Annotated in this window: 53 protein-coding genes and 1 riboswitch (2 of these 54 cut by a window edge); of the genes, 16 read left to right on the forward strand and 37 right to left on the reverse strand. The window is 67.3% G+C overall.

Going from position 1 to position 55,358, the window contains the following annotated elements; translation table 11 throughout:
• The 5 genes from ACAM42_RS29280 to ACAM42_RS29300 all read right to left on the reverse strand — a co-directional run.
• Positions 1 to 85: the 5' end (the start) of a CaiB/BaiF CoA transferase family protein gene (locus ACAM42_RS29280; protein WP_369630251.1), read on the reverse strand. Its footprint begins 1,148 nt before the window's first position; the window shows 85 of its 1,233 coding nt (coding positions 1-85); the start codon lies at positions 83 to 85; the stop codon falls past the left edge of the window.
• Positions 82 to 1,095: a Bug family tripartite tricarboxylate transporter substrate binding protein gene (locus ACAM42_RS29285; protein WP_369630252.1), complete on the reverse strand. Its 1,014-nt coding sequence runs from the start codon at positions 1,093 to 1,095 to the stop codon at positions 82 to 84. The genes ACAM42_RS29280 and ACAM42_RS29285 overlap by 4 nt, the downstream gene beginning before the upstream one ends.
• A 24-nt stretch (positions 1,096 to 1,119) precedes the next feature.
• On the reverse strand, positions 1,120 to 1,509 hold the full coding sequence (locus tag ACAM42_RS29290; RefSeq protein WP_095746917.1) for a cupin domain-containing protein: 390 nt from the start codon (positions 1,507 to 1,509) through the stop codon (positions 1,120 to 1,122).
• A complete protein-coding gene (locus ACAM42_RS29295) occupies positions 1,506 to 2,255 on the reverse strand; it encodes an IclR family transcriptional regulator (RefSeq protein WP_369630253.1) in 750 nt (249 codons plus the stop codon). The genes ACAM42_RS29290 and ACAM42_RS29295 overlap by 4 nt, the downstream gene beginning before the upstream one ends.
• A gap of 93 nt (positions 2,256 to 2,348) precedes the next feature.
• A complete protein-coding gene (locus ACAM42_RS29300) occupies positions 2,349 to 3,269 on the reverse strand; it encodes a glyoxylate/hydroxypyruvate reductase A (RefSeq protein ID WP_062477390.1) in 921 nt (306 codons plus the stop codon).
• Positions 3,270 to 3,356: 87 nt separating this feature from the next.
• Here ACAM42_RS29300 and ACAM42_RS29305 point away from each other — a divergent pair, with 87 nt between their 5' ends.
• Positions 3,357 to 3,671, forward strand: coding sequence for an EthD family reductase (locus tag ACAM42_RS29305; RefSeq protein WP_119552476.1), 315 nt, complete (start codon positions 3,357 to 3,359; stop codon positions 3,669 to 3,671).
• 25 nt (positions 3,672 to 3,696) lie between these two features.
• Here the strand turns inward: ACAM42_RS29305 and ACAM42_RS29310 are convergent, their stop codons facing one another.
• The 7 genes from ACAM42_RS29310 to ACAM42_RS29340 form a co-directional block, all read right to left on the reverse strand.
• Positions 3,697 to 4,650, reverse strand: a complete 954-nt coding sequence (locus tag ACAM42_RS29310; RefSeq protein WP_369630254.1) for a DUF4349 domain-containing protein — start codon at positions 4,648 to 4,650, stop codon at positions 3,697 to 3,699.
• 80 nt (positions 4,651 to 4,730) lie between these two features.
• Complete coding sequence (locus ACAM42_RS29315; protein WP_369630255.1) at positions 4,731 to 6,731, reverse strand: acetyl-CoA carboxylase biotin carboxylase subunit; 2,001 nt, start codon at positions 6,729 to 6,731, stop codon at positions 4,731 to 4,733.
• Positions 6,724 to 7,395: a DUF4126 domain-containing protein gene (locus ACAM42_RS29320; protein ID WP_095947914.1), complete on the reverse strand. Its 672-nt coding sequence runs from the start codon at positions 7,393 to 7,395 to the stop codon at positions 6,724 to 6,726. The genes ACAM42_RS29315 and ACAM42_RS29320 overlap by 8 nt, the downstream gene beginning before the upstream one ends.
• Before the next feature lie 19 nt (positions 7,396 to 7,414).
• The gene (locus ACAM42_RS29325; RefSeq protein ID WP_369630256.1) at positions 7,415 to 8,206 is read right to left on the reverse strand and encodes an enoyl-CoA hydratase/isomerase family protein; all 792 of its coding nucleotides are present in this window, start codon (positions 8,204 to 8,206) and stop codon (positions 7,415 to 7,417) included.
• A 10-nt stretch (positions 8,207 to 8,216) separates the two neighbouring features.
• A complete protein-coding gene (locus ACAM42_RS29330; protein ID WP_369630257.1) occupies positions 8,217 to 9,839 on the reverse strand; it encodes a carboxyl transferase domain-containing protein in 1,623 nt (540 codons plus the stop codon).
• Positions 9,836 to 11,503, reverse strand: coding sequence for an AMP-binding protein (locus ACAM42_RS29335; RefSeq protein ID WP_369630258.1), 1,668 nt, complete (start codon positions 11,501 to 11,503; stop codon positions 9,836 to 9,838). Before ACAM42_RS29335 ends, ACAM42_RS29330 begins: the two co-directional genes overlap by 4 nt.
• Before the next feature lie 68 nt (positions 11,504 to 11,571).
• The gene (locus ACAM42_RS29340; protein WP_056577364.1) at positions 11,572 to 12,744 is read right to left on the reverse strand and encodes an isovaleryl-CoA dehydrogenase; all 1,173 of its coding nucleotides are present in this window, start codon (positions 12,742 to 12,744) and stop codon (positions 11,572 to 11,574) included.
• 127 nt (positions 12,745 to 12,871) lie between these two features.
• Between ACAM42_RS29340 and ACAM42_RS29345 the strand changes: the two genes are divergently transcribed.
• A complete protein-coding gene (locus ACAM42_RS29345; RefSeq protein WP_062478709.1) occupies positions 12,872 to 13,912 on the forward strand; it encodes an AraC family transcriptional regulator in 1,041 nt (346 codons plus the stop codon).
• A gap of 275 nt (positions 13,913 to 14,187) precedes the next feature.
• Here ACAM42_RS29345 and ACAM42_RS29350 read toward each other — a convergent pair whose 3' ends face one another.
• From ACAM42_RS29350 to ACAM42_RS29365, 4 genes are all read right to left on the reverse strand, one after another.
• Entirely contained in the window at positions 14,188 to 14,514 is a 327-nt protein-coding gene (locus tag ACAM42_RS29350) for a thioredoxin family protein (protein WP_070062914.1), read from the reverse strand.
• Between the two features lie 86 nt (positions 14,515 to 14,600).
• Positions 14,601 to 15,293, reverse strand: coding sequence for an HAD family phosphatase (locus tag ACAM42_RS29355; protein WP_062478714.1), 693 nt, complete (start codon positions 15,291 to 15,293; stop codon positions 14,601 to 14,603).
• 74 nt (positions 15,294 to 15,367) lie between these two features.
• The gene (gene thiC, locus ACAM42_RS29360) at positions 15,368 to 17,251 is read right to left on the reverse strand and encodes a phosphomethylpyrimidine synthase ThiC (RefSeq protein ID WP_062478718.1); all 1,884 of its coding nucleotides are present in this window, start codon (positions 17,249 to 17,251) and stop codon (positions 15,368 to 15,370) included.
• Between the two features lie 92 nt (positions 17,252 to 17,343).
• Positions 17,344 to 17,449: riboswitch (TPP riboswitch) on the reverse strand.
• A 27-nt stretch (positions 17,450 to 17,476) separates the two neighbouring features.
• A complete protein-coding gene (locus ACAM42_RS29365; RefSeq protein ID WP_095746929.1) occupies positions 17,477 to 17,908 on the reverse strand; it encodes a YchJ family protein in 432 nt (143 codons plus the stop codon).
• Between the two features lie 168 nt (positions 17,909 to 18,076).
• Here ACAM42_RS29365 and ACAM42_RS29370 point away from each other — a divergent pair, with 168 nt between their 5' ends.
• Positions 18,077 to 18,487, forward strand: a complete 411-nt coding sequence (locus ACAM42_RS29370; protein WP_369630259.1) for a hypothetical protein — start codon at positions 18,077 to 18,079, stop codon at positions 18,485 to 18,487.
• Between the two features lie 72 nt (positions 18,488 to 18,559).
• On the opposite strand, the gene ACAM42_RS29375 is transcribed toward ACAM42_RS29370, so the two are convergent.
• Both ACAM42_RS29375 and ACAM42_RS29380 read right to left on the reverse strand, forming a co-directional pair.
• Positions 18,560 to 19,666, reverse strand: a complete 1,107-nt coding sequence (locus tag ACAM42_RS29375) for a hypothetical protein (RefSeq protein ID WP_369630260.1) — start codon at positions 19,664 to 19,666, stop codon at positions 18,560 to 18,562.
• A gap of 210 nt (positions 19,667 to 19,876) precedes the next feature.
• The gene (locus ACAM42_RS29380) at positions 19,877 to 20,437 is read right to left on the reverse strand and encodes a GNAT family N-acetyltransferase (protein ID WP_369630261.1); all 561 of its coding nucleotides are present in this window, start codon (positions 20,435 to 20,437) and stop codon (positions 19,877 to 19,879) included.
• Positions 20,438 to 20,873: 436 nt separating this feature from the next.
• On the opposite strand from ACAM42_RS29380, the gene ACAM42_RS29385 reads away from it, so the two are divergent.
• Positions 20,874 to 21,788: a hypothetical protein gene (locus tag ACAM42_RS29385; protein ID WP_369630262.1), complete on the forward strand. Its 915-nt coding sequence runs from the start codon at positions 20,874 to 20,876 to the stop codon at positions 21,786 to 21,788.
• A 16-nt stretch (positions 21,789 to 21,804) separates the two neighbouring features.
• Here the strand turns inward: ACAM42_RS29385 and ACAM42_RS29390 are convergent, their stop codons facing one another.
• The 8 genes from ACAM42_RS29390 to ACAM42_RS29425 form a co-directional block, all read right to left on the reverse strand.
• Positions 21,805 to 22,152 (reverse strand): hypothetical protein, encoded by a 348-nt coding sequence (locus ACAM42_RS29390; RefSeq protein WP_095947903.1) that lies wholly within the window; start codon positions 22,150 to 22,152, stop codon positions 21,805 to 21,807.
• A gap of 119 nt (positions 22,153 to 22,271) precedes the next feature.
• Positions 22,272 to 23,108, reverse strand: coding sequence for a metallophosphoesterase (locus tag ACAM42_RS29395; RefSeq protein ID WP_369630263.1), 837 nt, complete (start codon positions 23,106 to 23,108; stop codon positions 22,272 to 22,274).
• Between the two features lie 8 nt (positions 23,109 to 23,116).
• A complete protein-coding gene (locus ACAM42_RS29400; RefSeq protein WP_062478737.1) occupies positions 23,117 to 24,247 on the reverse strand; it encodes an acyl-CoA dehydrogenase family protein in 1,131 nt (376 codons plus the stop codon).
• Between the two features lie 40 nt (positions 24,248 to 24,287).
• Positions 24,288 to 25,535 (reverse strand): glutamate carboxypeptidase, encoded by a 1,248-nt coding sequence (locus tag ACAM42_RS29405; protein WP_369630264.1) that lies wholly within the window; start codon positions 25,533 to 25,535, stop codon positions 24,288 to 24,290.
• A gap of 90 nt (positions 25,536 to 25,625) precedes the next feature.
• Complete coding sequence (locus ACAM42_RS29410; protein WP_095746933.1) at positions 25,626 to 26,810, reverse strand: acetyl-CoA C-acyltransferase; 1,185 nt, start codon at positions 26,808 to 26,810, stop codon at positions 25,626 to 25,628.
• 69 nt (positions 26,811 to 26,879) lie between these two features.
• Positions 26,880 to 28,700: a bifunctional isocitrate dehydrogenase kinase/phosphatase gene (gene aceK / locus ACAM42_RS29415; protein WP_062478759.1), complete on the reverse strand. Its 1,821-nt coding sequence runs from the start codon at positions 28,698 to 28,700 to the stop codon at positions 26,880 to 26,882.
• A gap of 35 nt (positions 28,701 to 28,735) precedes the next feature.
• A complete protein-coding gene (gene can, locus ACAM42_RS29420) occupies positions 28,736 to 29,470 on the reverse strand; it encodes a carbonate dehydratase (protein WP_062478745.1) in 735 nt (244 codons plus the stop codon).
• A 12-nt stretch (positions 29,471 to 29,482) separates the two neighbouring features.
• Positions 29,483 to 29,926 carry a MerR family DNA-binding transcriptional regulator gene (locus ACAM42_RS29425; protein ID WP_070062936.1) on the reverse strand — a complete coding sequence of 148 codons (444 nt, stop codon included), beginning with the start codon at positions 29,924 to 29,926 and terminating at the stop codon, positions 29,483 to 29,485.
• A gap of 94 nt (positions 29,927 to 30,020) precedes the next feature.
• Between ACAM42_RS29425 and ACAM42_RS29430 the strand changes: the two genes are divergently transcribed.
• From ACAM42_RS29430 to ACAM42_RS29445, 4 genes are all read left to right on the forward strand, one after another.
• On the forward strand, positions 30,021 to 31,079 hold the full coding sequence (locus ACAM42_RS29430) for an MBL fold metallo-hydrolase (RefSeq protein ID WP_369630265.1): 1,059 nt from the start codon (positions 30,021 to 30,023) through the stop codon (positions 31,077 to 31,079).
• Positions 31,080 to 31,191: 112 nt separating this feature from the next.
• A complete protein-coding gene (locus ACAM42_RS29435; protein WP_369632815.1) occupies positions 31,192 to 32,508 on the forward strand; it encodes a leucine-rich repeat-containing protein kinase family protein in 1,317 nt (438 codons plus the stop codon).
• The gene (locus ACAM42_RS29440; RefSeq protein WP_369630266.1) at positions 32,505 to 33,437 is read left to right on the forward strand and encodes a pseudouridine synthase; all 933 of its coding nucleotides are present in this window, start codon (positions 32,505 to 32,507) and stop codon (positions 33,435 to 33,437) included. The genes ACAM42_RS29435 and ACAM42_RS29440 overlap by 4 nt, the downstream gene beginning before the upstream one ends.
• 88 nt (positions 33,438 to 33,525) lie before the next feature.
• On the forward strand, positions 33,526 to 34,296 hold the full coding sequence (locus ACAM42_RS29445; protein WP_062478757.1) for an SDR family oxidoreductase: 771 nt from the start codon (positions 33,526 to 33,528) through the stop codon (positions 34,294 to 34,296).
• A 728-nt stretch (positions 34,297 to 35,024) separates the two neighbouring features.
• Here the strand turns inward: ACAM42_RS29445 and ACAM42_RS29450 are convergent.
• Genes ACAM42_RS29450 through glyQ form a run of 5 tightly spaced genes read right to left on the reverse strand, consistent with a single transcriptional unit; the run spans position 35,025 to position 40,478 of the window.
• Positions 35,025 to 35,996 (reverse strand): M48 family metallopeptidase, encoded by a 972-nt coding sequence (locus tag ACAM42_RS29450; protein WP_369630267.1) that lies wholly within the window; start codon positions 35,994 to 35,996, stop codon positions 35,025 to 35,027.
• 27 nt (positions 35,997 to 36,023) lie between these two features.
• A complete protein-coding gene (locus ACAM42_RS29455) occupies positions 36,024 to 36,803 on the reverse strand; it encodes a 1-acyl-sn-glycerol-3-phosphate acyltransferase (protein WP_307590667.1) in 780 nt (259 codons plus the stop codon).
• On the reverse strand, positions 36,803 to 37,381 hold the full coding sequence (gene gmhB, locus ACAM42_RS29460; protein WP_095947896.1) for a D-glycero-beta-D-manno-heptose 1,7-bisphosphate 7-phosphatase: 579 nt from the start codon (positions 37,379 to 37,381) through the stop codon (positions 36,803 to 36,805). The genes ACAM42_RS29455 and gmhB overlap by 1 nt, the downstream gene beginning before the upstream one ends.
• Positions 37,382 to 37,418: 37 nt before the next feature.
• Positions 37,419 to 39,554 (reverse strand): glycine--tRNA ligase subunit beta, encoded by a 2,136-nt coding sequence (gene glyS / locus ACAM42_RS29465; protein ID WP_369632816.1) that lies wholly within the window; start codon positions 39,552 to 39,554, stop codon positions 37,419 to 37,421.
• A 15-nt stretch (positions 39,555 to 39,569) separates the two neighbouring features.
• Positions 39,570 to 40,478: a glycine--tRNA ligase subunit alpha gene (glyQ, locus tag ACAM42_RS29470; protein WP_062481784.1), complete on the reverse strand. Its 909-nt coding sequence runs from the start codon at positions 40,476 to 40,478 to the stop codon at positions 39,570 to 39,572.
• A 227-nt stretch (positions 40,479 to 40,705) separates the two neighbouring features.
• On the opposite strand from glyQ, the gene ACAM42_RS29475 reads away from it, so the two are divergent.
• The 3 genes from ACAM42_RS29475 to ACAM42_RS29485 are packed head-to-tail and all read left to right on the forward strand — an operon-like array spanning position 40,706 to position 43,346.
• On the forward strand, positions 40,706 to 41,674 hold the full coding sequence (locus ACAM42_RS29475; protein WP_159272764.1) for a diacylglycerol kinase family protein: 969 nt from the start codon (positions 40,706 to 40,708) through the stop codon (positions 41,672 to 41,674).
• Entirely contained in the window at positions 41,671 to 42,498 is an 828-nt protein-coding gene (locus ACAM42_RS29480) for a metallophosphoesterase (protein WP_369630268.1), read from the forward strand. The genes ACAM42_RS29475 and ACAM42_RS29480 overlap by 4 nt, the downstream gene beginning before the upstream one ends.
• Before the next feature lie 53 nt (positions 42,499 to 42,551).
• Positions 42,552 to 43,346: a phosphatase PAP2 family protein gene (locus ACAM42_RS29485; RefSeq protein ID WP_369630269.1), complete on the forward strand. Its 795-nt coding sequence runs from the start codon at positions 42,552 to 42,554 to the stop codon at positions 43,344 to 43,346.
• 7 nt (positions 43,347 to 43,353) lie between these two features.
• Here the strand turns inward: ACAM42_RS29485 and ACAM42_RS29490 are convergent, their stop codons facing one another.
• The 6 genes from ACAM42_RS29490 to ACAM42_RS29515 form a co-directional block, all read right to left on the reverse strand.
• The gene (locus tag ACAM42_RS29490) at positions 43,354 to 44,424 is read right to left on the reverse strand and encodes an asparaginase (RefSeq protein WP_369630270.1); all 1,071 of its coding nucleotides are present in this window, start codon (positions 44,422 to 44,424) and stop codon (positions 43,354 to 43,356) included.
• A gap of 111 nt (positions 44,425 to 44,535) precedes the next feature.
• Positions 44,536 to 45,783 carry a chromate efflux transporter gene (gene chrA / locus ACAM42_RS29495; protein WP_369630271.1) on the reverse strand — a complete coding sequence of 416 codons (1,248 nt, stop codon included), beginning with the start codon at positions 45,781 to 45,783 and terminating at the stop codon, positions 44,536 to 44,538.
• Between the two features lie 36 nt (positions 45,784 to 45,819).
• Positions 45,820 to 47,448: an apolipoprotein N-acyltransferase gene (lnt, locus tag ACAM42_RS29500; protein WP_369630272.1), complete on the reverse strand. Its 1,629-nt coding sequence runs from the start codon at positions 47,446 to 47,448 to the stop codon at positions 45,820 to 45,822.
• Complete coding sequence (locus ACAM42_RS29505; protein ID WP_062482253.1) at positions 47,448 to 48,326, reverse strand: HlyC/CorC family transporter; 879 nt, start codon at positions 48,324 to 48,326, stop codon at positions 47,448 to 47,450. Before ACAM42_RS29505 ends, lnt begins: the two co-directional genes overlap by 1 nt.
• A gap of 90 nt (positions 48,327 to 48,416) precedes the next feature.
• Positions 48,417 to 49,145: a GNAT family N-acetyltransferase gene (locus ACAM42_RS29510; RefSeq protein WP_062482250.1), complete on the reverse strand. Its 729-nt coding sequence runs from the start codon at positions 49,143 to 49,145 to the stop codon at positions 48,417 to 48,419.
• Positions 49,146 to 49,254: 109 nt separating this feature from the next.
• On the reverse strand, positions 49,255 to 49,728 hold the full coding sequence (locus ACAM42_RS29515; protein ID WP_070062947.1) for an Lrp/AsnC family transcriptional regulator: 474 nt from the start codon (positions 49,726 to 49,728) through the stop codon (positions 49,255 to 49,257).
• A 156-nt stretch (positions 49,729 to 49,884) separates the two neighbouring features.
• On the opposite strand from ACAM42_RS29515, the gene hppD reads away from it, so the two are divergent.
• From hppD to ACAM42_RS29540, 5 genes are all read left to right on the forward strand, one after another.
• The gene (hppD, locus tag ACAM42_RS29520; protein ID WP_062482244.1) at positions 49,885 to 51,012 is read left to right on the forward strand and encodes a 4-hydroxyphenylpyruvate dioxygenase; all 1,128 of its coding nucleotides are present in this window, start codon (positions 49,885 to 49,887) and stop codon (positions 51,010 to 51,012) included.
• A 29-nt stretch (positions 51,013 to 51,041) separates the two neighbouring features.
• Positions 51,042 to 51,854 (forward strand): transporter substrate-binding domain-containing protein, encoded by an 813-nt coding sequence (locus ACAM42_RS29525; protein ID WP_369630273.1) that lies wholly within the window; start codon positions 51,042 to 51,044, stop codon positions 51,852 to 51,854.
• 20 nt (positions 51,855 to 51,874) lie between these two features.
• Positions 51,875 to 52,747, forward strand: a complete 873-nt coding sequence (gene phhA / locus ACAM42_RS29530) for a phenylalanine 4-monooxygenase (RefSeq protein WP_369630274.1) — start codon at positions 51,875 to 51,877, stop codon at positions 52,745 to 52,747.
• A gap of 127 nt (positions 52,748 to 52,874) precedes the next feature.
• Positions 52,875 to 54,566: an AMP-binding protein gene (locus ACAM42_RS29535; protein ID WP_369630275.1), complete on the forward strand. Its 1,692-nt coding sequence runs from the start codon at positions 52,875 to 52,877 to the stop codon at positions 54,564 to 54,566.
• Positions 54,559 to 55,358, forward strand: partial view of an MBL fold metallo-hydrolase gene (locus ACAM42_RS29540; RefSeq protein WP_369630276.1) — the 5' portion only. Its footprint extends 148 nt past the window's final position; the window shows 800 of its 948 coding nt (coding positions 1-800); its start codon is at positions 54,559 to 54,561; the stop codon falls past the right edge of the window. The genes ACAM42_RS29535 and ACAM42_RS29540 overlap by 8 nt, the downstream gene beginning before the upstream one ends.

Below are 55,358 nucleotides of genomic sequence, written 5' to 3' on the forward strand. Positions count from 1 at the left end.
GCGTGGCGTACGGGCCCATCACCACGGCCGTGAGGTCGAGGATGCGGATGCCTTCGAGGGGGCCGAGAGAACCGGTCATGCTCATTCGGGTTGGATGCCCGCGGCCTGGATCAGCTTCTTCCACTTCGCCAGCTCGGACACGGTGAAGGCGCCGAGTTCTTCCGGCGTGCTGCCGAACGCATCGAAGCCCAGCCTGCTCACGCGCTCGCGAAAGACCGTGCCGTTCGCCATGTCCGCGAGCGCCTTGTTGAGCTTGAGCACGACATCGCGCGGCGTGCCGGCCGGCGCGAACACGCCGTTCCACGACGTGATGTCGAAGCCTTTCAGCTCTGGCGTGTCGGCCAGCGGCGGCAGCTCAGGGAAGAGCTTCGTGCGCTCCTGCGTGGTGACCGCAATGGCGCGCATCTTGCCGGCCTTGACCGTGGCGAGCCCCGCGGCGAGGTCGACCACCATCATCGACACCTGCCCGCCGATGAGGTCGGCGATGGCCGGCGGCGTGCTCTTGTAGGGCACGTGCAGCATCGGGATGCCGCTCATGCGCGACAGCGTGGCGCCGCTCACGATGCCGGTGCTGTTGCCGCTGGCGTAGGTCAGCTTGCCCGGATGCGCGCGGCCCCAGGCCAGCAGCTCGGCCACGCTCTTCACGGGCAGGTCGTTGTTCACCACCAGCATGAACGGCAGGTTGCCCATGCGGCTGACGGGCGCGAAATCTTTCACCGGGTCGTAGGGCAGCGACTTCATCAGGCTCGGGTTGGCCGAGTGCGTGGTGTTGGTCGTCATGAAGAGCGTGTAGCCGTCGGGCGGCGCCTTGGCCACCAGCTCGGCCGCGATCACGCCGCTGGCGCCGGCCCGGTTGTCGACGATCACCGAGGCCTTGAGCGCCTCGCCCAGCATCTGCGCGGTGATGCGCGCCACCGCGTCGGTGCCGCTTCCGGCCGCGAAGGGCACGACGAGCTTGATCGGCTGCTTCGGATAGCCGCCGTCCTGCGCGAAGGCCCAGGGCGCGGCGCCCACGAGGCCCGCCGCAGCGCCGATGGAAATGAAACGGCGGCGGCTTTCCACCGCGACTGTTTCTGTCGCGTTCTTCGTCTGCATGGTTGTGTCTCCGGGGGTTGTCGTTCAGGGCCGGATCACGCGCTCCGGCGATTCCTCGTACGGCGGGCTGTAGATCACCAGCACGCGCACCGGCTCGTCGCTCACCACCGTGAAGGTGTGCATCGCGTCGGCCGGAAAAAAGCAGCTGTCGCCAGGATGCAGCTCCTGCCGCTGGCCGCCCACCTCGGCGACCGCACGGCCTTCGAGCATGTAGCAGACCTGTTCGATGCCCGGGTGCGCATGCGGCAGCGCGCCCTTGCCCTTCTGGATGTGGCCCACCAGCACCTCGAGCTGCTTCGCACCCACCGTCTCGGGACCGATCAGGCGCTTGTTCAGCGTGCCGGTGTGGTTGGCGGGGTGGTAGCCGGTGATCTCGTCCTCGCGGACGAAGTAGCGCGCAGCGGTGGCAGTCATCGGGGGCTTTCTGTCTTGGGTTCGATCGCGAGGCACGCCGAGCGCAGCATCGCCGCGATCTCCTCGATGCGCGGCTCCATGCGGTAGCGCGGGCCGGCCACCGAGATCGCGTAGGCCTCGCCGCCGATGCGCAGCGGCCAGGCCAGGCCGATCAGGTCGGGAATGCTTTCGCCGAGGTTGCCGTACCAGCCGCGCGCGGCGCCGCGTTGCAGCTCGGCCTCGATGGCATCGGCGGTGGTGAGCGTGGCGTCGGTGAGGGGCGCGAGCGTCATGCCCTCGAGCAGCTTGCGGCGCGCCTCGGGCGCGAGCGTGGACAGCAGCGCGCGGCCCAGCGAGTTGGCGTACGCGGGGCGTGTTTCGCCCGACTCGGCCGTGTAGCGGATGCGCTGCGGCGCGCTCAGCACGTCGAGGTACACGACGTGCTCCGCATCGCGGAACTTGCCGAACACCACCGTTTCGCAGGCGGCGTCGCGCAGTTCCTCGAGCGTGGCCTTCACCCGGTCGAGCACCGGGTCGTGCGCGGCGATGACCTGCGCCATGGCCAGCAGCCGGCCCGTGGGGTAGTAGCCCTGGCGGCGGCCGGTCTCGTACATGTAGCCCTGCTCTTCGAGCGTGCGAATCAGGCCCAGGCAGCTGGACACCGGCATGTCGAGCAGCCGCGCCATCTCGGACAGGGCCAGCGGCTGCTTCTCCCGGGCGAAGAGCTCGACGATCTCGATCACGCGAAACGCTGTTTTCACAACCATGAAGAAATTTTCTCGTATGTGAAAAACAAAAGCGTCGGGGTTTTCCCCCGCCGGCCGCGTGTCAGCCGGTTCGTCGCCGTCGGCGCAGGGCCGTCAGTAGCCGCGGACGGGATCGACGATGCCGGCGATCGGCAGGCCCTGCTCCATCGCGCGGATCTTCCCGGCGATCTGGGCGATGGACTCCTCGCGCAGCGTGCGCGCCGAGCCGTGCGGCGTGACGGTGATCTTCGGGTGGCGCCAGAAGGCGTGGTCGGCCGGCAGCGGCTCGACCTGGAACACGTCGAGCGTCGCGCCCGCGAGCTGGCCGGCGTCGAGCATCGGGATCAGGTCGTCTTCCACCAGGTGGCCGCCGCGCGCGATGCTGATGAGGTAGCCCTCGGGCTTGAGCTTGCCCAGCGTCGTGCGGTTCAGGATGCCGCGCGTGGCCTCGGTCAGCGGCAGCAGGTTGACCAGCACGCGCGTGGAGGCCAGGAACTCGTCGAACTGTGCTTCGCCGCTGAACACCTGCACGCCGTCGATGGCCTTGGCAGAGCGGCTCCAGCCGAGCACCGGAAATTCGAACTGCGCCACCGCCTTGGCCACGCGCTCGCCGAGCACGCCCAGGCCCATGATGCCGACCGGGAAGTCGCGCCGCAGCTTCGGCTTGCGGTAGCTCCACTTGCCCTCGCGCGCATCCGCTTCGTACACGTCGAACTCGCGGAAGTGGCGGATGAGCGTGTGGCACACGTACTCGGCCATCTGCACCGACATGCCCGCGTCGTCCAGGCGCACGATGCGCGTGTGCGCCGGCACCTTGAGCTTGAGCAGCGCATCGACGCCCGCGCCGATGTTGAACAGGCCGCGCAGGTCGGGCTGCTCGTCGAGGAACTGCTGGGGCGGCGCCCACACCACGCCGTGGTCGGCCTGCGGCGCGCCGGGCGTCCAGGCTTCGATGGTGGCTTCGGGGAGTTCGGCCTTCAGGCCATCGATCCAGGGATCGGGACGGTTGTCGGTGAGGTAGACGGAGATTCGCATGGGCGCCATCTTAGAAGGCACCGGCTTGTTGCGTCGCGCGCCATCTCCTATGCTCGACCGCATTCAGCCACCCAGGAGACACCTTCCATGATCAAAGTCAGCGTGATGTACCCCCACACCCCCGGCGCGCGGTTCGACCACGACTACTACCGCGACCAGCACATGCCGATGCTCAAGGCCCGCATGGGCGACGCCTGCCTCTCGTACACCATCGACAAGGGCCTGGGCGGCGGCGCACCGGGCGCGCCGCCCACGTATGTCGGCATGTGCCACGTGTTCGCCGAATCCGTCGAGTCCTTCCAGAAGGCCTTCGGCCCGCACGTGAAGGAGATCATGGGCGACGTGAAGAACTACACCGACATCGCGCCGGTGATGCAGATCAGCGAAGTGGTGGTGGGCTGACGCACCACTTCGCTTCTGACCGGACTCAGGCCTTGCCGGTCCGGCGGCGACGCCACAGCACCCGCACCAGCCACCCCACGGGCAGCACCACCAGCAGCAGCCACGGCAGCGCCGCGGCCACGAAGGTGATGAGCGCGCCCACGCTTTCGGCCAGCACGTCGCCGGCGTTGCGCAGCGCGTGCGCCATCGGGCTGTAGCCGTCGCTGCCGCTGACCAGCGCGCGCTTGGGCGTGAACTGGATCTGGATGTGCTGCTTGCTGGTCTGCTGCGCCAGCACCTTGCGCTGGGTGGCGATGGCGTCGAGCTCGGCCTGGGTGTCCGACAGCGTGCGCTGGATCGCCAGCAGGTCGGCCATGGTGCGCTTGGTGACGGTGTCGCGCAGCATGACGCGCAGGCTGTCGCGGAACTCGGTGCGGTTCTTGATGCGGGCCTCGACGTCGATCACCTCGGAGGTCTTGTCTTCGCTGGTGGTGGTGTGCGAGACCACGTTCGCCACGCCGGCCAGGCCGCCGAGCAGCTTGTCGACGTCGGCAGGTTCCACGCGCATCTCGAGCAGGGCGTTGCCCGGCTGCTGCGCCGCCTCGCGCAGCAGCGAAGACGACAGCAGCTCGCACTTCAGCGTGCCGCACAGGTCGCGCACCTTGCCCCAGGCGTCGGCCAGCTGTTCGGCCGGCACTTCGACGTTCAGGTCCTGACGCACGGCCAGGAAGCGCTGCAGCGCGGTCTCGCTACTGCCGCCCCGCGCCTCGTCGGACTGCGACGCGGCGATCTCGGCCTGCGGTGCACGCGCCCTCTGTTCCTTCATGGCCATGCCGCCGCCGTAGCCCATCGGCGGCGCCTGCATGGGCGCAGGCGCGGAGGCCGGCGCAGCCGACTCGGCACTGTGCTGGCGGTCGCAGCCGGCCAGCGACAGGGCGGCCGCCAGGGCCAGCAGGACAGCGCCTGCGCGGTGGCGCACGGCGGCGCGGGGTGTCGACATGGAAAGGGTGCGGCGGATCATCAGGACTCCTTGAAAAGAATGACTACCACCGCTGATACGGGCCAACGGCCCGAACGGGGTTAAGCGGCCGCCGCCATTCGCAACAATTCGTCGCCTTCCGCCACCTGCTCGCCCGGCGCGAACATCAGTTCCTCCACCGTGCCGTCGGCCGGCGCGGCGATGGTGTGCTCCATCTTCATGGCTTCCATCACGGCCAGCGGCTGGCCGCGGCTGACCTTGTCGCCGGCCTTGACCGCGAAGGACACGACCTTGCCGGGCATCGGCGCCGTGAGGCGGCCGCCTTCGGCGTGGGTGTCGCCCGCGTGGGCGAGGCGGTCGATGGCCGTGAGGCGCGTGGCGCCCTTCGCCGCGAACACGTGGGCGGTGGCGCCGTCCAGGTGCACGTCGAGGGTCTGGCGCGTGCCGGCGAACTCGAGCTCGAACTCGCCCGTGGGAAAGCGCCCGATGGTGAGCGGACCTTCGACACCGCCCACTTCGAGGTGCAGGCCGCCGTCGCGGCGGTAGGTCAGCAGCGCACTGTGCTCGGCGCCGCGGAACTCGAAGTCGAAGCGGCGCTTGTACTCGCCATGCGCACGCCAGCCATCGCGGCGCTCGAAGGGGTCGGGCAGTTGCGTCGGCCACTCGGTGACCAGCGTGCGCGTGATGGCGGCGGCCGCGGCCAGCGGCAGGCCCAGCGGCTCGCGGTCGAACAGCACGGCGCGCTCGCGCTCGATGAGCGCGGTGTCGAGGTTGGCCTTCGAGAACGACTCGGTCGCCAGGATGCCGCGCAGGAACTGCACGTTGGTCGACACGCCCACGATCTGCACCTGGGCCAGCGCGGCATCGAGCCGGGCCAGCGCCTCGGCGCGCGTGCTGCCGTGCACGATGAGCTTGGCGATCATCGAGTCGTAGAAGGGCGAGATCTCGCCGCCCTCGCGCACGCCGTCGTCGATGCGCACGCGGCTGCGCTGGAAGGCGGTGGCCTGCGGCTTGCGGTACACGCGCAGCGTGCCGGTGGCGGGCAGGAAGTTGTTGTCGGGGTTCTCGGCACAGATGCGCGCCTCGATGGCGTGGCCGTGGATCTGCAGTTCCGATTGCTTGGCGGGCAGCGGTTCGCCCGACGCCACGCGCAGTTGCAACTCGACGAGGTCGAGGCCGGTGATCGCTTCCGTCACCGGGTGTTCGACCTGCAGGCGCGTGTTCATCTCCATGAAGAAGAAGTTCATCTCGCCGCCTTCGCGCTGCTCGACGATGAACTCCACCGTGCCCGCGCCGACGTAGTTCACGGCGCGCGCCGCGGCCACGGCGGCCTCGCCCATCTGCTTGCGCATCGCCTCGGTCATGCCGGGCGCGGGCGCTTCTTCCAACACCTTCTGGTGACGGCGCTGCACCGAGCAGTCGCGCTCGAACAGGTAGACGTAGTTGCCCTGCGTGTCGCCGAACACCTGGATCTCGATGTGGCGCGGGCGCTGCACGTACTTCTCGATCAGCACCGCGTCGTCGCCGAAGCTGTTGATGGCTTCGCGCTTGCACGAGGCCAGCGCGGCCTCGAAGTCGGCGGCCTTGTCGACCGCGCGCATGCCCTTGCCGCCACCGCCGGCGCTGGCCTTGATGAGCACCGGGTAGCCGATGCGGTCGGCCTCTCGCTGCAGCAGCGCCGGGTCCTGGTCGGCGCCGTGGTAGCCGGGCACCAGCGGCACGCCGGCCTTTTCCATCAGCTGCTTCGACTCGGCCTTCAGGCCCATGGCCTTGATCGCCGAGGGCGGCGGGCCGATGAAGGCCAGGCCGGCGTCGGCGCAGGCCTGCGCGAACTCTTCGTTCTCGCTGAGGAAGCCGTAGCCCGGGTGCACGGCTTCGGCGCCTGTGGCCTTGGCGGCCTCGAGGATCTTTTCCCAGCGCAGGTAGCTGTCCTTCGGGGCGCTGCCGCCGAGGTACACCGACTCGTCGCAGGCGCGCACATGGTTGGCGTGCGCGTCGGCATCGGAGTACACGGCGACGGTGCGAACCGCCATGCGGCGAGCAGTTGCGGCCACGCGGCACGCGATCTCGCCACGGTTGGCGATGAGGATCTTCTTAAACATTCGGAGTGTCTCCCGGAGGATTCTTTTTCAGTTGAAAGGCGGACGTGACGCCCGGATCGGGCCGGCCACTGAAGATGCGTGCCACGCGGCTGAACAGCGCGCGCAGAAAACGCCAGCTCTTGCGGATGAGCCACACGCTGAGCACGAGCACGAAGACGAACAGCACCAGAAAGACCAGCGGATGCGCCACCGCGAGCCACAGCCCGGCCGGCACCATCGAGTCTTCGACCAGCGACGCACCGACGTTCGAGAACGGCTCGGGCGAGGTGTTGATGGCCGCGCGCGTGGTGGCCTTGGCCGCATGCGCCGTGGCCGCGAAGCCGCCGCCCAGCAGCGCCGCGACGACGGCCATGGCGCCGTGGTCGGCACCGAACACGCTGGCCGCAAGCGCCGCGCCGGCGGGGATGCGGATGGCGGTGTGCACCACGTCCCAGAGCGAGTCGAGGCCCGGGATCTTGTCGGCGAAGAACTCGACGAACACCATGAAGCCGCTGACCGCGAGCACGATCGGATGCGCGAGCATCTGCAGCCCCGCGGGCAGCGGCACCCAGCCGAAGTAGCCGACCAGGCCGGTCAGCAGCACGACGAGGTACAGGCGCACGCCGCTGGCCCAGCCGATGGCGGCGGCCAGTGCGAGCAGTTGCGGCATGTCGAGTGCGTTCATGGCGGTCCTTGGTGGGCTGTCAGCCGGCGAGCCAGGACGGCTTGCGCTTCTGCAGGAAAGCCTGCACGCCCTCGCGGCCTTCGTCGCTCGCGCGGATGTCGGCGATGCCTTCGACCGTCTTGGCGATGAGTGCGCTGTCGATCTCGCGGCCGGACACGTCGGCGATCAACTGCTTGCAGGCGCGCACGGCGGCGGGGCTGGCGCCGGTGAGGGCCTTCAGCAGCTCGTCGACCTTGGCGTCGAGCGCGTCGGCGGCCACCACTTCATGCACGAAACCGATGCGGTGCGCCTCGGCGGCGGTGAAGCGCTCGGCCGTGAGGAAGTAGCGCTGCGAGGCGCGCGGGCCCATGGCACGCAGCACGTACGGGCTGATGGTCGCGGGCACGAGGCCGATCTTCACTTCGCTGAGGCAGTACCACGCGGTGTCCACGCTCACGGCCATGTCGCACGCGGCCACGAGCCCCATGCCGCCCGCGTACACGTCGCCCTGCACGCGCGCGATGGTGGGCTTGGGGCACTCGGCGATGGTGCGCAGCATGTCGGCCAGCTTGCCCGCGTCGGCGAGGTTCTCGCCCCGCGTGTAGTCGGCCATGCGGCGCATCCAGTTGAGGTTGGCGCCCGCGCAGAAGGCCGGGCCGTTCGCGCCGAGCACGACGGCCTTGACCTGCGGCGCGGCGCCGGCTTCGAGAAAGGCCTGCGTCAGCTCGGCGATCACGACGTCGTCGAAGGCGTTGCGCGCGTCGGGCTGGTCGAGCCAGATGCGTGCGACCGCGCCGTCGATGGCGAGGTTCAGCTTGGTGTAGTCGCTCATGCGGTTCACCTCACATGCGGAAGATGCCGAACTTCGGCTCGGGGATCGGCGCGTTGCGCGATGCGGCCAGGCCCAGTGCGAGCACGCGGCGCGTGTCGGCCGGATCGATGATGCCGTCGTCCCACAGGCGTGCGGTGGCGTAGTAGGGGTGGCCCTGGTCTTCGTACTGCTGGCGGATCGGTGCCTTGAAGGCTTCTTCTTCGTCCGCGCTCCAGCTGCCGCCCTTCAGTTCGATGCCGTCGCGCTTCACCGTGGCGAGCACGCTCGCGGCCTGCTCGCCGCCCATCACGCTGATGCGCGCGTTGGGCCACATCCAGAGGAAGCGCGGGCTGTACGCGCGGCCGCACATGCCGTAGTTGCCGGCGCCGAAGCTGCCGCCGATGATGATCGTGAACTTCGGCACGTTGGCGGTGGCCACGGCCGTCACCATCTTGGCGCCGTGGCGTGCAATGCCTTCGTTCTCGTACTTGCGGCCCACCATGAAGCCGGTGATGTTCTGCAGGAACACCAGCGGGATCTTGCGCTGGCAGCACAGCTCGATGAAGTGCGCGCCCTTCTGTGCCGACTCGCTGAACAGGATGCCGTTGTTGGCGATGATGCCGACCGGCATGCCCTCGATCTCGGCGAAGCCGCACACCAGCGTGGCGCCGAAGCGGGCCTTGAACTCGTGGAACTCGCTGCCGTCGACGATGCGCGCAATGATCTCGCGCACGTCGAAGGGCTTGCGCGTGTCGGTGGGGATCACGCCGTACAGCTCTTCGCGCGGGAAGTCGGGCGCGCGCACCGTGGTGCCTTGCGGCGTGTCGGCGGCCTTCGCGTTGAGGTTGGCCACCGCCGAGCGCGCCAGCGCCAGCGCGTGCAGGTCGTTCTGTGCCAGGTGGTCGACCACGCCCGACAGGCGCGTGTGCACGTCGCCGCCGCCCAGGTCTTCGGCCGACACGACCTCGCCGGTGGCCGCCTTCACGAGCGGCGGGCCGCCCAGGAAGATGGTGCCCTGGTTCTTCACGATGATCGATTCGTCGCTCATCGCCGGCACGTACGCGCCGCCGGCCGTGCACGAGCCCATGACCACCGCGATCTGCGGGATGCCCTGGGCGCTCATGTTGGCCTGGTTGTAGAAGATGCGGCCGAAGTGCTCGCGGTCGGGGAACACCTCGTCCTGGTTCGGCAGGTTGGCACCACCCGAGTCCACGAGGTAGATGCAGGGCAGGCGGTTCTGCTCGGCGATCTCCTGTGCGCGCAGGTGCTTCTTGACCGTCATCGGGTAGTAGGTGCCGCCCTTCACCGTGGCGTCGTTGCACACGATCATGCAGTCGACACCGTTCACGCGGCCGATGCCCGCGATGATGCCGGCGCCGGGCGCCGACTCGGCCCCCTTCGCATCGAGGTACATCGCATGCGCGGCCAGCGGCGCGATCTCGAGGAAGGGCGTGCCCGGGTCGAGCAGCTCGGCCACGCGGTCGCGCGGCAGCAGCTTGCCGCGTGCCGTGTGCTTGGCGCGCGCGGCCTCGCCGCCGCCCTGCTCCACCTTCGCGAACTGCTGCTGCAGGTCGTCGACTAGCGCGCGCATGGCGGCCGCATTGGCCTGGAAGTCGGCCGACCGTGCGTTGAGTTTGGTTTCGAGTTTGCTCATGCTGTCTTTTCTTGGCTGAGACCGAGCTGCTCGGTCATGGCGTCGCGGATCTTGAATTTCTGGATCTTGCCGGTCACCGTCATCGGGAACTCGGAGACGAACTGGATGTACTTGGGCACCTTGTAGTGCGCGATCTGCCCCTTGCAGAAATCGCGGATCTCGGCATCGGTGGCGCTCTGGCCGGGCTTGACGATGATCCAGGCGCACAGCTCTTCGCCATACTTCTTGTCGGGCAGGCCGACCACCTGCACGTCCTGCACCTTCGGGTGGCGGTACAGGAACTCTTCGATCTCGCGCGGGTAGATGTTCTCGCCGCCGCGGATCACCAGGTCCTTGATGCGCCCGACGATGTTCACGTAGCCCTCGGCGTCCATGGTGGCGAGGTCGCCGGTGTGCATCCAGCGCTCGGCGTCGATGGCTTCGCGGGTCTTGGGCTCGTCTTCCCAGTAGCCGTGCATCACCGAGTAGCCGCGCGTGCACAGCTCGCCCGACTGGCCCGGCTGCATGATCGCGCCGGTCTCGGGGTCGATGATCTTCACTTCGAGGTGCGGCTGCACCGTGCCCACGGTCGACACGCGGCGATCGAGCGGCGTGTCGGTGCTGCTCTGGCAGCTCACCGGGCTGGTCTCGGTCATGCCGTAGGCGATGGTGATCTCGCCCAGGTGCATCTCGTTGACCACGCGCTTCATCACCTCGATGGGGCACGGCGAGCCGGCCATGATGCCGGTGCGCAGCGTCGACAGGTCGAACTCCTTGAAGCGCGGATGGTCCAGCTCGGCGATGAACATCGTGGGCACGCCGTGCAGGCCCGTGCACTTCTCGGCCTGCACGGTCTCGAGCACGGTGAGCGGATCGAAACCGTCGTTCGGGTACACGATGGCCGAGCCGTGCGTGAGGCAAGCCAGGTTGCCCAGCACCATGCCGAAGCAGTGGTACAGCGGCACCGGGATGCACAGGCGGTCGGCCGGTGTGAGCTTCATGCACTCGCCGATGAAGAAGCCGTTGTTCAGGATGTTGCGGTGCGTGAGCGTCGCGCCCTTGGGAAAGCCCGTGGTGCCGCTGGTGAACTGGATGTTGATCGGGTCGGTGGCCTTCAGCGTCTTCTGCGTGGCGGCCACGCGCGCGTCGGCCGCATCGCCGCTGGCCAGCAGCTCGCTGAAGCGGCGCATGCCGGGCTGCTCGTCGCCCTGGCCGGGCTTGTCGATCCAGAAGGTGTGCTGCAGCAGCGGCAGCTTGGCCGGGCCCAGCTCGCGCAGCATGCCCAGGTAGTCGCTGGTCTTGAACTGCGCCATCGTCACCAGCGCCTTGCAGCCGACCTTGTTGAGTGCGTACTCGAGCTCCGAGGTGCGGTAGGCGGGGTTGATGTTCACGAGGATCAGGCCGACCTTGGCGGTGGCGATCTGCATCAGCACCCAGGGCACGTTGTTGTGCGACCAGATGCCCACGCGGTCGCCGGGCACGAGCCCCAGGCTCAGCAGCGCGCTCGCCAGCTTGTTCGACGCGGTCTGCAGTTCGCGGTAGGTGAAGCGCTGGCCTTCGTGGCGGCTGACGAGGGCTTCGCGTTCAGGCTGCTTTTCGACCATGTCGTCGAAGAAGTCGCCGATGGCTTGCTCGATGAGGGGGACGTCGGTGGCGCCTTGGGCCAGGCTCTGCGTCAGTGGCATCGTCTTGTCTCCTTGTCTGGCGCCCTCTCCCTGCGGGGAGAGGGTGGGGTGAGGGTGTGCAGCGCGGCTTATGCGGTTTCGGAGAACAGCTCGCGGCCAATGAGCATGCGGCGCACTTCGCTCGTGCCCGCGCCGATCTCGTACAGCTTGGCGTCGCGCCACAGCCGCTCGACCGGGAAGTCCTTGGTGTAGCCCACGCCGCCCAGCGTCTGGATCGCCTCGCCGGCCATCCAGGTCGCCTTTTCGGCCGAATACAGGATGGCGCCGGCCGCGTCCTTGCGGAAGGTGCGCGCATGGTCGTTGCGGTCGCAGGCCTTGCCCACGGCGTACACGTAGGCGCGGGTGGCCTGCCAGGTCGAGTACATGTCGGCGATCTTGCCCTGCATCAGCTGGAACTCGCCGATGCTCTGACCGAACTGCTGGCGCTCGTGGATGTAGGGGATCACGGCGTCCATGCAGGCGGCCATGATGCCCAGCGGGCCGCCCGAGAGCACGGCGCGCTCGTAGTCCAGGCCGCTCATCAGCACCTTGGCGCCCATGCCTTCGCCGCCGAGCACGTTCTCTTCGGGCACTTCGCAGTTGTCGAAGAACAGCGGGAAGGTGTTGGAGCCGCGCATGCCGAGCTTGTCGAGCTTGGTGCCGGCCGAAAAACCTTTGAAATTCTTCTCGACGATGAAGGCCGTCATGCCGCGCGCGCCCATTTCGGGTTCGGTCTTGGCGTAGATGACCAGCGTGTCGGCGTCGCCGCCGTTGGTGATCCACATCTTGCCGCCGTTGAGCACGTAGTAGCCGTCCTTCTTGTCGGCCTTGAGCTTCATGCTCACCACGTCGGAGCCGGCGTTGGGCTCGCTCATGGCCAGCGCGCCCACGTGCTCGCCGCTCACCAGCTTGGGCAGGTATTTCTTCTTCTGCGCGTCGCTGCCGTTGCGGTGGATCTGGTTCACGCACAGGTTGGAGTGCGCGCCGTACGACAGGCCCACCGAGGCCGAAGCGCGCGAGACTTCTTCCATGGCCACGATGTGGGCCAGGTAGCCCAGCTCGGTGCCGCCGAATTCTTCCTTCACCGTCATGCCGTGCAGGCCCAGCTCGCCGAGCTTTTGCCACAGGTCGTGCGGGAACAGGTTGTCGCGGTCGATCTCGGCGGCGCGGGGCGCGATTTCGTTGGCGGCGAAGTCCTGGATCGCGCTGCGCAGCGCGTCGATGTCGTCGCCCAGGTCGAAGTTGAGGCCGAAATCGTGCATGAGTCTTGTCTCCTCTGAAGGGGTCGGCGCGCAGGGCTGCCCGCGCGGATGGCGCTTGAAAAAACGCAGCTTACGCCTCGTGGCGCCGCAATTGGCGCCACAATGGTTGCAAATTGCGCCACGACCGATGCCCTCCACCACGTCGTCCCCCGCCTTCCTGCGACCCGCCCGCGCCGTCACGCCGATGGCCTTCGTGCGAGCCATCGTGCAAGGGTATGCCCGCTACGGCAAGGACCCGGCGCAGGCCCTGCAGGCGGCACAGATCGCGCCGCGCGAGCTGGCCCGCCCGGGTGCCCGGGTGACGGCTGCGCAGTTCGAGGCGCTGTCGGGCCACGCGATGCAGGAGCTGGACGACGAGGCGCTGGGCTGGTTCTCGCGCCGCCTGCCCTGGGGCAGCTACGGCATGCTGTGCCGCGCCTCGCTCACCTCGCCCGACCTGGGCGTGGCCATGAAACGCTGGTGCCGCCACCACCGCCTGCTGACCGAGGACATCACGCTCGCGCTGGAGGTGGCCGGCGGCGTGGCCACGCTGCGCATCACCGAAAACCGCCCGCTCGACCCGGCGTTCCGCGAGTTCTGCCTGGTGACGAGCCTGCGCTTCATGCACGGGTACGTGTGCTGGGCCATCGACTCGCGCATCTCGCTGCGCCAGGCCACCTTTCCGTTCGCGGCGCCGCCGCACCGCGACGCCTACCCGCTGATGTTCACGCCCGACGTGCACTTCGACGCGCCGCAGGCCAGCATCAGCTTCGACGAGCGCTACCTCGCGCTGCCGCTGCTGCGCGACGAGCGCGCGCTGCGCACCATGCTCAAGCGCGCCCTGCCACTCACCGTGCTGCAGTACCGCCGCGACCGCCTGCTGGGCCAGCGCGTGCGCGAGCTGCTGCGCGCGCGTGCCGGTGAGGCGACCACGGCCGAGGCGCTGGCGGGGTTGCTGAACGTGTCGGGGCGCACCCTGCACCGACAGCTGCATGAAGAGGGCACCTCGCTGCAGGTACTGAAGAACGAGGTGCGGCACGAACTGGCGGTGGAGCAACTGCGCCGGACCACGCGGCCGATCAAGCAGGTGGCGCTGGCGGTGGGCTTTCGCAACGAAAAGAGCTTTTCGCGTGCGTTCCTGCAGTGGACGGGGCACGCGCCTCGGGACTTTCGGCAGCTGGGGTTGTAGGGCGCCCGTTCAGGGCACGTGCACAGGCCACCGGGTACTTCCCTCCGCGAATGTCCCCCGGGCTTCGCCCTCCTCCTTGATTTCGCTGCGGGAAGCACCCGGTGTCCTGCGCCCGCTGAGCGCTGTCGTTGTGCTGGCCATCAACAGCCGCACTGCCCAACGCTCACGTCGATGGGGTGCCTTGCGCAGCGAAATCAAGGGGGAGCCCGAAGGGCGGAGGACATTCGCGGAGCAAGGCTCCCCGTCGGCGGGAGCGTCGCCCTGAATAGCGAAACTCAGGCCGGCGAATCGATCAACGCCAGCGCATCGGCGATCGACTGGCTGTCTTCCGGCCGCACCAGCTTCGCGACCTGTTGCCCGTCGCGCATGAACACCAGCGTGGGCCACAGCCGCACGTTGAACGAGCGTCCCAGCGGGCGGCCGCTGCCGTCTTCCACCTTGATGCGGCGCACGTTCGGGTACTGGGCAAAGGCCTCGGCAATGTTCGGCTGCGCGGCCTTGCAGATGCCGCACCAGTTGGTGCCGAACTCCACCACGGCCGGGCCCTGGAGCGCGTCGATCTCGCTGCGGTCGGGTTGCTCGGTCTGGTACTCGGAGGTCATGGGCGGGGTCCTTGCGAATTCGTGGGAAGGAGCGCGTGCAGGCGACGGGCGCGCCACACGCTGACGGGCGTCATTGCACCAGAAACTCAGGCCGCCTGCAGGCCGTAGCCGGCGAGCAATGCGGGCAGCCCGGTCATGTCGCTGAACACGGCCACGGCGCCCGCGGCGCGCAGCGCGCCCGGGCCGCTGTGGCCCGATTCGCCCGTGCTGTAGCCGAACACCGTGGCGCCTGCGGCCACGCCGGCCATCGCGCCGGTGACCGTGTCTTCGACCACCGCGCAGCGCTTCGGGTCGACACCGAGCGCTTCCGCCGCGGCCAGGTACACATCGGGATGCGGCTTGGAGCGCGGCATCTCGTGGCCGCTGAAGATGCGGCCCTCGAAGCAGTCGAGCAGGCCGACCTTGGCCAGCTGCAACTCGACCTTGTGGCGGTCGGCGCCCGAAGCACAGGCGATGCGGCCCTTGAGGCGCGCGTGGATCTCGCGGATGGCGGCGGGCGCATGGGGAATGGCGACGAGGTCGCGGTCGAGCGCCTCGTTGCGGCGGGCGCGGAAGCCGCGCAGCCAGTCGTCGGTGATCTTGAAGCCCGTCTTGGCCTCGATGAGCGCCGTCTCGTCCTTCACGGCCTTGCCGGTGAAGATGTTCATCGATTCCTCGGCCGTGAGCTGCCAGCCGAGCTCGCCGAGCATGTCGGCGAGCACGCGGTTGGTGATGGGTTCGGAATCGACGAGCACGCCGTCGCAATCGAAGAGAACGGCGGAAAAGGGGAAAGGGGTCATTGCGAGGCTGGAGTTCAGGGGTCTGGCCCCATGGTAGCAACGCACCCTTTCCGCACGGGGAGACTCAGGCTATCTCAGGCGACGGGACGGATCGGGATGTAGATCTCGCCGCCGCCAGCCATGAATTCTTTCGACTTCTCTTCCATGCCCTCGGCCATGGCAGCCGCCTCGGCCACGCCCTTCTTGGCCGCGTACTCACGCACCTCCTGCGTGATCTTCATCGAACAGAACTTGGGGCCGCACATCGAGCAGAAATGCGCCACCTTGCTCGAATCCTTCGGCAGCGTCTCGTCGTGGAATTCGCGCGCCGTGTCGGGGTCCAGGCCCAGGTTGAACTGGTCTTGCCAGCGGAACTCGAAGCGCGCCTTGCTCAGGGCGTCGTCGCGCGAGCGCGCACCCGGATGGCCCTTGGCCACGTCGGCCGCGTGCGCGGCGATCTTGTAGGCAATGATCCCCTGCTTCACGTCGTCGCGGTCGGGCAGGCCCAGGTGTTCCTTGGGCGTCACGTAGCAGAGCATCGCCGTGCCGGCCCAGCCGATCATGGCGGCGCCGATGGCGCTGGAGATGTGGTCGTAGCCCGGCGCGATGTCGATGGTCAGCGGGCCGAGCGTGTAGAACGGCGCTTCGTGGCAGTGCTTGATCTGCTCGTCCATGTTGGCCTGGATCATGTGCATCGGCACGTGGCCCGGGCCTTCGATCATGGTCTGCACGTCGTGCTTCCAGGCGATCTGCGTGAGCTCGCCCAGCGTGCGCAGTTCGGCGAACTGGGCCTCGTCGTTCGCGTCGGCACCCGAGCCGGGGCGCAGGCCGTCGCCGAGCGAGAAGCTCACGTCGTAGGCCTTCATGATGTCGCAGATGTCTTCGAAGTGCGTGTAGAGGAAGCTCTCCTTGTGGTGCGCGATGCACCACTTGGCCATGATCGAGCCGCCGCGCGACACGATGCCCGTCATGCGGTCCGCCGTGAGGTGGATGAACGGCAGGCGCAGGCCCGCGTGGATGGTGAAGTAGTCGACGCCCTGCTCCGCCTGCTCGATGAGCGTGTCGCGGTAGATTTCCCAGGTGAGGTCTTCGGCCACGCCGCCCACCTTTTCGAGCGCCTGGTAGATCGGCACCGTGCCGATGGGCACCGGCGAGTTGCGCACGATCCAGTCGCGCGTGGTGTGGATGTTCTTGCCGGTCGACAGGTCCATCACGTTGTCGGCGCCCCAGCGGATGGCCCACACCAGCTTCTCGACCTCTTCCTCGATGCTCGAGGTGACGGCCGAGTTGCCGATGTTGGCGTTGATCTTCACCTTGAAGTTGCGCCCGATGGCCATCGGCTCAACCTCAGGGTGGTTGATGTTCGCGGGAATGATCGCGCGGCCGCGGGCCACTTCGTCGCGCACGAACTCGGGCGTGATGATGCGCGGAATGCTCGCGCCCATCGGGTTGCCCGCCACGCGCTTGGCGCGCTCTTCGTTGGCCAGGTACTCGGCCATCCACTCGCGCTTGCCGTTCTCGCGCAGGGCCACGTATTCCATTTCGGGCGTGACGATGCCGCGGCGCGCGTAATGCATTTGGGTGACGTTGGCGCCCGACTTGGCGCGGCGCGGCGTGCGCTGCAGCGCCGAGGCACCGGCGCGCAGCTCGGCCAGGCGCTGCGCGTCGCGGTCTTCGTTCTTGGCGCCGTCGTCCAGCGCGTGGTGCGTGCGGCCTTCGTAGCTTTCGGTGTCCCCGCGCTCGATGACCCAGGCGCTGCGCACGTCGGGCAGGCCGCGGCGCACGTCGATCTCGACCTTCGGGTCGGTGTAGGGGCCCGAGGTGTCGTACAGGGAGACGGTTTCGCCGTTGGTCAGCGCCACGTCGCGCACGGGCACGAACAGGTCGGGCCGGCTGCCCGGAATGACGCACTTGTGCGAGGCGGGAAAGGGTTCGCGCGTCAGCGACAGCAGCGAGGTGAACTTGTCGGGGGCATTCATCGGAGGCACTCCTTGTTGAGGGAAAGGGTGCTCCGCAATCGCTCAGTGGACCTCGGGAGGCCCGCCACCAGAAAAGGGAGTGACGGACCGAAGTCAGGGAGTGCAGCTCTTCTTACGCCGGTATGACCCGGATCAAGTTCGCGGGTCGGCAGCTTTGCCATCTCAGCACGCCACATGCGTGCACCCCGGAGCGGGGCCGATTGTGCGGGCCGAAGCCCGCCGCCGTCAACCCGGGGGCTGGTGCAGGTCGCCGTCGACGTAGAACCAGCGCTCGTCCTCGCGCACGAAGCGGCTGCGCTCGTGCAGGCGGAACGCCACGCCCGTCGCGCCGCGCTGGCGGGCGACGAACTCGACCTCGGCGTGGTCGGCGTCGAGCACCGAACGCGAGCGGATGTCCAGCCCCAGCCATTTGACGCCCGGCTCGAACTCGACCGAGGCTGGCCGCTTCGACGCATGCCAGGTGGCGAGCAGGTAATCGGCACGCGCCAGCACGAAGGCCGAGTAGCGCGAACGCATCAGCGATTCGGCGTCGGGCGCCGGCGTGTTCTCGAAATCGTCGAGGTAGCGCCCACAGCACAGGGCGTAGCCAATGGGCTTGTCGCGACGGTCGGTGCGGCCGCAAGGGCAGGGGCCGGGAGTGGGGTCGGTGGCGCTCATGAAGGGCTCTATTGGAACACTTGGCGCGGCGGGGGCTGAAGGGGGGCTTCCGGGCATGCCCGCTTTGCGAGGACCTGCCGGGGCCAAGGGCGCCGGGGCCTCTTGCGCCAATGGCTTGTGCCGCTAAAGTCGTCCGGCGTTTCGCTCCTTCAAGCTGAACACCAAAGCATGCTTTTGCGACTCCTCAAGCTGTTCTTTCTGCTCGCTGCGACCCTCTCCTTGGGCGTCTTCGCCTTTCTGCACGGATTCGACGCATGGCGCGCCGGACAAATCGTTGTCACGCGAAGGGGACGCGAACCCTTTGTCGCAAGCGCCGATGGTGCATTTCCCGTCACGTTCAATATGGAAGTGTGGGGATGGATGATCATCGGGGGCGCTGTTGCCCTTTGCGGCATTGCAGGCGTCGTCAAGCTCCTCATCAACACGCCGGACCAGCGACGCACGATGCTGACCCGTATGGATGGCGTCTCGCGTCGCGAGCGCAGTGACATGGACATTCCATGGTCGGTTGGGCTTGCCATCGTCGGGGCGGTTGTGGCGTTTTTTCTCTACTTGGGATTTAGAGTTCACGCGCAATAGGTTTGTCTGCCTGCAACCGGCCAAGAGCGGATAGTCGCGAGTGACGGCTAGGCATTCGTGCGTCCCGAAAGGCTACGTGCGCGGCTTTAATTTTGGACGCACGAACTGCAGTTCTGTTGCGAGCCGCCCAAGATAGTCACGAAACTGAGGGTCGTTCAGAGCCTTTCGAATTCCAGTAGCGCGAATGGCTGCGGGCTCGCCGCCGCGCTTAAGTCGCTCTTGGTAGATTTTGTCCACTGGCGTTCCTGGCAGAATGGTCGCGCTGGCTGCGATCTCAAGTGACATCAGTCGAATCCACTTACGAGACGTTGCGTCGAGCTGGCCAAACGATTCTTTAAATGATGCCGAGAGGCTTGCTGCCAATGTCAGCACTCGCACCACGGAGGGCGGGTGGCGAAGCCTCGGCACGCCCTCCCATTCGATCTCTCGTGGGACGACGCGCAGAACGGCGGCCATAGCACCGACGGCAATGAGCACGGCCAGCACGCGTTGATAGGACTGCTGCTGTGCTGGGCTGAAGCTACCAACTTCACAAAGTTGCATGAGAAGTTTGGTCATGCCCCTCCTGGCTAGATCCAGACCGATCAGGTCGGCGTCCTGTTCCAGTGCTTGTGCCCTCAGCCACGCGCTGTTCTCCAGCATGTCTGACGTGTTCGAATGTTCCGCGTGAGCGCCTTTGACGAAATGTCCATCGTGGCCCGACAGGTGATGCCCCGCTTCGTGGCCGGCGAAGAACGCGATCGCACCAAAGTAGATGAACGATCCGAGTGTCGTTCTGAATCCTGGCAGCGAATTTTTCTGGAGCAGGCGTTGCATCAACTCGGAATGCATCACTTCCGGAAACGCCGCAGCGATGCGGTCACCGAGGTTGTCTGCACCGCTCTGAAGCCGCTCCATTAGGCCGTAACTGAGAACAATCCAATCATTCCGCGAGCTGCTCCACACCGCCAATGCATTGGCTTCTGTCGAGGCTGAAATCGCAGCGACCAGTCTTTCGGGGTTGCTTGCATACCTCGATCGAGCGTCCTGAATGACCCAAGTAATGATGTCGGCTGTGGATGAGGCCAGCGTGGAGGTCGATGGAAGTAAGAGCTTGTCTGTCAGGAGGTTTTTGATGAGTTGGTACTTTAGATCTTCATCGCGCTTGGCCAGTTCGAAACTGGCCACGAAGTCGTGCATAGGCGTTGGCATGAAATGGCTCTCGTTCTAGCAAATATCCCTAAACCAGAGAAAGCCGGAGGGAGCGCAAACAGATGTCCGATTTCGAACGCTCATTTCCTACTTTCCCAAAGTCCCTTTTGGGCCCATAGCAGTCACCGGACGGGTCCTAAATCAGACACTCAACGTGCAAGCTCAGTGGTGGGCGAAGCCATCCGCTGCAGCAAAAGGTTAGACCGCATTCGCTGTACTCCACTGCGCATTGAGTAGAGCGTACTGCAGGAGGTCGTGGTGCCGGCCCGCCCAGTGCCCAGCTTCCCGCTGCCGCCCCTCTTGTAGGAACCCGAGCGCCTCGAGTAAGGCCAGAGATGCCGTGTTGTCAGGGTGTACCTGCGCCTCGATTCGATTCAACTGCACCTCTCGGAAACCCCAAGTGATGATTGCTTTTAGAGCTTCTTTCGCGTATCCGCGGCCCTGATGCGCCGGAGCGATTTCGTAACCGATGATGCAGGATCTCCAGTTTCGATTCCAGCGAAACAAGCCGCATGTACCAATCAGTCCTGGCTGGTCTCTCAACTCCACGGCCCAACGTGCACCGGAAACCGGCTCTTTCCGCCAACTGGCAAACGTAGCGACCAACTTCGCGGCGCCGTCAAGATCGCGAAGCGGATCCGATCCGAACCATCTCATGTACTCGGCGTCGCCATGAATTCGAAGAATATTCTCCGCATCCGATTCCACGATCTCACGCAGCGTGAGTCGGGATGTCTCCAGCGCTGGAAAATCGACCATAAGCTACCTCCAGTCAAACTTTGATGTATCTCGCACTTCTGCGAACTTTGTAGACCGCCTGCGGGATCACATTGGCGGCAGAACTCCTGAATGTCTTTCATAGTCAATGCCTTAGAGCGATGTACTGCATGAACGTACGGGCATAACAGATTTCGACAAAACCGCCGACCGCCGTTCGGCTGAGACGCGCATTTGACCGCTAGCGGCAACGACCGCTTCTGGCCGACTGTAGCCACGCGGGATGCGAGCGCAAAGAACCGACGAGGATGGGAGCGCGCCGGACATGAAGGTGAACGGTGTTGCGGATGTCCGTCGAACCCGCCGCACAGAACACCGCTCTTGGTAAAAAGCCTGAGGGCACGGTGTCAATGCTGCATCTATCCTGCGTCGCGGGTCGCGCCCATGCGACCGATACGTTGAACACCATCCTCATCCCATGACCCCATTTCCCACTTCGAGAACCATCGCCAACTTCAGCTCATTGCGCGTTGCCCTGTGCTTCCTGCTGGCGATGTTCATCCTCTCGGGATGTGCCGTCCATCCCCAGATCGCAGCGGACAAGGTGCGCGGGAAGAGCACCGTCACCATCATCGAAACACCACCGCTCAAGAACCTGGCATTGATCGGTGTGATGGCGCCCTACTTCGACTTCCATTTTTCAAGTCGATCGGACATGTTCTTTTCCAATGTCGACTACACGCTGCGCGGCGACTATGCGGGCGATGCGATTGCGTCCACCCTGGCCCAGCAAACGGCGTCACCGCCTGTGAGCCGAAGTGCCGGAGCCTCGTCCTTGGTGGCTGCCGGCCTTGTGGGCGCATTGATTCAGGCCAGCGCGGACGACACGCAAAGAAAGGCGCAGGGCTTCGACCGCGAAGTGCGAAAGCTCTTCCCAGATTGGAACCCGCAGCAGGAGTTCATGGATGCCTTGCTGCCCGCACTGCGGCAGCGAGGAATGCAGCCCGTCATCGCCAGCAGAAAGACCAACACATTGCTCTGGCCTGCAAGCAAGGAAGACGGCGAGCGCTATCACTCAGGCTCGTTGGATGATGCCGAACCCACCGATTCGGAAATGCTGCTGCAGATCAGCCCGATCGCGTTCTGGAACGCGCCGGCCCCCCTGAATGAGTACCGCATGAACGTCTCCGTGGGAATGGCCATGTATGACGCGAAGACGAAGGCCTTTCTGGGACGCCAGACCATCATCTTCGATGGCCCAAGCGGAAAGATCTATCCCTTCTACACAGGCCTTGTCTCGGACTTGGCGTCGGCGCAGCCCAGGTTGAGGCTTGCGCTGCTGTCTCTGGCCCCAAAGGTCGCAGATGTGGCGAGCGGCAAGACAGCCGACTGATGTCACGCGGCGCGAGCTACTCGGCCAACGCCTCGCACTGCGCTTCAATCCGCGCATGCAGAAGTCCCAGTGAGACCGCAAGAAACCGCTGCAGCGAACTGCGCCGGCCTGCATCGAAAAGCGGAGCTGCATCTGCATCAAGAGAAGCGGCGTCGCGCCGGTCCTCATCCCATTCGAGCAACTGAACCAGCGTCTGCGCGCCCTGCACCACATCGCGCGCCTCGTTGAGAAACGCCGCGTGGCTTTGCAGTGAAGGAGGGAGCCGTTCGCCTTGCACCCATTCGAAGGGCTTGAACTGGGCGTTGGAACGGGAAGACACACAGGAACAACCGGCGTCGGTGACTGCGCTTGAAGCATTGGCCATAGGCCTCCAAGGATTGCTACGCAGGATGTCAGCGGGACGCCAATCCCGACCCCGCTCATCACGAGGCGACGGCAATGTTCGCGGCCTCCACGACGCCCGTCAAGCGCCCACGCACCACCCTACCGAAACATCACCCACTCAGGCCGCATGTTGAACCGCACCGGCAAGATGCTCACGCCAAGCCCGCTGGTCACGTACATGCGCCTGTGGTCCTTGTGCGCGATCCAGCCATAGGCCCACTCACGCGGCGCACGCCCGGGCACCACCAAGGCGCCGTAGCCCGGCACACTGATCTGCCCGCCGTGCGTGTGCCCCGCCACCACGAGCCCCTGCGTGCGCGGCATGCCGGCGAAGCTGAAGGGGTCGTGCATCATGACCAGCGTGGCGGCGCCGGGTGGCACGCCTGCCAGGGCCTTGTCGGGCTGCGAATGGCCGGTGGAGTCGTCGCCGATGCCGACCACCCAGAGGTCGTGCCCCGGCAGGCGCGCCGAGGCGTTCTCCAGCACGCGGATGCCCTGCGCGGACAGGGCCTTGGCGGTGTGTTCGCCGTCGTGCCACCAGTCGTGGTTGCCGAGCACCGCGTACACGCCCTGCAGCGCCTTCAGGCGGCCGAGCACGGCGGCCATGGCTTCGATGGAAAAGTCTTCGTCGTCGCCGGAGCCCGCTAAAAAGTCGCCGGGCAGCAGGATCACGTCGGGCTGCGCCGCGTTGATCTGGTCGACAATGGCCGCGGCGCGGTCGGCGCTGGTCACGCGCCACAGCGAGCGCGTGCTGAGGTGCCAGTCGCTGGCCACGGCGACCTTCAGGCCGGCCGGGGGTTGCCACTGCGCCGAGCCCAAGGGCTCGACACGCGCGGCCACCCAGCGCGGCTCGATGACGACGCTCCAGGCGGCCAGCGCCGCGAGCACGAGTGCCGCAGCGATCGAGCCCCAGGGTCGGCCGCGGCGCCGGCTCACGTGATCGATCAGGCGAGCGCGCGTTGAATCAAGAGCTTCTGGATGTCCGACGTGCCTTCGTAGATCTGGCACACGCGCACGTCGCGGTAGATGCGCTCCAGCGGAAAGTCGTTCACGTAGCCGTAGCCGCCCAGGGTCTGGATGGCGGCGCTGCACACGCGCTCGGCCATCTCGCTGGCGAAGAGCTTGGCCATGGCGGCTTCTTTCAGGCAGGGCCGACCGGCGTCGCGCAGGCTGGCGGCGTGCCAGATGAGCTGGCGCGCGGCTTCGATCTGCGTGGCGCATTCGGCCAGGCGAAAGCCCACGGCCTGCTGGTCGAAGATGGCGCCGCCGAAGGCCTGACGTTCCTTGGCGTAGGCCACGGCCACGTCGAAGGCGCTGCGGGCCATGCCCACGCTCTGCGCGGCGATGCCGATGCGCCCGCCTTCGAGTGCGCCGAGGGCGATCTTGTAGCCCTCGCCTTCGGCGCCGATGAGGTTCTCGGCCGGGATGCGGCAGCTGTCGAAGTTGATCTGCGCGGTGTCGCTGCTGTGCTGGCCGAGCTTGTCTTCCAGGCGCGCAACGTTGTAGCCCGGCGCGTCGGTGGGCACGATGAACGCGCTCATGCCGCGCTTGCCGGCGCCCTTGTCGGTCACGGCGATGACGATGGCGACCTGGCCGTTCTTGCCGCTGGTGATGAACTGCTTCACGCCGTCGATCACGTAACCGTCGCCGTCCTTGCGCGCGGTGGTGCGCAGGCTCGAGGCATCGCTGCCGGCCTGCGGTTCGGTGAGGCAGAAGGCGCCGAGCATCTGGCCCTGGGCCAGCGGCTCGAGCCACTTCTTCTTCTGCTGCGCGTTGCCGTAGCGCATGAGGATGGCGTTGACGGGGCAGTTGGTCACGCTGATGGCGGTGCTGGTGCCGCCGTCGCCGGCTGCAATCTCTTCGAGCACCAGTGCGAGCGTGAGGTAGTCGAGGCCCGCGCCGCCATGCTCCTCAGGCACGCAGATGCCGTAGGCGCCCAGCGCGGCCAGGCCCTGGTGAACTTCCTTCGGAAAGCTGTGGTCGCGGTCCCACTTCGGGGCGTTGGGCCACAACTCGGCTTGCGAAAAATCGCGCACCGCGTCGCGGATGGCTTCCTGGTCTGCGCTGAGTAGCATGGCGTTGTCTCCAGTTCTTTCTTGTCGGTGGGTGCGAGGCTTACTTGCCGGCGCCCAGGTCCATGATCAGGCGCGCGGCCATGTACAGGCGGCGCGGAATCGCGCTGATGTCGACGTACTCGGCCTTGTCGCTGTGGTAGCCGAAGCCGGGCAGGCCCAGGCTTTCGATCACGGGTTTGCCCGAGAGCGCCGCGTAGGCTGCGTCGGTGCCGCCGCCGGTGCGCTCTTCGACGCCCACGGTGCCGCCGGCTTCCTTGTAGAAGCCCACGGCCTTGTCGACCAGCTTCTTGCCGCCCTCGCCCGCGTTGAAGGCCGGACGGCCGCGCGTGACGAGCACCTTGACGTCGGCCTCGGGCAGCTTTTTCTGCTGTGCCTTTTCTTCGAGGGTCTTCATGGCGGCGTCGAAGTCCTCGTTGCGTGCGTAGCGCACGTCGGCGTTCAGCGTGGCGCTGGCGGGGATGATGTTCGACACGTTGCCGGCCTTGGCGATGGTCCAGTTGAAGCGCAGGTTCTTCGACTTGTCGTCGATGCTCATCGTGCGCAGAACGAGGTCGGAGGCCTCGACCAATGCGTTCACGCCCAGCTCGGGCGCAGCGCCCGCGTGCGAGGCCTTGCCGGTGATGTTGACCTGCACGTAGGCGATGCCCGAGGTGCCGAGCGACATCTTTTCGTCGCCGGCGCTGGTGGGCTCGAACGAGAGCACGTAGTCGGCCAGCTTGGCTTCTTCCTGGATCAGGTCGCGCGAACCGAAGGAGCCTTTTTCTTCGTCGGTGTTGAACAGCACGGTGATAGTGCCGTAGTCGCGCACGCCGTAGTCTTTCAGCAGCTTGAGCGTGTGCAGGATGACGGCGTTGCCGCCCTTGTCGTCGGCGATGCCAGGGCCGTAGGCCTTGTCGCCTTCGATGCGGAACGGCGCCTTGGCGAGCGTGCCCTTGGTGTACACGGTGTCCATGTGCGACATGAGCAGCAGGTTCTTGCCGCCGCGGCCCTTGAGCTTGCCGACGATGTTGTCGCCGACCACGAGGCCGGCCGACTTGCTGCGCGTGACGGTGAAGCCGAGGTTCTTGAGTTCGCCTTCGAGGTACGCGCCGGCGGCGGCCATGCCTTCGGCGTCACCGGTACCGGTCTCGATGTTGACGAGCTTCTCGAGCGTCTTGATCACCGCCGGCTGCTCGTCGGTGGCGGCCTGGAACAGCACGTTGTCGCGCTTCTGGGCCCAGGCGCCACCTGCCACGAAGGCGGTAGCGAGCACGGCGGCAACGGCGGTACGGTGAATAGATGGGCGCATGAAATCTCCTGCTCTACGCATGGTTTTGTTTGAACTGTCCGGGGTGGAAACCAGCCGACGCCCTCTCCCGGGCGCCGGCGGCTCCTGGCGTTATAGCAATTCGAGCGCGACCGCGGTGCCTTCACCGCCGCCGATGCACAGCGTGGCGACGCCGCGCTTCTTGCCGCGCGCCTTCAGTGCGTGCAGCAGCGTGACCATGATGCGCGCGCCGCTGGCGCCGATGGGGTGGCCCAGCGCGCAGGCGCCGCCGTTCACGTTGACGATGTCGTGCGACACGTCGAGCTCGTGCATGAGGGCCATGGGCACGACGGCGAAGGCTTCGTTCACTTCCCACAGGTCGACGTCCTTCACGCTCCAGCCGGTCTTGGCGAAGAGCTTCTGCACGGCGCCGACCGGCGCGGTGGAGAACCACTCGGGCTGCTGCGCGTGCGTGGCGTGGCCGACGATGCGCGCCAGCGGCTTGGCGCCGATCTTCTTGGCGTGCGACTCGGTCATCATGACCAGCGCGGCGGCGCCGTCGTTGATCGACGAGCTCGATGCGGCGGTGATGGTGCCGTTTTCTTTCTTGAACGCGGGCTTGAGCGTGGGGATCTTGTCGAGCTTGACCTTGCCCGGGCCTTCGTCGATGGAGATGACGGTGTCGCCGCCGCGGCCCTTCACGGTGACGGGCGTGATCTCGTCCTTGAAGGCGCCCGATTCGGTGGCGGCCTTGGCGCGCTGCACGCTGGCGATGGCGAAGGCGTCTTGCTGCTCGCGCGTGAAGTTGTACTTGGCGGCGCAGTCTTCGCCGAAGGTGCCCATGGAGCGGCCCGGCTGGTAGGCGTCTTCGAGGCCGTCGAGCATCATGTGGTCATAGATCTTGTCGTGGCCCATGCGGTAGCCGCCGCGGCCCTTGAGCATCAGGTAGGGTGCGTTGGTCATGCTTTCCATGCCGCCCGCCACGATGACGTCGTGCGTGCCGGCCAGCAGCAGGTCGTGCGCGAGCATCGCGGCCTTCATGGCCGAGCCGCACATCTTGCTGAGCGTGACGGCGCCCGCGCTGTCGGGCAGGCCGCCCTTGTAGGCCGCCTGGCGCGCCGGGGCCTGGCCCTGGCCGGCCATGAGGCAGTTGCCGAACAGCACTTCACCCACGCTCTCGGGCGCGATGCCGGCGCGCTCGACGGCCGCCTTGATGGCCGCGCCGCCCAGGTCGTGCGCGGAGAGGGACGAGAAATCGCCCTGGAAGCCACCCATGGGGGTGCGGGCGGCGCCGACGATGACGATGGATTCGGACATGGAGGTCTCCTTCAGGAATGTGAAAGTGAAGTCAGGAACAAAACGAAAACAGAAATCGGGAACGGGCGGTCAGAAATGCGTCGCATGGCCTTCGTGCTGGAAGCGTTGCGACTCTTCGTACGGGAACACGTCGAGCATCTGGCCGGCCTGGATGCGTTCCTTGTGGTGCTGCCAGAAGGCGGCGTCGAGCAGGTCGGCGTGGTGCGCCATGAAGGCAGCGCGCACGTCCTTGTTGCCCAGCAGAAAGGGCTCGAAGGTCTCGGGGAACACGTCCTTCGGGCCGACCGAATACCAGACCTCGCCGCTCATCTCGTCTTCTTCGTTGCGCGGCGTAGGCACCTTGCGGAACTTGCAGTCGGTGACGTATTCGATTTCGTCGTAGTCGTAGAACACGACCTTGCCGCCGCGCGTGACGCCGAAGTTCTTCCACAGCATGTCGCCGGGAAAGATGTTGGCGGCCACCATGTCCTTGATGGCGTTGCCGTACTCGATGACCGCGTGCTCCAGCTGGTCCTTGGCGCGCCGGGCCTGGGCCGGGCTCTCGGGGTGGGCCAGCGTGTCAAAGGCTTCCTGCAGGTAGATGTTCAGCGGGATCATGCGGCGCTCGATGTAGACGTGCTTGAGCACGACTTCCATCTCCCCGTTGCCGTCGCGGTCGCCGATCTCGAGCTGGCTGGGCGCGAACTTGCGGATCTCTTCGATGAGCTCGGGCTCGAAGCGGTCGAGCGGAAAACCCACGTTGCTGTACTCGAGCGTGTCGGCCATGCGGCCCACACGGTCGTGCTGCTTCACGAGCATGTACTTGCCCTTGATCTGCTCGCGCGTGGTGTCCTTCTGCGGCGGATAAAAGTCCTTGATGACCTTGAACACGAAAGGGAACGAGGGCAGGTCGAACACCAGCATGACCATGCCCTTGATGCCGGGCGCGATGCGAAAGCGATCGCTCGAGTAGTTCAGGTGCGAGAGGAAGTCGCGGTAGAACAGCGTCTTGCCCTGCTTGGCCAGGCCGAGCGCGTTGTAGATCTCGGCGCGCGGCTTGCGCGGCATGAGCGAGCGCAGGAACTGCACCCAGGCCGAGGGCACCTCCATGTCGACCATGAAGTAGGCGCGTGCAAAGCTGAACAGCATCTGCAGGTCGTCCTCGCCGAACAGCGCCGCGTCGATGTAGAACTTGCCGTGGGTGTCGTGCAGGATGGGCAGCGAGAACGGGATCTCGGTGAAGCCGTTCATGATCTTGCCGACCACGTAGGCGCCCTTGTTCCGGTAGAACAGGCCCGACAGCACCTGCAGCTGGAAGTTGGCGCGCAGCTTGACCTGGTGGAAGCGGTTCAGGATGACGTGCGCCACGCGCTCGGCGTCGCGCCGCTTGTTGGCGTAGCTGCCCTGCAGCGCGAAGTCGTCGAGCATCTGCTCGATGATGTCGGGCAGCGTCGCCTGCGAAGGGTAGTACGGCCGGTAGGTGGGTGCGCCGCGCGGCTCGATGTACTCGGTGCTGATGGCCGGGCGCACGAAGATGAAGTCGTTCTGGAAGTAGGCCCGGTGCAGGATCTTCGTGGTGACCGAGTTGAAGAAACTCTCGGCCAGCTCGGGCTGGTGGTGGTTCACCAGCAGGCCGATGAAGTGCAGCTTGACCTGGTGCCAGACCTCCATGGGCTGGTCGCCGGCCTTGAACTCTTTTTCGAGCCGGGCCACGGCCTCGTTCACGCGCAGGTCGTAGAACTCGATGCGCTCACGCTGCGCCCGCTGCTGGCCGTGCCAGTCGGCGGTCTCGAAGCGGTGCTTGGCGCGCGCCGATTCGGCCCGGAACAGCCGGTAGTGCCGGTTGAACCCGTCGATCATCGCCTTCGCGATGTCGTAGGCCAGCGGGGAATCGAGGCGCTGCGGGAACATGGCGACAGGACCGGCGATGGCAGCGGCGGGTTCGCTCAGGCGGCTGGCGGGGTCTCGGTGCCTTCGGTGCCGTCGGCACCCGCCTGCGCCGACGGCGAGGCGCCGGCCGGCTTGCTCCACTTGTAGCGGATGCGCTGCACGGCGGCCTTGTAGATGGCGTCGAGCGGCTTGTCGCCCTCGACACTCAGGCCGAGGTCTTGCAGCAGGCCGTCGTGCACGCCGAAGGTCCAGCCGTGGATGCGCACCTTCTGGCCGCGCGCCCAGGCATCGACCATGACGGTGCTGACGGCCACGTTGACCACCTGCTCGGCCACGTTGAGCTCGCACAGCGCGTCGACGCGCACGTCTTCGGGCAGGCTGTCGAGCATCACGCTGTGGCGGTCGCGCACGTCCTGGATGTGGCGAATCCAGTTGTCGGCCAGGCCGATGCGCTTGCCGCTGAGCGCAGCCTTCACGCCGGCGCAGCCGTAGTGGCCGACCACCATGATGTGCTCGACCTTCAGGTGCTCGACCGCGAACTGGATCGCCGAGAGCGCGTTGAGGTCGGAGTGCACCACGATGTTGGCGACGTTGCGGTGCACGAACACTTCACCCGGCTCCAGCCCGGTGATCTGGTTGGCGGGCACGCGGCTGTCGGAACAGCCGATCCACATGTAGCGCGGCGTCTGCTGCTTGACAAGGCCGGTGAAGAAGCCGGGCCGGTCACGCTCCATCTGGGCGGACCAGGCACGGTTGTGGGCAAAGAGGTCGTCGAGGTTGTCGGAGGGCATGGTGGTCTATTGTCAGTGAGTCGTCGTGTCGGGCGTGTTTTCGCCACCTCGGGCGTCCTGGACGGCCTTGGCGGCCTTCTGCGCCCTGGTCAGGGTGGCGCGACCCTTTTTCTCGTGCTCGCGCACTTCGGCGAGGTTGGCCTGCAGTTCGGCCAGCTGCGCCTCGAGCTGCGCGCGGTGGGCGCCGAGCACGCCCAGGAATTTTTCCAGCTGCGGCACGGTGTCGCGCGGGCTGTCGTACATGTCGAGGATGTCTTTCGCCTCGACCAGCGTCAGGCCCAGGCGCTTGGCGCGCAGCGTGAGCGTGAGCCGTGCCCGGTCGCGCGCGCTGTACACGCGCTGCAGGCCGGCCCGCTCCGGCGACAGCAGGCCCATGTCTTCATAGAAGCGGATGGCGCGCGTCGTGAGGTCGAACTCCTTGGCGAGCTGGCTGATGGTGAAGGTCTGCGCGGGCATGGGCGGCAAGGGTTGCGGGGGCGACAGCAGGTTGGCGGCGCATTCTCTACAATGATGCCTCAACCCATGACGTTTACGTAAACGTCAATCATACATGAACCTCCTCGAACGCGAACTCCACTACCCCCTGGGCGACACCCTGCCCGCCGCCGGTGAAGCACTGGAAGTCGCGCCCGGCGTACGCTGGATCCGCATGCGGCTGCCCTTTGCGCTGGACCACATCAACCTCTGGCTGCTGCGCGACGCGATCGACGGCGTCGAGGGCTGGACCGTGGTCGACTGCTGCATCGCGCACGACGAGGCCCGCGCGCAGTGGGAGCAGATTTTCGAGACCCAGCTGCAGGGCCTGCCGATCCTGCGCGTGATCGTGACCCACATGCACCCCGACCACATCGGCCTGGCCGACTGGTTGTGCCAGCGCTGGAACGTGCCGCTGTGGATCAGCGCCACCGACTACCACGTGGCACGCGTGCTGTGCAGCGCCGGCGACACGCTCGCGGGCGGCGATGCGGCGGCCGACTTCTTCGCCTCGCACGGGCTGACCAACCCCGAGTCGATCGCCAAGATCCGCGCACGCACCAGCTACTACACCAACATGGTGCCCAGCGTGCCCGCCCGCTACGTGCGCATGATGGACGGCGACATCGTCCGCATCGGCGGGCGCGACTGGCGCTGCATCAGCGGCTACGGCCATGCGCCCGAGCACATCGCGCTGTACTGCGCCGAGCCGAAGCTGCTGCTGGGCGGCGACATGATGCTGCCGCGCATCTCGACCAACGTGAGCGTGCACGCAGGCGAGCCCGAGGCCAATTCGCTGCGCCTGTTCCTGGACAGCATCGACAAGTTCAAGGCCCTGCCGGCCGACACGCTGGGGCTGCCCTCGCACGGCAAGCCCTTCACCGGCATCCACCGCCGCGTCGACCAGCTGCAGGAGCACCACCGCGACCGCCTGGCCGAGCTGCTCGAAGCCTGCCTCGCGCGCCCCATCACGGCATCGGAGGGCCTGCCGATCCTGTTCAAGCGCGAGCTCGACCTGCACCAGATCACCTTCGCCATGGGCGAGACCGTGGCCCACCTGCACCTGCTGTGGTTCTCGGGGCAGGTGAAGCGCACGCTGGATGCCGACGGCATCTACCGCTTCGGCGCAGCCTGAGGCCCCCCGGCTTTTCACTTCGCTTCGCTGCGTGTAACTCCACCCCCCGAGGGGGAGGCGCGGCTCGCCTTGGGGCGGCCCGGCGGCGGCCGCATAGACTCTGGGAATGACAATGTCGAACACGCTGGCTGAGCTGCGCGCCGGCCGGCTGGCTGGCGCACGACGACTGGACCTCTCGTGCGGACTCACCGAGTTCCCGCGCGAGATTTTTGCGCTCGCCGACACCCTCGAAACGCTGAACCTCACGGGCAATGCGCTCAGTGCGCTGCCCGACGACCTCGGCCGGCTGCACCGGCTGCGCGTGCTGTTCTGCTCCGACAACCGGTTCACCGCACTGCCGGCCTCCATCGGCCAGTGCCGCAAGCTCGACATCGTGGGCTTCAAGGCCAACCGCATCGCCCACGTGCCCGCCGAGGCGCTGCCGCCCTCGCTGCGCTGGCTGATCCTGACCGACAACGCGATCGAGGCACTGCCCGACACCCTCGGCGACTGCACCCGCATGCAGAAGCTGATGCTGGCCGGCAACCGCCTACGCGCCCTGCCGCCGTCGGTGGCCCGCTGCCGGCAGATCGAGCTGCTGCGCCTGTCGGCCAACCGCTTCGAGGCGCTGCCCGACTGGCTGCACACGCTGCCGCGCCTGGCCTGGCTGGCCTGCGCGGGCAATCCGTTCGACGCGCCGACCGAAGACGCCGCCATCGACGCGCCCACCGTGCCGCACGTCGACTGGCGCGACCTGACGCTCGGCCCGAAGCTCGGTGAAGGCGCCTCGGGCGTGATCCACCGTGCCACGCTGGCCACACCCGATGGCGCTACACAGCCCGTGGCGGTGAAGCTGTTCAAGGGCGCCGTCACCAGCGACGGCTGGCCGCACAGCGAGATGGCGGCCTGCATCGCGGCCGGCGCGCACCCGACGCTGATCGCCGCACAGGGCCGCATCGACGGCCACCCCGACGGCACCGAAGGCCTGGTGATGGCGCTGGTGCCGCCCTCGTTCCGCACCCTGGCCGGCCCGCCGAGCCTGGCTTCGTGCACCCGCGACGTCTACGCCGACGATGCGCGCTGGACGACCGGCACCGCGCTGCGCATCGCGCGCGACATCGCCGCGGCCATGGCGCACCTGCATGCGCGCGGCCTGCTGCATGGCGACCTGTACGGCCACAACATCCTCTGGCACGCGCAGGACGGCGGGCGGCTCGGCGACTTCGGTGCGGGCTGGATGACCGGCGCGCTCGATCCGGTGCACGCGAAGGCGCTGCAAGGCGTGGAGATGCGCGCCTTCGGCTGCCTGCTCGAAGAGCTGGCGGAGCGCTGCGACGATGCGGCTTCTTCGCCCTTGACCACGCTCGCGGCGCGCTGCCAGCAACCCGAAGTGGCGGCGCGGCCATCGTTCGCCGAGGTGCTATCGGTGCTGGACGCCGCCGCGCCATGACGCGCCCCCGCTTCCCCGTTCCGATGCCCACGCGCGACGGCGTGAGCCCGAGTTGTGTCTCGCTGCCTTACGGCCCCTGGCCCACCATCGCCGAGTTTCTGGTCGAGCGTTTCCCCGCCATCTCGCGCGAGGCCTGGCTCTCGCGCATTGAAGCGAACGACGTGTGCGACGAGCACGGCGTGCCCATCACCGCCACGCGGCGCTACGAGTCGCCGCTGCGCGTGTACTACTACCGCGCGCTCGACGCCGAGGCGCCCATCCCTTTTGAAGAGTTGGTGCTGCACCAGGACGACGACCTCGTGGTGGTCGACAAGCCGCCCTTCGTGCCCGTCACGCCCACTGGCAAGTACGTGCAGCAGAGCCTGCTGGTGCGCCTGAAACGCAAGCTCGGCCTGGACGACCTCGTGCCGCTGCACCGCATCGACCGCAACACCTCGGGGCTGGTGCTGTTCTCGGTGCGCCGCGAGACGCGTGGCGCCTACCAGGCGATGTTTCCCGAGCGGCGCATCGACAAGCACTACGAAGCCGTCGTGCCGTGGCACGAGGGCGTGTCGTCGGTGCCCGCCGTGTACCGCAGCCGGCTGGTGGACGACGACCACTTCATGCGCATGCGCGAAGCGCCCGGCGAGCCGAATTCCGAGACCCGCATCGTGCTGAGGGAGGCGCGCGACGGCCATGCCCTGCTGGAACTCTCGCCCGTCACCGGCCGCAAGCACCAGCTGCGGGTGCACTGCCAGGCGCTGGGTTTGCCGATCGTGAACGACCCGTTCTATCCCACGCTGCAGCCGGCGGGGAACGACGACTTCGACAGGCCGCTGCAGCTGCTGGCGCGGTCGCTGGCTTTTGTCGACCCGCTGAGCGGCGCCTTGCGCACCTTCGAGAGCCCTCGCCGGCTGGCGCTGCCTTCTGCTCCTGCTGCTGCCGCCTAGGTGACGCGGCGCGGGCGCGTCGCGGACTAAGCTTTCTCCTGACGGGAATTGAACTTCCTCTCTTCCACCACTCAGGAGACAAACGCACATGGACACCACCCAACTCTTCTCGCTGAAGGGCCGCAGCGCCTTGATCACCGGCGGCTCGCGCGGCATCGGCCGCATGATTGCCGAGGGCTTCCTGGCGCAGGGCGCGCGCGTGTACATCTCGGCGCGCAAGGCGGCGGCTTGCGATCAGACGGCGAAGGAGCTGTCGGCTTTTGGGCATTGCGTTTCGCTGCCGGCGGATGTTTCTACTGTGGAAGGGGCTCAGGCGCTGGTCGATGCTTATGCGAAGCATGAAGGGTCGCTGGATATCCTGGTCAACAACGCGGGGGCTGCCTGGGGGGCGCCTTATGAAGAGTTTCCGGAGAGTGGCTGGGACAAGGTTGTCGACCTGAACTTGAAGACGCCGTTCTTCCTGACGAAGGCGCTGACGCCGATGCTCAAGAAGGCGGCTACGGATCATCTGTCGAAGGTGATCAACATTGCTTCCATCGACGGGATTTCTGTGAATCCGCAGGAGACTTATTCGTATGCGGCTAGCAAGGCGGGGTTGATTCAGTTGACGCGGCGGATGGCGCTGCGGCTGGCGCAGGATCGGATCGTGGTGAGTGCGATTGCTCCGGGGGCGTTTGCTTCGGATATGAACAAGGATGCGCGGGATCATGGGGATGAGGTCAAGGGACGGATTCCTGCTGGGCGCATTGGTACGCCTGAGGACATGGCTGGTGCCGCCATTTACCTGGCTTCGCGGGCTGGGGACTATGTGATGGGGTCTACGCTGGTGGTGGACGGGGGCGTTACGCACGCTCGCTGATCTTCTTGAGTTCCGAGGCCGGGTCTCGCCCCGGCAGGCGACCTACTTTTCTTTGCTTCGCCAAAGAAACGTAGGCAAAAGAAAGGCGACCCTGCTGTCTGCGTCCCTCCGCTTCGCTGCGGGCAACCTGCGGTGCTCGCGTTTCGCGGGGTCTCGCCCAAACTCGCTTCGCTCAAACAAGGGCGAGCCCTGATCCGCGAAACGCTGCGCTCCTCGGCGCATACAGAAGGGATTGGGGAACCCCTCGGGCCATCGCTTCGCTCGGCCAGTGGGCCGCAGCAGGCGCTGCGCGCCTGCTGCGGCTGGGATTGGTAGCGGCGTTGGTTGGAGCGCGAACGCGGGCGCAGGCGCGAGCGAGTGCAGATGTGCCTACGAGCACCAGCACCAGCACCAGCACCAGCACCAGCACCAGCACCAGCACCAGCACGGGCACGGGATTCGGCTGTTGGAAATTCCCGGGCCGAGCGAAGCGACGGCCCGCCCGGTATCAAAGCCCCTCTGGCTGCGCCGAGGAGCGCAGCGTTTCGCGGATCAGGGCTCGCAGCTGTTTGAGCGAAGCGAGTTCTGCGAGACCCCGCGAAACGCGAGCACCGCAGGTTGCCCGTAGCGAAGCGAAGGGTCGCAGACAGTGGGGTCGCCTTTTCTTTGCTTACTTTCTTTTGGCGAAGCAAAAGAAAGTGAGTCGCCCGCCGGGGCGAGTCCCGGCCCCGGGAAGCAAACAAACAAGGTCAGCCCCACCGAGGCACAGCCTCATCCTTCAACTGCTGCCTAAGCACCCCATAGTCAGGCACCACGCTTTCAACGGTCTCCCAGAACCGATGCGAGTGATCCATCACCCGCAGATGCGCCAGCTCATGCGCCACAACGTAGTCGATCACCGGCAGGCGAAAGTGAATCAACCGCCAGTTCAGCCGAATCGACCCATCCGCACTCGCACTCCCCCACCGCGTAGCCGCATTGGAGAGCGACAGCTTCTGCCATGACACCCCCAGCAGCGGCGCAAAGTGATCCAGCCGCTCGATGAACAGCCTCCGAGCCTGCCGCATCAACCAGGCCTGCGCCGCATCCCGAATCTGCGAAGGCGCGGCGTTCTGCGCCACAGCCAACCGCAGCGTCCGCGGGCCACCGCCTTCGACAGCGGGGTCGAGCGTGCCGCCAACGCTGGCGAAACCGTGCTTCGGATCGAGCCGGATCACTACCAGCTCGCCAAGAAAAGGAAACTCCGCCCCATCTTCCCAGGCAATCCGCGTCGCCTCGACCCGCGCATTGCGCTGCTGCGTCTCCGCCAGCTTGCGCAAAATCCAGTCGGCCTTCTCACGCACCGCTGCATCGACATCACGCAACGTGACCCACCGCGGCGCACGCACCGACAAACCTTCGGCACCCACAAGAAAACCGATGGTCTTGCGCTGCCCCCGCTTGAACTCGTAGGCCACCCGCGCCGACCCCAGAACCACTTCACGCGTGGCCTGCGGATGTGTGAAATTCGCGAGCGTCAGTGTGTCAGCCAACGGCACCGCAGGACGCGGATCAACGGGTCCGACAGGTGAAGGCGCGACAGCCACCACCGGCGCGGGAGCAGCAGGTGGCACAGGCGCTGGCGCCTTCTTCCGCGGCCGCCGCGGCGGCGCAGCAGCAGGCGCCGGCGTGCTCCCCAGCCCCTCGAAGAGGTCCATCGTGAACTGCAGCATTCCCCGCATGTCGGGCCTGGGTCTGAGGGTGGCGCGTCAGCCCGCTTCGCGCGGCAACGTCTGCTGCGGCTGCGCCGGGCTGTCGCTGTAGGCCTCGGGGTCGAGGCGGCGCATCTCGGCCTCGATCCAGGCTTCGACTTCACGCATCAGCTCGTCGGGCTTGCGGCCCACGCTCGAGATCGCCGGGCCGATCGACACATCGACCACGCCGGGGCGCTTGATGAAGGCCTTGCGCGGCCAGACCTTGGCCGAGGTGACGGCAATGGGGATCACGGGCACGCCAGTCTCGCAGGCCAGGCGCGTGCCGCCGCTCTTGTAGGTGCCCTTCTGGCCACGCGGAATGCGCGTGCCTTCGGGGAACATGATGATCCAGATGCCCTGCGCGAGCAGCTTGCGGCCCTGATTCACCACCTTGTTGAACGCCTGCGCGCGCTGGCTCCGGTCGATGTGGATCATGTCCAACCGCGCCATCGCCCAGCCGAAGAACGGCACGTAGATCAGTTCCTTCTTGAAAACGAAGGCCAGCGGGTGAGGCATCAGCGTGGGCATGAGGAAAGTCTCGAGCGTGGACTGGTGCTTCACCAGCAGCACCGCGCCTGCGAGTTGGTCGGTCGGCAGGTTTTCCATGCCGGTCACGCGGGTCTTGATGCCCAGCAGCACGCGCGCGCCACCGATGGCCCAGCTGAGCCATTGCTCGGCCATCCAGTACAGCGGAATGCCGCGCTTCCAGAGCGAGCTGACGCACATGATGATGCCCCAGGGCACCACGGTGACAAGCATCCACAGGGCGTGGAGAACGGAACGGATAAACGCCATCAGACAGCCACCTGCAGTGCAGCCCGCGCTTCGCGCGCGAGCAAGAAGTCGACAAAGGCGGCGAGGTCTTCATGCACCCTCGTGTCCGCCGGATATTCGGAAGGCAGCGGGTGGACCCCGCGGCACGCCGCGCCCATGCCCGTGAGCAAGAGGTGCGGTTCGCAGCCGGCAGCAGCGCCGGCCTGCAGATCGCGCAGGCTGTCGCCCGCCGTCGGTACGCCCTTCAGGTCGATGCCAAAGCGGTCGCCGATCTGAAGGAACAGCCCTTCCTTGGGCTTGCGGCAGTCACAGCCTTCGTCGGGGCTGTGCGGGCAATAGAACACCGCATCCACCTTGCCGCCCACGGCCGCGAGCATCTTGTGCATCTTGGCGTGCATGGCATTGAGCGAGGCCATGTCGAACAGCCCGCGACCCAGGCCCGACTGGTTCGACGCCACCACCACGTGCCAGCCCGCATGGTTCAGGCGCGCCACGGCCTCGAGCGCACCGGGCAGCGGCGTCCACTCGATGTCGCTCTTGACGAAATCTTCGCGGTGCACGTTGATCGTGCCGTTGCGGTCGAGGATGACGAGCTTCATGGCGGAACCGCTCCTGGTGGAGGGATGGGGCACGGGGTCAGACAGCCAGCCGCTCGAGCTGCGCCACGCGGTTCATCGCGCTGTGCAGCGACATCAGCAGGCCCAGGCGGTTCAGCCGCAGGTCGGCCTGCTCGGCATTCACCATCACGTCCGTGAAGAACGCATCGACCGGTTCGCGCAGCGCGGCGAGCGTCTGCAGCGAGCCGGTGTAGTCGCCCGCGTCGAACTGGGCGTTGGCGGCGGGCACGACCTGCGCCATGGCGGCGTGCAGCGCCTTCTCGGCGGGCTCCTGCAGCAGGAGTTCGCTGACGTGCGCGTCGGCCTCGGGCGCCTTCTTCAGGATGTTGCCGATGCGCTTGTTGGCGGCGGCCAGTGCGGCGGCGGCGGGCAGTGCGGCAAAGGCGCGCACGGCCGCCAGCAGCTTGGGCACTTCGCCCAGGCGCTGCGGCAGCGGGGCCAGCACGGCGTCGACTTCCTGCGCGCTGGCGCCCTGCTCGCGCAGGCTGCCGGCGAGGCGGTCGAGGATGAAGTCGCGCAGCTCGACGGTGGCCTTGCTGCTGTCGAAGCCGTCGATGGCGCTGAACTGCGCGGTGGCGTCCTGCAGCAGGGCGTCGAGCCCCAGCGCGAGGTCTTTCTCGATCAGCATGCGGATCACGCCCAGCGCGTGGCGGCGCAGCGCGAACGGGTCGCGGTCGCCGGTGGGCAGGTTGCCGATGCCGAACATGCCGACCAGCGTCTCGAGCTTGTCGGCCAGCGCGACCACGAGGCCCACGCTGTTGCGCGGCAGCTCGTCGCCGGCGAAGCGCGGCTTGTAGTGGTCTTCGATGGCGTCGGCCACGGCGGCGTCGAGGCCGTCGTGCAGCGCGTAGTAGCGGCCCATGGTGCCCTGCAGCTCGGGGAACTCGCCGACCATGTCGGTCACGAGGTCGGCCTTGGCCAGCTGGGCGGCCTGCGTCGCCTGCGCGGCGAGCGTGGCGTCGCCGAGTTTTTCGGCAATGCCGCGCGCGATGTGCATCACGCGCTGCACGCGTTCGCCCTGCGTGCCGAGCTTGTTGTGATAGACCACCTTGCCCAGCGACTCGACGCGCGAGGCCAGCGATTTCTTGCGGTCCTGGTCGAAGAAGAACTTGGCGTCGGCCAGGCGCGGGCGCACCACACGCTCGTTGCCGCCGGTCACGGCGCTCGCGTCGTCGGGGCTGATGTTGCTGACGACGAGGAACTTGTTGGTGAGCTTGGCTTGCGCGTCGAGCAGCGGGAAGTACTTCTGGTTGGCCTTCATCGTGAGGATGAGGCACTCCTGCGGCACTTCGAGGAACTCGCGCTCGAAGCTGCAGACCAGCACGTTGGGGCGCTCGACCAGCGCCGTGACTTCGTCGAGCAGCGCGTCGTCGTGGATCGGCACCGAGCCGCCGCCCACCGTCACAGCGGCGGCCGCGAGCTGGCGTGCGATTTCGGCGCGGCGCGCTTCAAAGCTGGCGATGACGGCGCCGTCGTCCTGCAGCTGCAGGGCGTAGCTGTTGGCATCGCGCAGCACCACGGGGTCGACCGCCGCCTCGAAGCGGTGGCCGTGCGTCTCGCGGCCGGCCTTCAGGCCCAGCGCCTCGATGGGCACCACGGTGTCGGCATGCAATGCCACGAGGCCGTGCGCGGGGCGCACGAAGCTCACGCTGCTCCAGCCGGGCAGCTCGCAGCCGCTTTCGAGCTGGTAGCTCATGACCTTGGGGATCGGCAGCTTGGCGATGGCTTCGGCCAGCGCCTTCTGCAGGCCCTCGGCCAGCGTGGCGCCCTTGGCGGTGCTTTCGTAGAACAGGGCTTCGGCCTTGCCGTCCATGGCGCGCTTCAGGCCGGGCACGGCCGAGGCATCGGCGCCGAGCGCGGCCAGGCGCTTGAGCAGCGCGGGCGTCGGTTGGCCCGAAGCGTCGAGCCCCACAGCCACGGGCATGAGCTTTTGCGACACGGCCTTGTCGGCGGCGCGCTCGGCCACGTGCGTGAGGTGCGCGGCCAGGCGGCGCGGCGACGCATACGGCGTGAGCACCGAGCCGGCTTCGGCCAGGCCTTGGGCCACGAGCTGGTCGCGCAGCACGCCCGCGAAAGCCTCGCCGAGCTTCTTCAGCGCCTTGGGGGGCAGCTCTTCGACAAACAGTTCAACCAGCAGGGAGTTCTTGTTGTTCATGGGGGTCGTCATCGCTCAGGCGGCTTTCTTCGGGGGCATCTGCGCCACCCACTCACGTGGGGCCATCGGGAAGCCCAGACGCTCGCGGCTGTCGTAGTAGCTCTGCGCCACGCTGCGCGCGAGGTTGCGGATGCGGCCGATGTAGGCCGCGCGCTCGGTCACGCTGATCGCGCCGCGCGCGTCCAGCAGGTTGAAGCTGTGCGCGGCCTTGAGCACCTGCTCGTAGGCCGGCAGCGCGAGCTGCTCGGTCATGAGGTGCTTGGCCTGCTTCTCGTGCGCGGCGAAGGCGGTGAAGAGGAATTCGGCGTCGCTGTGCTCGAAGTTGTAGGTCGACTGCTCGACCTCGTTCTGCTTGTAGACGTCGCCATAGCTCAGGCCGTCGGTCCAGGTCAGGTTGTAGACGTTGTCCACGCCCTGCAGGTACATGGCCAGACGCTCCAGGCCGTAGGTGATCTCGCCGGTGATGGGCTTGCAGTCGATGCCGCCGACCTGCTGGAAGTAAGTGAACTGGGTCACCTCCATGCCGTTGAGCCAGACCTCCCAGCCCAGGCCCCAGGCGCCGAGCGTGGGGTTCTCCCAGTCGTCTTCCACGAAACGGATGTCGTTCTTCTTCAGATCGAAGCCCAGGGCTTCGAGGCTGCCGAGGTAGAGCTCGAGGATGTTGCTGGGCGCGGGCTTGAGCACGACCTGGTACTGGTAGTAGTGCTGCAGGCGGTTGGGGTTCTCGCCGTAGCGGCCGTCCTTGGGGCGGCGGCTGGGCTGCACGTAGGCGGCCTTCCAGGGCTCGGGGCCGAGCGCGCGCAGGAAGGTGGCGGTGTGCGAGGTGCCCGCGCCCACTTCCATGTCGTACGGTTGCAGCAGCGCACAGCCCTTGTCGGCCCAGTACGACTGCAGTTTGAGAATGATTTGCTGGAAGGTCAACATGAAGCTGGCCGGCGTCGGGGGCCGGACATTGGACGGGACGGTGGCGCGGCACACGCCGCGAAAGGCGACGATTTTACGTTCGCGGGAGGGCATCTCTCCCACAGCCGCTCGGGATGCCGGCTGCCGCGACAGCCCGCGCGGCTGTGGGACAAAGCCCGGCCCCGCACGCTTTTTTGCGTTTCCCGCCGCTTTCGGCACTTTCCTGCGCTTTCCCCCTCTCTCACTGCATGGCATCGCCCCACATCGGCCCCGACACCCCGTTTTTCATCGTGCTCAACGCCGGCTCCGGCAGCGAAGACGCCGCGCAGGCCCGGCAGGTCATCGACGACGCCTTTGCCGCGGACGGCCGCCGGCACCGCGTGTTCCTCGTGGACGGCCCCGGCCGCGTGCAGGCGCTGGCGCGCGAGGCGGTCGAACGGGCCCGGGCCGTGGGTGGCGTGGTGGTGGCCGCGGGCGGCGACGGCACCATCAACGCCGTGGCCCAGGCCACGCTGGGCAGCGGCTGCCCCTTCGGCGTGCTGCCGCAGGGCACCTTCAACTACTTCAGCCGCACCCACGGCATCCCGCGCGACACGGCGCAGGCGCTGCAGGTGCTGCTCACGCAGCAGCCCCGGGCGGTGCAGGTGGGGCTGGTGAACGACCGCGTGTTCCTGGTGAATGCCAGCATGGGCCTGTATGCCGACCTGCTGGAGGAGCGCGAGAGCCACAAGGCACGCTTCGGCCGTCACCGCTGGATCGCCTTCTACTCGGGCCTGCTGACGGTGCTGCGCGGACGCCATCGCCACTGGCAGCTGCGCATCGCCTCGCACGGCCACGAGCGCGACATCCGCACGCCCACGCTGTTCGTGGGCAACAACCCGTTGCAGCTGATGCAGGCGGGCGTCGACCACGCCGAGGCACCCGAGCAGGGCCGGCTGACCGCGGTGGCGCTCAAGCCGGTCGGCCTGCTGTCGATGCCGGGGCTGCTGGTGCGCGGCGCGCTCGGGCGGCTGGGCGATGCCGACGAGGTGCTGAGCTTTCCCTTCGAGTCGATGACGGTGAAAGCCGGCCGGCTGCGCACGCCGCGCCGCGTGAAGATCGCCACCGACGGCGAGATCGACTGGGTCGACATGCCCCTGCTGTTCCGCGTGGCGCCCGACCCGCTGTGGCTGGTGCGGCCCGACAGCGCGCCCGAGCTGGAGGCGGCACGGCCATGAGCTGCCTGCTGCAAGTGTCCGACCCGCACTTCGGCACCGAGCAGCCCGAGGTGCTGCAGGCGCTCGAACGCCTGGCGCACGCGCTGGCGCCGCAGGCGGTGCTGCTGTCGGGCGACATCACGCAGCGTGCCACGCGCCGCCAGTTCGCGGCGGCGCGCGCCTTTGCCGAGCGGCTGGCGGCGCCGGTGGTCGCGATTCCGGGCAACCACGACATCCCGCTGTTCCAGCTGGCGGCGCGCGTCTTCTCGCCCTACGGTCGCTACACAGAAGCCTTCGGCCCCGACCTGGAGCCGGTGTTCGCCTGCGACGACTGGCTGGTGGTCACGGTCAACACGACGCGCTGGTACCGGCATGAGGACGGCGAGGTGTCGCCCGCGCAGGTCGAGCGCGTGGCGGCGCGGCTGGCCCAGGCTTCGCCCCGGCAGGTGCGCGTGGTCGTGACGCACCAGCCGGTGCTGGTGACGCGGCCCGAAGACCGGCAGAACCGCCTGCACGGGCGCGCGGCGGCGGTGGCGCGCTGGACGGCGGCGGGCGCCGAGCTGATCGTCGGCGGCCACATCCACCTGCCTTTCGTGCGCCCGCTGGACGAGCGCTTTCCGGGCTGCCCGCCCACGGCCTGGGCGGTGCAGGCCGGCACCGCCGTGTCGACGCGCGTGCGCTGGGATGCGCCGAACTCGGTGAACGTGCTGCGCACGGAAGCGTCCGTCGACGGCGCGCAGCGCATGTGCGTGGTCGAGCGCTGGGACCATTCGGCGGCCGACAAAGCCTTCACGCGCGTCGACCTATTGCGGCTTCCGCTTGCCAGCCGCGCGACGGCCCCTTAGGGTTGCGCCGCATGCCTCCTGCGGACACCCTCCTTCTTTCTTCTTCAGCCCCCTTGGTTCTTCTTGCACAACAGCTGGGCGAACACGCCCTGGCCTGGTTCGCGCTCGCGCTGACCGTGTCGGCGCTCGGCGCCGGCCTCGCCTGCCGGATGCTGCAGCGACGCCATCCGCTGCCCGACACCGGCGAGCCTGACGAATCGCGCCTGGCGCTCGGACTGGGACTGGGTTTCGTGCTGATCCTTGCGGCGGCGGTGCTGGTCGCGTGGATCGCCTCGCACCTGGGCGACGGCCGCACCATGGGCCGCGCCGACCAGGCGCTGGCCGACGCCATCGCCGCCCATGTGCCGTGGGGCGCGCTCGTGAGCTTCAGCTGGCTCACGCACCTGGGCGACGCGCAGCTGCTCGCGCCCGTGTGCGGGCTGGTCGCGCTGCTGCTGTGGCGCAACGCGCATCGTGGGCTGGCGCTGGGCTGGGTGACCGCGCTCGGCGGCATCGTGGTGCTGAACCCCGCGCTCAAGCACATCTTTGCGCGGGCCCGGCCGGTGCACGACCACGGGCTGGCGCTGGAGACGAGCTTCAGCTTTCCCAGCGGCCACAGCGCGGGCGCGATCGTGAGCTACGGGATGCTGCTGTACCTGGCGCTGCGGCTGCTGCCGGCGCGCTGGCATGTGCCGGCCGCCATGGCCGCGGTGGCGGCCATCGTCACCATCGCCTGCAGCCGGATCTTCCTGCAGGTGCACTTCGCGAGCGATGTCGCGGCCGGCCTGCTGACCGGCCTGGGCTGGCTGCTGGTGTGCGTGAGCAGCCTGGAATACGCGCGGCACCGCAAGCGCCGCACCGCGCGCTGATCGTCGATCAGTACTCCCAGAAGATGCGCTGAAGCTCTTTGGTGTTGTTGGTCTTCGTGAGGGCCACCATCGCCAGGATGCGCGCCTTCTGCGGGCGCAGGTCGTGCGCCACCACCCAGTCGTACTTGTCGTCGGGCTGCTCGGCGTTGCGGATCACGAAGCCGTCGGGCACGCGCGAGCTGCGGATGACGACCACGCCGTCGGTGCGAGCCTTCTGCAGATTCGGCACGATGCGGTCGGCCACCGAGCCATTGCCCGTGCCGCCGTGGATCAGCGCCTTGGCGCCGCTCTTGGCGATCGCGTCGATGGCCACCGAGGACACGCCTTCGTAGCCCATCGCGATCTCGACCGGCGGCAGCGCGGTGATGCTGTCGATGTTGAATTCCGAGTTCGTGGTGTGGCGCTTGACCGGTGCACGGAACCAGTAGTTCTTGCCCTCGACAATCATGCCCAACGGACCCCACTGGCTGGAGAACGCGCTGGTCTTGATGTTGACGTTCTTGCTCACGTCGCGGCCGGTGTCGATGTTGTCGCCCATCGTCACGAGCACGCCCTTGCCCATCGCGTCCTTGCTGCCCGCCACGTTCACCGCGTCGTACAGGTTGAGCGCGCCGTCGGCCGACAGGGCCGTGCCCGGGCGCATCGAGCCGACCACCACGATCGGCTTGTTGGTGTGCACGGTGAGCGTCAGGAAGTAGGCAGTTTCTTCCAGCGTGTCGGTGCCGTGGGTGATCACGATGCCGTCCACGTCCGACTGCTTGGACAGCGCCGAGACGCGCTTGGCCAGCGTCATCAGGTTGTCGTTGGTGAGGCTTTCGGAAGCCACCTGGAACACCTGCTCGCCGCGCACATTGGCGACCTTGGCCAGCTCGGGCAGGCCGGCGATCAGCTTCTCGACGCCGACCTTGGCGGCCGCGTAGGTGGCGCTGTTGACGGCCGACGCGCCGGCACCGGCGATGGTGCCGCCGGTTGCCAGGATCACCACGTTGGGCAGCGCCTGCTGGGCCTGCGCGAGCGCGCTGGCCGCGAGCAACGCGGCACCGGCCGCAAAGGCACGGAAATGGGTAGAAAAGTACATACGGGCTCCTTGGTTTGAGGATGATTTCTCGAGGCGGCGAGGAAGATACATGAACCATGCCCGCATGCCATGCCGCTGCATGCCGGCATGGCATGCGGTCATGCGCCGGCCTTAGAGGGCCAGCAGCCAGCCCGCCACCGCCGCCAGCCCGACGACCCACACCGGCGACAGGCGCGCGTAGACGAGCAAGCCGAACGCCGCCAGCGCGAGCCCGAAATCGGCTTTCGAATGGATGGCGCTCGTCCACACCGGGTCGTAGAGCGCGGCGAGCAGCACGCCGACGACCGCCGCGTTGACGCCCGCCATCGCGCGCTGAACGCCGTCGCGCTGGCGCAGCGTCTCCCAGAACGGCAGCGCACCCGCCACCAGCAGGAAGGCCGGCAGGAAGATGGCCAGCAGCAGCGCCAAGCCGCCCACCCACCCGCCGAACGGCTCCGGCATGGCGGCGCCGAGGAAGGCCGCGAAGGTGAACAGGGGCCCCGGCACCGCCTGCGCTGCGCCGTAGCCCGCCAGGAACACATCGTTCGAGACCAGGCCCGTCGGCACCACGCCCGCCTGCAGCAAGGGCAGCACGACATGGCCGCCGCCGAACACCAGCGCGCCCGACCGGTAGAAGGACGCGATGACGGACAGCGGTGGCCAATCCGCCGCCGCGGCCAGCATCGGCAGTGCGACGAGCAGAACGGCGAACAGGCCCAGCAGCGCGGCGCCCGTTGCCTTGCTCACGCCGTGGTCGCGGTGCTGCGCCGCGGGAAGGTGGCCCAGCTGCAGCGCCCATCGGCCGACGACGCCCCCGGCGACGATGGCGACGATCTGCCCCATGGCCGAAGGCACCGCCAGCACCAGCAGCGCCGCGACGATGGCCACGCCCGCGCGCAGCCGGTCGGGGCACAGCGACTTCGCCATGCCCCACACCGCCTGCGCGACGACGGCCACCGCGACGACCTTCAGCCCGTGCACCGCGCCCGATTGCGCCAGGCCCGCCCAGTGCGTGACGCCGGCCGCAAAGAGGATGAGCGCCACGGCGGACGGCAGCGTGAACCCGAGCCACGCCGCCAGCGCCCCGCCCCAGCCCGCGCGGCCGAGCCCCAGCGCGATGCCGACCTGGCTGCTTGCGGGCCCGGGCAGGAACTGGCACAGCGCCACGAGGTCGGAATAGCGCTTGTCGTCGAGCCACTTGCGGCGCTCCACGAACTCCGTGCGGAAGTAGCCCAGGTGCGCCACCGGTCCGCCGAAGGAGGTCAGGCCGAGCTTCAGGAAAGCGAGAAAGACTTCGAGCACCGAGCCCCTGGCGCGAAGGTCGCCTGTGCCATCGACCACGGATGGCGCGGCGGGCTTGGGGCGGTGGTGGTGCTTCATGAACGACGACGTCGAATGCGCATCCGCCGGTGCGCCTCAGCCTTGGGTGCGCCCGGGCCGGAAGAAGACCGCGCCCAGTGCGACGATCGCCAGCGCCGCGATCCACAGCGGCCACAGGCCGAAGGGCGCGACCCAGCGCGCGAAGGGCGTGAGCCCGCGACGGCCTTCGACCGGCGCTTCGAGCACGCCGCGCGTGAGGCGCGGCAGCTGGTGCGTGACGCGGCCCGCGGCGTCGATCACCACGGTGGCGCCAGTGTTGGTGGAACGCACCATCGGCCGCGCGAATTCGAGCGCACGCATGCGCGAGATGGCCAGGTGCTGGTCGATGGCGACCGAGTCGCCGAACCAGGCGATGTTGCTGACGTTGAGCAGGACCGTCGGCGCCGTGGCCTCGTCGCGGAAGTTGGCGCCGATCTCGTCGCCGAACAAATCTTCGTAGCAGATGTTGGGCGCAATGCGCTGGCCCTGCCAGACGAAGGGCGCCTGCGCCAGCCCGCCGCGCTCGAAGTCGCCCAGCGGGATGCTCATCATGCGGATGAACCAGCGAAAACCCGGCGGAATGAATTCGCCGAAGGGCACGAGGTGGTGTTTGCTGTAGGCGTAGGGCTGCGCCGCGCCACCGGGCATGAAGCCGAGCACGGCGTTGCGGTAGGTGCCCGGCCCGTCGCCGAGCGGCAGGCCGACGATGGCCGCCTGCTGCGTGCCCGGCTGGCCGTAGCGTTCCTGGATGGCGTCGAGGTAGCCGGCGGGCAGCTGGCGCGGCAGCAGCGGCAGCGCCGTTTCGGGCGTGACCACGAGCTGGGCCTTGGCGTCGCGCAGCTGTTCGGCGTACCAGCGCAGCGCGGTCTCGATGCCGCCGCCCGGAATGAATTTCTCGTCCTGCGGGATGTTGCCCTGCAGCAGCGCGACCTGCAGCGTGCCGGCAGTGCCCTGCGCGCCGCGCGCATCGGCGGGCAGCGGCGAGACAACGTTGGGCAGCACGAAGACCGCGGCGAGCAGCACGGCGGCCAGCGCCGTCGGCGCCACGCCGCGCAGCGGCAGGCGTCGCGCGACCAGCGCCACGGCCAGTGCCGCCGCGGCGCCGATGCCGTACACGCCGACCCACGGCGCCAGCGCGGCCAGCGGGCCGTCGACATGGGCGTAGCCGCCCGCGCCCCAGGGAAAGCCGGTGAACCAGCTGCCGCGCACGAGCTCGGCCAGCGTCCACAGCGCCGCGAACACGAAGGCACCCGCGACGCGCCCTGCCGGCCCGCGCACCACGAACCAGGCGCAGGCCACGGCGTAGTAGAGCCCGAGCGCCGCCGCCAGCGCGAGCACGGCGATCACCGCCAGCGGCGCCGGCAGCCCGCCGTAGGTGTGCATCGAGATGAAGAGCCACCAGAAGCTGCCGGTGAGCCAGGCGGTCGCGAACACCCAGCCGTGCAGGCCGGCGCGGCGCCAGCCCGCGCCTTGGGCGCGCAGGCCGTCGAGCAGCCAGACCAGCCCCGCCAGCGACAGCAGCTGCAGCCACCACAGCGGGCGGCCATCACCCGGCCAGGCAATGGACAGGGCCTGCGCCACGCCCGCCAGGCCGAAGCCGAGCAGGCGCAGCAGCCCGGAGGCGGCGGAGGAAGGGGGAGAGGTGGGCGAGACGCGGGCCGGGGCCGCTGCTGCGGGCGCCGGCATCAGTCGGCCGCGTCGCCGCCGCGCGCCGGCGACACCCGGAACCAGCGCACCGCGCCGCCCTTGGTGTGCAGCACGACGAAGTCGAAGCCGCCGATGGCATGGTGCTCGCCGCGCTTGGGCACGTGGCCCATCTCGTGCGCGATGAGTCCGCCGATGGTGTCGAAGTCTTCGCTCAGCTGTTCTTCGTTGAAGACGATGCCGAAGGCCTCCGCCACGCGCTCGATGGGCGTGTCGCCCGAGACGCGGTAGGTGTGGTCGGCCAGGCCGAAGATGTCGCCCTCGTCTTCGGCGATGTCGAACTCGTCCTCGATCTCGCCGACGATCTGCTCGAGCACGTCCTCGATGGTGATGAGGCCCGCCACGCGGCCGAACTCGTCGATGACGATGGCCAGGTGGTTGCGGTTGCCGCGGAATTCGCGCAGCAGGTCGTTCAGGCCCTTGCTCTCGGGCACGAAGGTGGCCGGGCGCAGCAAGGCGCGGATGTTCAGGCCCGGCGCGCGCTGCAGCTTGAGCAGGTCCTTCGCGAGCAGGATGCCGATGATGTTTTCTTTTTCGCCCTCGTAGACCGGAAAGCGCGAGTGCGCGGTCTGGATCACGGCGTGCAGCAGCGCGTCAAAGGGCGCGTCGATGTTCACGAGGTCCATGCGCGGCGCCGCGACCATCACGTCACCGGCCGTCATGTCGGCCATGCGCAGCACGCCTTCGAGCATCACGCGCGATTCGGCGCCGATCACCTCGTTGTCCTCGGCGTCGGCGAGGGTTTCGATCAGCTCGTCGCGCGAATCGGGGCCGGGGTGGATGAATTCGGCGAGCTTCTGGAGAAAGCCACGCTTGTCTTCCCGTTCAACGGGAGCGCGTTCAGGGTGAGGGTCGGCCACTGCGGGAGGGCGGAGTTGAAGAGAGACAAGGATAACGGATTGCGCATGACAGGCTCTACCGTCCGGCCGGCATAGGCCGCCCTCGCCCGCTCACGGCGCCGATTTGCTTCTTGCGTCGCGCATGCCGCTGCGCACTTCCTGCAGGCTCGCCAGGAAGGCCCAGAACTGCTTGGCGCGGCTCTTGAGCGCGAAATCGACCGCGGCGTAATGCTCCAGCGCGATCTCGCTCATGCGGCTGTCGAAGGTGGCGGTGGGCAGCTGCAGGTGGGCTTCCGACTCCGAGCCGCTGCGCACCACGGTGGCGCCAGCGTTGCGGGCGATCTTGAGCATGGCCGCGTTTTCGCTCAGCGCATGGATGAAGAGCATGCCCACGCCTTCGTTGCGCGCGGCGACCACGGCGCGCTCGAACAGGCGCGCGCCATAGCCGCGGCCGCGGGCGTGCGACGACACGGACACGCCGAACTCGGCGCAGTCGCTGTGCTGGTCGCCGGGTGCGTAGGCCACGTGCGCCATCGCGATCAGGTCGAGGCGGCGGTTGTAGATGCCGAACAGTTCGTCGCGATCGAAGTCCAAGCCTTCGACATAGCGCAGGACCTGCTCGTCGGCCGCGGCATAGCCGAAGCGCAGGTAGCGGTCGTGCGGCGTCAGGTCCAGCAGGTGGCGCGCGATGCGTTCGCGCTCGCGCGGGCCGATCGAGCGGATCGGCACCATGACGGGTGGGGGCGCGCTGACGGCGCGCGGTTGCGCCTCAACCATCGGCGCCTTCAGGAAAGAGCCGAGGCCGAGAGACGCTTTGAGGAGGGTCTTGGCGGTAAGCATGGCTCCAATGTAAGGGTTTTCCCTTAATCACCAAGCCCGCAAGGACACTTTCTGGACGCATTCGTGACTCGATACCAGAGTCCGTGGTGTTTCCGCAACCAATTTGTGGTTAAACGGGCACAGATGTTGTGGCTTTGACACGATCGAGCACGAAGCTGGTCTTGCAGTCTTCGACGCTGGGGTGCTTCAACAGGGTGTCCATGATGAAGCGGCTGTAGTGCGCCATGTCGGCCACCACGACGCGCAGCAGGTAGTCCATGTCGCCGGTGAGGGCCGCGCACTCGACCACCTCGGGCCAGGTCTGCACGCTGGCGCGGAACAGGTCCATCGGGTTGCGCTTGTGGCTTTCGGTGTGCTTTTCGAGCCGCACGTTCAGGTAGGCCGTGAGGCCCAGGCCGACCGCCTCGGGTTGGACCAGGGCCACGTAGCGGTCGATGACCTTGTGCTCCTCCAGCCGCTTGACCCGCCGCAGCACGGCGCTGGGCGACAGGCTGACCTGCTCCGCGATCTGGTCGTAGGTGGCGCGGCCGTCTGCTTGCAGCATGCGCAAAATAAGCCGATCTATCTTGTCGAGTGCTTCCATTTCGTCATTTTTGCAGTTTTACTGCGTCATGGCTACTCAGGGCGCCCAGAAACGCAGAAAACCTGAACGCCTTCCGCCCTACAGTGCAGCACGGCCCGAATCCGGGCCTTTGTTTTCCTTTCTGCACAACTTCCCCACTTTCCGGAGACAGCACCCATGAGCCACGCCGACGCCCCCGCCTTCACGCCCTGGGAGAACCCGATGGGCACCGATGGCTTCGAATTCATCGAGTACGCGGCACCCGATCCGGTCGCGATGGGCAAGGTGTTCGAGCGCATGGGCTTCGTGGCCATCGCCAAGCACCGCCACAAGAACGTGCTGCTGTACCGCCAGGGCACGATCAACTTCATCCTGAACGCCGAACCCGATTCGTTCGCCCAGCGCTTTGCGCGCGAGCACGGCCCGAGCGTGTGCGCCATCGCCTTCCGCGTGCAGGACGCCAAGCAGGCCTACGAGCGCGCCACCGCGCTGGGCGCCTGGGGCTTCGCCGACAAGGCCGGCCCGGGCGAGCTGAACATTCCCGCCATCAAGGGCATCGGCGACAGCCTGATCTACCTGGTGGACCGCTGGCCCGGCAAGAACGGCGCGCAGCCGGGCGACATCGGCAACATCGGCTTCTACGACGTGGACTTCGAGGCGCTGCCGGGCGTGTCGTCGCAGGACGCGCTCGCGCGCAAGGGCAACGGCCTGACCTACATCGACCACCTGACGCACAACGTGTACCGCGGCCGCATGGACGTGTGGGCCAATTTCTACGAGAAGCTCTTCAACTTCCGCGAAGTGAAGTACTTCGACATCGAAGGCCAGGTGACGGGCGTGAAGAGCAAGGCCATGACCAGCCCCTGCGGCAAGATCCGCATCCCGATCAACGAAGAAGGCAAGGAACAGGCCGGCCAGATCCAGGAGTACCTGGACATGTACAAGGGCGAGGGCATCCAGCACATCGCCATGGGTTCGGACAACCTGTACGAGAGCGTCGACGCGCTGCGCGCCAACGGCGTGACGCTGCTGGACACCATCGACACCTACTACGAGCTGATCGACAAGCGCATTCCCGGCCACGGCGAAAGCGTGGCTGAGCTGAAGAGCCGCAAGATCCTGATCGACGGCAAGAAGGACGCACTGCTGCTGCAGATCTTCAGCGAGAACCAGCTGGGCCCGATCTTCTTCGAGTTCATCCAGCGCAAGGGCGACGACGGCTTCGGCAACGGCAACTTCAAGGCGCTGTTCGAGAGCATCGAGCTCGACCAGATGCGCCGGGGCGTGCTGAGCGCCGCAAAATAAGGCGCTTCACCACTGCCCTGGAGCCCGGCATGCGCCACGCGTCTTCTTCGACTGTCGTCACTTCCTTCGTCGCGGCAGTTGCCGCTGCTGTCGTGCTCTCGGGCTGCGCTTCGGCGCCGCCCGCGGCCGGCCCGGGTGCCTCGCACCTGGACACGGTGCAGAAGGCGGCGGTGCTGCGCATCTGCACGCCGGGCGACTACCGGCCCTTCAGCTTCCAGAAGGCCGACGCCTCGTTCGAAGGCATCGACGTTGACCTGATGGCCGGCTTCAGCGCCAGCCTCGGCGCCAAGCCCGAATGGGTCAAGACGACGTGGGCCAACCTGCTGCCCGACCTGGCCGCGGGCAAGTGCGACATCGCCGTGGGCGGCGTGTCGGTGACCACCGACCGCCAGAAGCGTGCCTTCTTCAGCGCGCCCTACATGGTCAACGGCAAGACGCCCATCGCGCGCTGCGCCGACGTGGCCAAGTACCAGAGCGTGGCGGCCATCGACCAGCCGTCGACCCGCGTGATCTTCAACCCGGGCGGCAGCAACGAACGCTTCGCCCGCACCAACTTCAAGCAGGCCAGGCTCACGCTGCACGGCGAGAACGTCACGATCTTCGACGAGATCCTGGCCAACCGCGCCGACGTGTTCGTCACCGAATCGGCCGAGGCCATCACGCAGCAGAAGCTCAAGCCCGGGCTGTGCGCGGTGAACCCCGACAAGCCGCTGCAGTACGGCGAAATGGCCTGGATGCTGCCGCGCGACGACGTGGCTTTCAAATCGTATGTCGACCAATGGCTGCACCTGCAGCAAGCCGGCGGCGACTTCCAGCGCGTGATGGACCGCTGGCTCAAGTAACCCGAGAAACCGAACGCCCCATGGATACCCCCGCCGCCGTTGTCACCCCCGCCGTCTATGGCGCATCCGATCGCCCGCCGCGCGGCGACTACTCGCGCGGCGGTTCGGTGCAAGCCGACTACACCTGCCCGCAGGACTGGGCCAGCTACACGGCGGCTGACCACGACACCTACAAGCGGCTGTACGAACGCCAGGCCGCGCAGCTGACTGGCCTGGCCTGCGACGCCTTCATCAAGGCGCTGCCGCTGCTCGGCGTGAAGGACCGCATCCCGCGCTTCGAGGAACTCAACGAGCGCCTGCACCGCGCCACCGGCTGGGAGATCGTCGCGGTGCCGGGGCTGATTCCCGAGCTGCCCTTCTTCACGCTGCTGGCGAACCGCAAGTTCCCGGTGACCGACTGGATCCGCAAGCCCGAAGAGTTCGACTACATCGTCGAGCCCGACGTGTTCCACGACCTGTTCGGCCATGTGCCGATGCTGTTCGACCCCACCTTCGCCGACTACGTGCAGCGCTACGGCCAGGGCGGCATCAAGGCGCACGAGCTGGGCGCGGGCGAGAAGCTGGCGCGGCTGTACTGGTACACGGTCGAATTCGGCCTGATCCGCCAGCCCGAGGGCCTGCGCGCCTACGGCGCCGGCATCCTGAGCTCGGTCGGCGAACTGCAGCACGCGGTGCGCAGCCCCGAGCCGCACCGCCTCCCGCTCGACCTGCTGCGCACCATGCGCACGCGCTACAAGATCGACACCTACCAGGCCAACTACTTCGTGATCGAGAACTTCGCACAGCTCTTCGATCTCACGGCACCCGACTTCACGCCGCTGTACCGCGCGCTCGAGGTGCAGCCCGACATCCCGGCCGGCGTGCTGCTGCCGGGCGAATCCGGCAACGCCTGATCGCATTGCAGTGACCCGGGCGTGCACGGCGGCTATCGCCTGCGCGACACCGGGTATGCGCCCCTAGGACAAGCCCGCTGGCGGGTGGGAGGCATTGGCTCCCACAATCCGCGCCAAAGGAGCTTGCATGCAGACATCCGCGCGACAGAACTACCCGGCCGGCGTGCCGCACGAGATTCATCCGGAGCAGTACCGCTCCCTGCCTCACATGTTCGACGAGGCTTTCGGCCGCTACAAAGACCGTCCGTTCTCGGTCTGCATGGAGCGCTGGATGTCGTACGGCGAGCTCGACACGCTCTCGAAGGCGATGGGTGCCTGGCTGCAATCGCAGGGCCTCGCGCCCGGTGCGCGAGTGGCGATCATGCTGCCCAACGTGCCGCAGTTCGCGGTCACGATGTGCGCCGTGCTGCGCGCGGGCTACACCTGCGTCAACGTCAATCCGCTGTACACGGCGCGCGAACTGGAGCACCAACTCAATGACTCCGGCGCCACCGCCATCGTCATCCTCGAAAACTTTGCCGCCACGCTTGAACAGGTGATCGAGCGCACGCCCGTCAAGCACGTGGTGATGACCGCGATGGGCGACCTGCTCGGCGGGCTGTACGGCACGTGGATCACGGTGGCCGTGCGCCACCTGGCCAAGATGGTGCCGCCCTACAAGCTGCCGCTGAGCGACGGCCGCACGGTCACGCCGTTCAAGCAGGCGATTGCCGAAGGCCGCGGGCGCACGCTCGGGCCCGACCAGAGCACGCTCGATTCGATCGCTTTCCTGCAGTACACGGGCGGCACCACCGGCCTGTCGAAGGGTGCGGTGCTGACCCACCGCAACATCGTGGCCGCCACGCTGCAGGCCGAGGCCTGGTTCACGCCCGCTTTGGCGCGGGCTGGCGACCTGGCGAAGGTCAACAGCATCGCCGCGCTGCCGCTGTATCACATCTTCGCGCTGACGCTGTGCCTGCTGGTGATCCGCCAGGGCTCGCACATGACGCTGATTCCGAACCCGCGCGACTTCAACAAGTTCGTCGCGGTGCTGAAGAAGCGCCCCTTCCACATGCTGCCGGCGGTGAACACCTTGTTCAATGCTCTGCTGATGCACCCGGAGTTCAAGACGGTCGACTTCTCGACGCTGTTCGTGTCGCAGGCCGGCGGCATGGCCGCTTCCGAAGGCACGGCGCGCAAGTGGTTCGAAGCCACCGGCTGCCCGATGATCGAAGGCTGGGGCATGAGCGAGACCTGCGCGATCGGCACCAACAACCCGGTGTCGAACACGAAGTTCACGGGCACCATCGGCTTGCCGTTGCCGAGCATTGAGATCGCGATCAAGGACGATGAAGGCCAATCGCTGCCGATCGGCCAAGCGGGCGAGCTGTGCATCAAGGGCCCGAACGTGATGACCGGCTACTACAACCAGCCCGCCGAGACGGCCGCGGCCTTCACGGCTGACGGCTTCATGCGCACCGGCGACATCGCCGTGATGCAGGAGGACGGCTACAGCCGGATCGTCGACCGCAAGAAGGACATGATCCTCGTGAGCGGCTTCAACGTGTTCCCCAACGAGCTGGAGAATGTGATCTCGCTGTGCCCGGGCGTCGTTGAATGCGCGGCCGTGGGTGTGCCGGACGAGAAGCAAGGCGAAGCCATCAAGGTCTTCGTGGTCCGCAAGGACCCGACGCTGACGGAAGACGCCGTGCTCCAGTACTGCAACGGACAGCTCACCGGCTACAAGCGCCCGAAGCACATCGAGTTCCGCGAGTCGCTGCCCAAGACCAACGTGGGGAAGATCCTGCGGCGCGAGCTGCGCACCAGCACCGGTGCCTGAGCGCGTGGGGCGCCACGGGGAAGCCAGCGCCGGGCTGCCGACGAATGTCGTCGTGTTCGAGCGGGGCTGGCTGTCTTCGAACAACATCCTCTTCGTCGGAGTCGAGGAAACGACGCTGGTCGACACAGGCTATGCCACGCATGCCGAGCAAACGTTGGCACTGGTCGAGTCGGTGCTGGGCGAACGTCCGCTCGATCGGGTGCTGAACACGCATCTGCACAGCGATCACTGCGGGGGGAACGCAGCGTTGCAGCAGCGTTATCCATCGCTGCGGACGGACATCCCGCCTGGAGAGGCGGCGCTGGTTGAACGATGGGATGCGCAGGGTCTGAGTTTTCTTGCGACGGGGCAGAGTTGCCCGCGCTTTGGCTTCACTGGACTGCTCGAGCCAGGCACTGAATGCCTGCTGGGAGACAGCGCGTGGCAAGTGCATGGGGCTCCAGGTCACGATCCGCACTCGGTGATCCTATTCGACCCGGTGTCGCGGACTCTGATTTCAGCGGACGCGCTCTGGGAGAACGGGTTTGGCATCGCCTTTCCGGAGCTGATGGGTGAGCCCTCGTTCGGGGACATTGCGGCAACGCTCGATTTGATCGAGAAGTTGGCGCCGCGGCAGGTGATCCCGGGGCATGGTGGCGTCTTCACCGATGTCGAGCGCGCGTTGCATACGGCGCGCAAGCGTTTAGCTGGCTTGGAGCGCGATCCTGTGAAGCACGCGCGTCACGCGATGAAGGTGCTGATGAAGTTCAAGCTTCTGGAATTGCATGCGGTGTCGCACGCTGAGTGGGATGC

Source organism: Variovorax sp. V35 (genome assembly GCF_041154465.1).
GTDB classification, from domain to species: Bacteria; Pseudomonadota; Gammaproteobacteria; order Burkholderiales; family Burkholderiaceae_C; genus Variovorax; species Variovorax boronicumulans.

Coding starts and splice junctions, on each gene's coding strand:
- ACAM42_RS29475 (WP_159272764.1), top strand. CDS start 40,706: ATGGCATCGCCCCACATCGGCCCCGACACCCCGTTTTTCATCGTGCTC.
- ACAM42_RS29445 (WP_062478757.1), top strand. CDS start 33,526: ATGGACACCACCCAACTCTTCTCGCTGAAGGGCCGCAGCGCCTTGATC.
- ACAM42_RS29325 (WP_369630256.1), bottom strand. CDS start 8,206: ATGAGCGACTACACCAAGCTGAACCTCGCCATCGACGGCGCGGTCGCA.
- glyQ (WP_062481784.1), bottom strand. CDS start 40,478: ATGTTGACCTTCCAGCAAATCATTCTCAAACTGCAGTCGTACTGGGCC.
- ACAM42_RS29300 (WP_062477390.1), bottom strand. CDS start 3,269: ATGCGAATCTCCGTCTACCTCACCGACAACCGTCCCGATCCCTGGATC.
- lnt (WP_369630272.1), bottom strand. CDS start 47,448: ATGCCGGCGCCCGCAGCAGCGGCCCCGGCCCGCGTCTCGCCCACCTCT.
- thiC (WP_062478718.1), bottom strand. CDS start 17,251: ATGAATGCCCCCGACAAGTTCACCTCGCTGCTGTCGCTGACGCGCGAA.
- gmhB (WP_095947896.1), bottom strand. CDS start 37,381: ATGAAGCTCGTCATCCTCGACCGCAACGGCACGATCAACGTGCACCGC.
- ACAM42_RS29515 (WP_070062947.1), bottom strand. CDS start 49,728: ATGGAAGCACTCGACAAGATAGATCGGCTTATTTTGCGCATGCTGCAA.
- phhA (WP_369630274.1), top strand. CDS start 51,875: ATGGATACCCCCGCCGCCGTTGTCACCCCCGCCGTCTATGGCGCATCC.
- ACAM42_RS29345 (WP_062478709.1), top strand. CDS start 12,872: ATGCCCTCCACCACGTCGTCCCCCGCCTTCCTGCGACCCGCCCGCGCC.
- ACAM42_RS29490 (WP_369630270.1), bottom strand. CDS start 44,424: ATGTACTTTTCTACCCATTTCCGTGCCTTTGCGGCCGGTGCCGCGTTG.
- aceK (WP_062478759.1), bottom strand. CDS start 28,700: ATGTTCCCGCAGCGCCTCGATTCCCCGCTGGCCTACGACATCGCGAAG.
- ACAM42_RS29525 (WP_369630273.1), top strand. CDS start 51,042: ATGCGCCACGCGTCTTCTTCGACTGTCGTCACTTCCTTCGTCGCGGCA.
- ACAM42_RS29390 (WP_095947903.1), bottom strand. CDS start 22,152: ATGGCCAATGCTTCAAGCGCAGTCACCGACGCCGGTTGTTCCTGTGTG.
- ACAM42_RS29410 (WP_095746933.1), bottom strand. CDS start 26,810: ATGTCCGAATCCATCGTCATCGTCGGCGCCGCCCGCACCCCCATGGGT.
- ACAM42_RS29425 (WP_070062936.1), bottom strand. CDS start 29,926: ATGCCCGCGCAGACCTTCACCATCAGCCAGCTCGCCAAGGAGTTCGAC.
- ACAM42_RS29355 (WP_062478714.1), bottom strand. CDS start 15,293: ATGACCCCTTTCCCCTTTTCCGCCGTTCTCTTCGATTGCGACGGCGTG.
- ACAM42_RS29290 (WP_095746917.1), bottom strand. CDS start 1,509: ATGACTGCCACCGCTGCGCGCTACTTCGTCCGCGAGGACGAGATCACC.
- ACAM42_RS29435 (WP_369632815.1), top strand. CDS start 31,192: ATGTCGAACACGCTGGCTGAGCTGCGCGCCGGCCGGCTGGCTGGCGCA.
- ACAM42_RS29430 (WP_369630265.1), top strand. CDS start 30,021: ATGAACCTCCTCGAACGCGAACTCCACTACCCCCTGGGCGACACCCTG.
- ACAM42_RS29380 (WP_369630261.1), bottom strand. CDS start 20,437: ATGGTCGATTTTCCAGCGCTGGAGACATCCCGACTCACGCTGCGTGAG.
- ACAM42_RS29305 (WP_119552476.1), top strand. CDS start 3,357: ATGATCAAAGTCAGCGTGATGTACCCCCACACCCCCGGCGCGCGGTTC.
- ACAM42_RS29385 (WP_369630262.1), top strand. CDS start 20,874: ATGACCCCATTTCCCACTTCGAGAACCATCGCCAACTTCAGCTCATTG.
- ACAM42_RS29315 (WP_369630255.1), bottom strand. CDS start 6,731: ATGTTTAAGAAGATCCTCATCGCCAACCGTGGCGAGATCGCGTGCCGC.
- ACAM42_RS29340 (WP_056577364.1), bottom strand. CDS start 12,744: ATGCACGATTTCGGCCTCAACTTCGACCTGGGCGACGACATCGACGCG.
- ACAM42_RS29350 (WP_070062914.1), bottom strand. CDS start 14,514: ATGACCTCCGAGTACCAGACCGAGCAACCCGACCGCAGCGAGATCGAC.
- ACAM42_RS29455 (WP_307590667.1), bottom strand. CDS start 36,803: ATGGCGTTTATCCGTTCCGTTCTCCACGCCCTGTGGATGCTTGTCACC.
- ACAM42_RS29295 (WP_369630253.1), bottom strand. CDS start 2,255: ATGGTTGTGAAAACAGCGTTTCGCGTGATCGAGATCGTCGAGCTCTTC.
- ACAM42_RS29510 (WP_062482250.1), bottom strand. CDS start 49,145: ATGCTTACCGCCAAGACCCTCCTCAAAGCGTCTCTCGGCCTCGGCTCT.
- ACAM42_RS29375 (WP_369630260.1), bottom strand. CDS start 19,666: ATGCACGACTTCGTGGCCAGTTTCGAACTGGCCAAGCGCGATGAAGAT.
- hppD (WP_062482244.1), top strand. CDS start 49,885: ATGAGCCACGCCGACGCCCCCGCCTTCACGCCCTGGGAGAACCCGATG.
- ACAM42_RS29405 (WP_369630264.1), bottom strand. CDS start 25,535: ATGCGCCCATCTATTCACCGTACCGCCGTTGCCGCCGTGCTCGCTACC.
- ACAM42_RS29335 (WP_369630258.1), bottom strand. CDS start 11,503: ATGCCACTGACGCAGAGCCTGGCCCAAGGCGCCACCGACGTCCCCCTC.
- glyS (WP_369632816.1), bottom strand. CDS start 39,554: ATGAACAACAAGAACTCCCTGCTGGTTGAACTGTTTGTCGAAGAGCTG.
- ACAM42_RS29535 (WP_369630275.1), top strand. CDS start 52,875: ATGCAGACATCCGCGCGACAGAACTACCCGGCCGGCGTGCCGCACGAG.
- ACAM42_RS29365 (WP_095746929.1), bottom strand. CDS start 17,908: ATGAGCGCCACCGACCCCACTCCCGGCCCCTGCCCTTGCGGCCGCACC.
- ACAM42_RS29440 (WP_369630266.1), top strand. CDS start 32,505: ATGACGCGCCCCCGCTTCCCCGTTCCGATGCCCACGCGCGACGGCGTG.
- ACAM42_RS29330 (WP_369630257.1), bottom strand. CDS start 9,839: ATGAGCAAACTCGAAACCAAACTCAACGCACGGTCGGCCGACTTCCAG.
- ACAM42_RS29400 (WP_062478737.1), bottom strand. CDS start 24,247: ATGCTACTCAGCGCAGACCAGGAAGCCATCCGCGACGCGGTGCGCGAT.
- ACAM42_RS29450 (WP_369630267.1), bottom strand. CDS start 35,996: ATGCGGGGAATGCTGCAGTTCACGATGGACCTCTTCGAGGGGCTGGGG.
- can (WP_062478745.1), bottom strand. CDS start 29,470: ATGCCCTCCGACAACCTCGACGACCTCTTTGCCCACAACCGTGCCTGG.
- ACAM42_RS29370 (WP_369630259.1), top strand. CDS start 18,077: ATGCTTTTGCGACTCCTCAAGCTGTTCTTTCTGCTCGCTGCGACCCTC.
- ACAM42_RS29320 (WP_095947914.1), bottom strand. CDS start 7,395: ATGAACGCACTCGACATGCCGCAACTGCTCGCACTGGCCGCCGCCATC.
- ACAM42_RS29310 (WP_369630254.1), bottom strand. CDS start 4,650: ATGTCGACACCCCGCGCCGCCGTGCGCCACCGCGCAGGCGCTGTCCTG.
- ACAM42_RS29285 (WP_369630252.1), bottom strand. CDS start 1,095: ATGCAGACGAAGAACGCGACAGAAACAGTCGCGGTGGAAAGCCGCCGC.
- ACAM42_RS29480 (WP_369630268.1), top strand. CDS start 41,671: ATGAGCTGCCTGCTGCAAGTGTCCGACCCGCACTTCGGCACCGAGCAG.
- chrA (WP_369630271.1), bottom strand. CDS start 45,783: ATGAAGCACCACCACCGCCCCAAGCCCGCCGCGCCATCCGTGGTCGAT.